The 57,671-nt window shown below is 46.5% G+C and carries 55 protein-coding genes and 1 CRISPR repeat array (1 of these 56 cut by a window edge); of the genes, 17 read left to right on the forward strand and 38 right to left on the reverse strand.

What is annotated here, in order from left to right; genetic code table 11:
- Positions 1–86 precede the first annotated feature (86 nt).
- From cysD to BTA35_RS04580, 4 genes are all read right to left on the reverse strand, one after another.
- A complete protein-coding gene (cysD, locus tag BTA35_RS04565; RefSeq protein ID WP_077243205.1) occupies positions 87–998 on the reverse strand; it encodes a sulfate adenylyltransferase subunit CysD in 912 nt (303 codons plus the stop codon).
- Between the two features lie 262 nt (positions 999–1,260).
- Entirely contained in the window at positions 1,261–2,067 is an 807-nt protein-coding gene (locus BTA35_RS04570) for a metallophosphoesterase (protein WP_077243206.1), read from the reverse strand.
- 56 nt (positions 2,068–2,123) lie between these two features.
- Entirely contained in the window at positions 2,124–2,645 is a 522-nt protein-coding gene (locus BTA35_RS04575) for a DUF1249 domain-containing protein (RefSeq protein ID WP_077243207.1), read from the reverse strand.
- A gap of 34 nt (positions 2,646–2,679) precedes the next feature.
- Positions 2,680–3,312 (reverse strand): NUDIX domain-containing protein, encoded by a 633-nt coding sequence (locus BTA35_RS04580; protein WP_077243208.1) that lies wholly within the window; start codon positions 3,310–3,312, stop codon positions 2,680–2,682.
- Positions 3,313–3,644: 332 nt separating this feature from the next.
- Between BTA35_RS04580 and BTA35_RS04585 the strand changes: the two genes are divergently transcribed.
- Together BTA35_RS04585 and greB are read left to right on the forward strand one after the other, a co-directional pair.
- A complete protein-coding gene (locus BTA35_RS04585; protein ID WP_077243209.1) occupies positions 3,645–5,279 on the forward strand; it encodes a methyl-accepting chemotaxis protein in 1,635 nt (544 codons plus the stop codon).
- Between the two features lie 132 nt (positions 5,280–5,411).
- Positions 5,412–5,939, forward strand: coding sequence for a transcription elongation factor GreB (gene greB, locus BTA35_RS04590; protein WP_077243210.1), 528 nt, complete (start codon positions 5,412–5,414; stop codon positions 5,937–5,939).
- A gap of 121 nt (positions 5,940–6,060) precedes the next feature.
- Here greB and BTA35_RS04595 read toward each other — a convergent pair whose 3' ends face one another.
- The 17 genes from BTA35_RS04595 to ffh form a co-directional block, all read right to left on the reverse strand.
- Positions 6,061–6,264: a YgaP family membrane protein gene (locus BTA35_RS04595; RefSeq protein ID WP_077243211.1), complete on the reverse strand. Its 204-nt coding sequence runs from the start codon at positions 6,262–6,264 to the stop codon at positions 6,061–6,063.
- A 152-nt stretch (positions 6,265–6,416) separates the two neighbouring features.
- Complete coding sequence (cmoB, locus tag BTA35_RS04600) at positions 6,417–7,424, reverse strand: tRNA 5-methoxyuridine(34)/uridine 5-oxyacetic acid(34) synthase CmoB (RefSeq protein ID WP_077243212.1); 1,008 nt, start codon at positions 7,422–7,424, stop codon at positions 6,417–6,419.
- Positions 7,425–7,484: 60 nt separating this feature from the next.
- On the reverse strand, positions 7,485–8,234 hold the full coding sequence (cmoA, locus tag BTA35_RS04605; protein ID WP_077243213.1) for a carboxy-S-adenosyl-L-methionine synthase CmoA: 750 nt from the start codon (positions 8,232–8,234) through the stop codon (positions 7,485–7,487).
- A 120-nt stretch (positions 8,235–8,354) separates the two neighbouring features.
- Positions 8,355–9,497, reverse strand: coding sequence for a methyltransferase (locus BTA35_RS04610; protein ID WP_077243214.1), 1,143 nt, complete (start codon positions 9,495–9,497; stop codon positions 8,355–8,357).
- Between the two features lie 77 nt (positions 9,498–9,574).
- Positions 9,575–10,375, reverse strand: a complete 801-nt coding sequence (locus BTA35_RS04615) for a methyltransferase domain-containing protein (protein WP_077243215.1) — start codon at positions 10,373–10,375, stop codon at positions 9,575–9,577.
- A gap of 227 nt (positions 10,376–10,602) precedes the next feature.
- Positions 10,603–12,051: an esterase-like activity of phytase family protein gene (locus tag BTA35_RS04620; RefSeq protein WP_077243387.1), complete on the reverse strand. Its 1,449-nt coding sequence runs from the start codon at positions 12,049–12,051 to the stop codon at positions 10,603–10,605.
- Between the two features lie 466 nt (positions 12,052–12,517).
- Positions 12,518–13,402, reverse strand: coding sequence for a porin (locus tag BTA35_RS04625; RefSeq protein ID WP_077243216.1), 885 nt, complete (start codon positions 13,400–13,402; stop codon positions 12,518–12,520).
- A gap of 381 nt (positions 13,403–13,783) precedes the next feature.
- Positions 13,784–15,559 carry a single-stranded-DNA-specific exonuclease RecJ gene (recJ, locus tag BTA35_RS04630; RefSeq protein ID WP_077243217.1) on the reverse strand — a complete coding sequence of 592 codons (1,776 nt, stop codon included), beginning with the start codon at positions 15,557–15,559 and terminating at the stop codon, positions 13,784–13,786.
- Between the two features lie 109 nt (positions 15,560–15,668).
- A complete protein-coding gene (gene thrC, locus BTA35_RS04635) occupies positions 15,669–17,060 on the reverse strand; it encodes a threonine synthase (RefSeq protein WP_077243218.1) in 1,392 nt (463 codons plus the stop codon).
- 94 nt (positions 17,061–17,154) lie between these two features.
- Positions 17,155–18,462 carry a homoserine dehydrogenase gene (locus BTA35_RS04640; protein WP_077243219.1) on the reverse strand — a complete coding sequence of 436 codons (1,308 nt, stop codon included), beginning with the start codon at positions 18,460–18,462 and terminating at the stop codon, positions 17,155–17,157.
- A gap of 280 nt (positions 18,463–18,742) precedes the next feature.
- Positions 18,743–19,504, reverse strand: coding sequence for a DsbC family protein (locus tag BTA35_RS04645; RefSeq protein ID WP_238377481.1), 762 nt, complete (start codon positions 19,502–19,504; stop codon positions 18,743–18,745).
- A 192-nt stretch (positions 19,505–19,696) separates the two neighbouring features.
- A complete protein-coding gene (xerD, locus tag BTA35_RS04650) occupies positions 19,697–20,644 on the reverse strand; it encodes a site-specific tyrosine recombinase XerD (RefSeq protein WP_077243220.1) in 948 nt (315 codons plus the stop codon).
- 116 nt (positions 20,645–20,760) lie between these two features.
- On the reverse strand, positions 20,761–21,117 hold the full coding sequence (rplS, locus tag BTA35_RS04655) for a 50S ribosomal protein L19 (RefSeq protein ID WP_077243221.1): 357 nt from the start codon (positions 21,115–21,117) through the stop codon (positions 20,761–20,763).
- 37 nt (positions 21,118–21,154) lie between these two features.
- Positions 21,155–21,901 (reverse strand): tRNA (guanosine(37)-N1)-methyltransferase TrmD, encoded by a 747-nt coding sequence (gene trmD / locus BTA35_RS04660; protein WP_077243222.1) that lies wholly within the window; start codon positions 21,899–21,901, stop codon positions 21,155–21,157.
- Between the two features lie 44 nt (positions 21,902–21,945).
- Positions 21,946–22,476, reverse strand: a complete 531-nt coding sequence (rimM, locus tag BTA35_RS04665) for a ribosome maturation factor RimM (protein ID WP_077243223.1) — start codon at positions 22,474–22,476, stop codon at positions 21,946–21,948.
- 177 nt (positions 22,477–22,653) lie between these two features.
- Positions 22,654–22,896 (reverse strand): 30S ribosomal protein S16, encoded by a 243-nt coding sequence (gene rpsP / locus BTA35_RS04670; protein WP_077243224.1) that lies wholly within the window; start codon positions 22,894–22,896, stop codon positions 22,654–22,656.
- Positions 22,897–23,326: 430 nt separating this feature from the next.
- Positions 23,327–24,709 (reverse strand): signal recognition particle protein, encoded by a 1,383-nt coding sequence (ffh, locus tag BTA35_RS04675; protein ID WP_077243225.1) that lies wholly within the window; start codon positions 24,707–24,709, stop codon positions 23,327–23,329.
- 347 nt (positions 24,710–25,056) lie between these two features.
- Between ffh and BTA35_RS04680 the strand changes: the two genes are divergently transcribed.
- Entirely contained in the window at positions 25,057–25,851 is a 795-nt protein-coding gene (locus BTA35_RS04680) for a cytochrome C assembly family protein (RefSeq protein WP_077243226.1), read from the forward strand.
- Positions 25,852–26,086: 235 nt separating this feature from the next.
- Positions 26,087–27,367, forward strand: a complete 1,281-nt coding sequence (locus BTA35_RS04685) for an HlyC/CorC family transporter (RefSeq protein WP_238377482.1) — start codon at positions 26,087–26,089, stop codon at positions 27,365–27,367.
- On the opposite strand, the gene BTA35_RS04690 is transcribed toward BTA35_RS04685, so the two are convergent.
- Together BTA35_RS04690 and BTA35_RS04695 are read right to left on the reverse strand one after the other, a co-directional pair.
- Positions 27,364–28,422 carry an alpha/beta hydrolase fold domain-containing protein gene (locus BTA35_RS04690; protein WP_160055084.1) on the reverse strand — a complete coding sequence of 353 codons (1,059 nt, stop codon included), beginning with the start codon at positions 28,420–28,422 and terminating at the stop codon, positions 27,364–27,366. The two genes, BTA35_RS04685 and BTA35_RS04690, sit on opposite strands and share 4 nt — an antisense overlap.
- Before the next feature lie 22 nt (positions 28,423–28,444).
- Positions 28,445–29,014, reverse strand: a complete 570-nt coding sequence (locus tag BTA35_RS04695; protein ID WP_077243229.1) for a GNAT family N-acetyltransferase — start codon at positions 29,012–29,014, stop codon at positions 28,445–28,447.
- A gap of 64 nt (positions 29,015–29,078) precedes the next feature.
- On the opposite strand from BTA35_RS04695, the gene BTA35_RS04700 reads away from it, so the two are divergent.
- Positions 29,079–30,029: a potassium channel family protein gene (locus BTA35_RS04700; RefSeq protein WP_160055081.1), complete on the forward strand. Its 951-nt coding sequence runs from the start codon at positions 29,079–29,081 to the stop codon at positions 30,027–30,029.
- On the opposite strand, the gene BTA35_RS04705 is transcribed toward BTA35_RS04700, so the two are convergent.
- The 4 genes from BTA35_RS04705 to BTA35_RS18775 form a co-directional block, all read right to left on the reverse strand.
- Positions 30,030–30,974 carry a universal stress protein gene (locus BTA35_RS04705; RefSeq protein WP_077243231.1) on the reverse strand — a complete coding sequence of 315 codons (945 nt, stop codon included), beginning with the start codon at positions 30,972–30,974 and terminating at the stop codon, positions 30,030–30,032.
- A gap of 76 nt (positions 30,975–31,050) precedes the next feature.
- Positions 31,051–31,440 carry a CBS domain-containing protein gene (locus BTA35_RS04710; protein WP_077243232.1) on the reverse strand — a complete coding sequence of 130 codons (390 nt, stop codon included), beginning with the start codon at positions 31,438–31,440 and terminating at the stop codon, positions 31,051–31,053.
- A 63-nt stretch (positions 31,441–31,503) separates the two neighbouring features.
- On the reverse strand, positions 31,504–31,854 hold the full coding sequence (locus BTA35_RS04715) for a transcriptional regulator (RefSeq protein WP_077243233.1): 351 nt from the start codon (positions 31,852–31,854) through the stop codon (positions 31,504–31,506).
- Entirely contained in the window at positions 31,851–33,347 is a 1,497-nt protein-coding gene (locus BTA35_RS18775; protein WP_077243234.1) for a DUF1538 domain-containing protein, read from the reverse strand. Before BTA35_RS18775 ends, BTA35_RS04715 begins: the two co-directional genes overlap by 4 nt.
- Positions 33,348–33,518: 171 nt before the next feature.
- Here BTA35_RS18775 and BTA35_RS04725 point away from each other — a divergent pair, with 171 nt between their 5' ends.
- From BTA35_RS04725 to BTA35_RS04740, 4 genes are all read left to right on the forward strand, one after another.
- The gene (locus tag BTA35_RS04725) at positions 33,519–34,241 is read left to right on the forward strand and encodes a DUF72 domain-containing protein (protein WP_077243235.1); all 723 of its coding nucleotides are present in this window, start codon (positions 33,519–33,521) and stop codon (positions 34,239–34,241) included.
- A 93-nt stretch (positions 34,242–34,334) separates the two neighbouring features.
- Positions 34,335–34,967 carry a TnsA endonuclease N-terminal domain-containing protein gene (locus BTA35_RS04730; RefSeq protein ID WP_160055078.1) on the forward strand — a complete coding sequence of 211 codons (633 nt, stop codon included), beginning with the start codon at positions 34,335–34,337 and terminating at the stop codon, positions 34,965–34,967.
- A gap of 4 nt (positions 34,968–34,971) precedes the next feature.
- Positions 34,972–36,777, forward strand: a complete 1,806-nt coding sequence (locus tag BTA35_RS04735) for an integrase catalytic domain-containing protein (protein WP_077243237.1) — start codon at positions 34,972–34,974, stop codon at positions 36,775–36,777.
- A complete protein-coding gene (locus BTA35_RS04740) occupies positions 36,778–37,782 on the forward strand; it encodes a TniB family NTP-binding protein (RefSeq protein ID WP_077243238.1) in 1,005 nt (334 codons plus the stop codon).
- A gap of 92 nt (positions 37,783–37,874) precedes the next feature.
- On the opposite strand, the gene BTA35_RS04745 is transcribed toward BTA35_RS04740, so the two are convergent.
- Together BTA35_RS04745 and BTA35_RS04750 are read right to left on the reverse strand one after the other, a co-directional pair.
- A complete protein-coding gene (locus BTA35_RS04745) occupies positions 37,875–39,251 on the reverse strand; it encodes a DEAD/DEAH box helicase (protein ID WP_077243239.1) in 1,377 nt (458 codons plus the stop codon).
- Entirely contained in the window at positions 39,245–39,829 is a 585-nt protein-coding gene (locus BTA35_RS04750) for a VspR family transcription factor (protein ID WP_139363614.1), read from the reverse strand. Before BTA35_RS04750 ends, BTA35_RS04745 begins: the two co-directional genes overlap by 7 nt.
- A gap of 45 nt (positions 39,830–39,874) precedes the next feature.
- Between BTA35_RS04750 and BTA35_RS04755 the strand changes: the two genes are divergently transcribed.
- Entirely contained in the window at positions 39,875–40,183 is a 309-nt protein-coding gene (locus BTA35_RS04755; protein ID WP_077243241.1) for a helix-turn-helix transcriptional regulator, read from the forward strand.
- 36 nt (positions 40,184–40,219) lie between these two features.
- Here BTA35_RS04755 and BTA35_RS04760 read toward each other — a convergent pair whose 3' ends face one another.
- Genes BTA35_RS04760 through BTA35_RS04785 form a run of 7 tightly spaced genes read right to left on the reverse strand, consistent with a single transcriptional unit; the run spans position 40,220 to position 49,799 of the window.
- Positions 40,220–40,993: a M48 family metallopeptidase gene (locus BTA35_RS04760; RefSeq protein ID WP_077243242.1), complete on the reverse strand. Its 774-nt coding sequence runs from the start codon at positions 40,991–40,993 to the stop codon at positions 40,220–40,222.
- Positions 40,994–41,022: 29 nt separating this feature from the next.
- Positions 41,023–42,057, reverse strand: coding sequence for a hypothetical protein (locus BTA35_RS18415; RefSeq protein WP_238377483.1), 1,035 nt, complete (start codon positions 42,055–42,057; stop codon positions 41,023–41,025).
- A gap of 42 nt (positions 42,058–42,099) precedes the next feature.
- Entirely contained in the window at positions 42,100–44,367 is a 2,268-nt protein-coding gene (locus BTA35_RS04765) for a type I restriction endonuclease subunit R (protein ID WP_238377484.1), read from the reverse strand.
- A 32-nt stretch (positions 44,368–44,399) separates the two neighbouring features.
- Positions 44,400–46,334, reverse strand: a complete 1,935-nt coding sequence (locus BTA35_RS04770) for a hypothetical protein (RefSeq protein WP_077243243.1) — start codon at positions 46,332–46,334, stop codon at positions 44,400–44,402.
- A 17-nt stretch (positions 46,335–46,351) separates the two neighbouring features.
- Positions 46,352–47,653 (reverse strand): restriction endonuclease subunit S, encoded by a 1,302-nt coding sequence (locus tag BTA35_RS17715; RefSeq protein ID WP_139363615.1) that lies wholly within the window; start codon positions 47,651–47,653, stop codon positions 46,352–46,354.
- Positions 47,643–49,169, reverse strand: a complete 1,527-nt coding sequence (locus tag BTA35_RS04780; protein ID WP_077243244.1) for a type I restriction-modification system subunit M — start codon at positions 49,167–49,169, stop codon at positions 47,643–47,645. The genes BTA35_RS17715 and BTA35_RS04780 overlap by 11 nt, the downstream gene beginning before the upstream one ends.
- Entirely contained in the window at positions 49,170–49,799 is a 630-nt protein-coding gene (locus BTA35_RS04785; protein ID WP_077243245.1) for a restriction endonuclease subunit S, read from the reverse strand.
- 246 nt (positions 49,800–50,045) lie between these two features.
- Here BTA35_RS04785 and BTA35_RS04790 point away from each other — a divergent pair, with 246 nt between their 5' ends.
- The 7 genes from BTA35_RS04790 to BTA35_RS18830 all read left to right on the forward strand — a co-directional run bounded on the left by BTA35_RS04790 (position 50,046) and on the right by BTA35_RS18830 (position 56,361).
- Positions 50,046–51,206, forward strand: a complete 1,161-nt coding sequence (locus BTA35_RS04790) for a TniQ family protein (protein WP_077243246.1) — start codon at positions 50,046–50,048, stop codon at positions 51,204–51,206.
- Between the two features lie 10 nt (positions 51,207–51,216).
- Positions 51,217–53,244 (forward strand): type I-F CRISPR-associated protein Csy2, encoded by a 2,028-nt coding sequence (locus BTA35_RS04795; RefSeq protein ID WP_077243247.1) that lies wholly within the window; start codon positions 51,217–51,219, stop codon positions 53,242–53,244.
- Between the two features lie 4 nt (positions 53,245–53,248).
- Positions 53,249–53,833: a type I-F CRISPR-associated protein Cas7f/Csy3 gene (locus BTA35_RS18675; RefSeq protein WP_077243248.1), complete on the forward strand. Its 585-nt coding sequence runs from the start codon at positions 53,249–53,251 to the stop codon at positions 53,831–53,833.
- Positions 53,806–54,315 (forward strand): type I-F CRISPR-associated protein Cas7f/Csy3, encoded by a 510-nt coding sequence (locus BTA35_RS18680; protein WP_077243249.1) that lies wholly within the window; start codon positions 53,806–53,808, stop codon positions 54,313–54,315. Before BTA35_RS18675 ends, BTA35_RS18680 begins: the two co-directional genes overlap by 28 nt.
- Positions 54,312–54,914: a type I-F CRISPR-associated endoribonuclease Cas6/Csy4 gene (gene cas6f, locus BTA35_RS04810; RefSeq protein ID WP_077243250.1), complete on the forward strand. Its 603-nt coding sequence runs from the start codon at positions 54,312–54,314 to the stop codon at positions 54,912–54,914. Before BTA35_RS18680 ends, cas6f begins: the two co-directional genes overlap by 4 nt.
- Before the next feature lie 115 nt (positions 54,915–55,029).
- Positions 55,030–55,596: a CRISPR direct-repeat array (repeat unit 28 nt; unit sequence GTGATCTGCCGCATAGGCAGTTGGTAAT).
- A 69-nt stretch (positions 55,597–55,665) separates the two neighbouring features.
- On the forward strand, positions 55,666–55,860 hold the full coding sequence (locus BTA35_RS04815) for a DUF1778 domain-containing protein (RefSeq protein WP_160055075.1): 195 nt from the start codon (positions 55,666–55,668) through the stop codon (positions 55,858–55,860).
- Positions 55,861–56,160: 300 nt separating this feature from the next.
- Positions 56,161–56,361: a DUF72 domain-containing protein gene (locus BTA35_RS18830; protein WP_369126255.1), complete on the forward strand. Its 201-nt coding sequence runs from the start codon at positions 56,161–56,163 to the stop codon at positions 56,359–56,361.
- A 117-nt stretch (positions 56,362–56,478) separates the two neighbouring features.
- Here the strand turns inward: BTA35_RS18830 and BTA35_RS04820 are convergent, their stop codons facing one another.
- The gene (locus tag BTA35_RS04820) at positions 56,479–56,940 is read right to left on the reverse strand and encodes a DoxX family protein (protein ID WP_077243253.1); all 462 of its coding nucleotides are present in this window, start codon (positions 56,938–56,940) and stop codon (positions 56,479–56,481) included.
- A protein-coding gene (locus BTA35_RS04825; protein WP_161489873.1) for an HvfC/BufC N-terminal domain-containing protein crosses the window boundary here: on the reverse strand, positions 56,937–57,671 show its 3' portion. Its footprint extends 174 nt past the window's final position; only the last 735 of its 909 coding nucleotides appear in the window; its start codon lies off the right edge, out of view — the gene reads right to left on this strand; its stop codon occupies positions 56,937–56,939. The genes BTA35_RS04820 and BTA35_RS04825 overlap by 4 nt, the downstream gene beginning before the upstream one ends.

A 57,671-nucleotide genomic window follows, 5' to 3' on the forward strand; every position in this document is an offset into this window, starting at 1 on the left:
AACCGGGCGGCCTGACGCTCGCATTGTCGGATGGCGCCTGCGGCTTATCCGACCTACGGGTAAACGTATTTCGCTACCGTCTGATCTTAGAAATAGCCTTCGCGCTTTTTCTCTTCCATCGAACCGGTGCCATCATGGTCGATCACACGGCCCTGACGTTCAGATGTGGTGGTCAACAGCATCTCCTGGATAATCTCCGGCAGAGTTGCTGCCGTTGATTCCACGGCACCGGTCAGAGGGTAGCAACCCAGGGTACGGAAACGCACAGAGCGCTGTACCGGCTTTTCACCGTCAGCCAGAGGCATACGCTCATCATCCACCATGATCAGGGTGCCATCACGCTCAACCACCGGGCGCTCTGCAGAGTAGTACAACGGCACAATCGGAATGGACTCCAGGTAGATGTACTGCCAGATATCCAGCTCCGTCCAGTTGGACAGCGGGAACACACGGATTGACTCGTCTTTGTTCACCTTGCCATTAAACAGGTTCCACAGTTCAGGGCGCTGATTTTTCGGGTCCCAGCGGTGGAACTTGTCACGGAAAGAGTAAACGCGCTCTTTAGCACGGGATTTCTCTTCATCACGACGGGCACCACCAAATGCAGCATCAAAGCGGTACTTGTTCAGTGCCTGCTTCAGGGCATCCGTTTTCATCACGTCAGTGTACTTACGACTGCCGTGATCAAACGGGTTGATATTTGCCGCGCGACCTTCTTCGTTAGTATGAACGATCAGGTCCATACCCGCTTCCTTCGCCATCTTGTCGCGGAACTCGATCATCTCACGGAATTTCCACGTGGTATCAACATGCATCAGTGGGAACGGAGGTGTTCCCGGATAAAAGGCTTTACGGGCCAGATGCAGCATTACCGCAGAGTCTTTACCGATTGAGTACAGCATTACCGGATTATCAAACTCAGCAGCTACTTCCCGAATAATATGGATGCTCTCGGCTTCCAGCTGTTTCAGGTGAGTCAGGCGTTCGGGCGATATCATCGTTGTGATCCACTCCTGCTAAAGGTCATAAGCAAGCCCTGACAGGGCGGCTTTTCAAGTCAAAATCTGTTATCGCAACCAGCTTATTAAAGCTTTTGTCAGGTCTGCTGTGACGCAAACAGCCCTATCGGGTGCAATTATAATAGGCGTAGTTAAAACGGAATCCTTAATTACGTCAAATTATTTAAAATCATTTATTGATAACTTTTTAATATAAGAGCAAAAAAATAACTCTGATCCAGCTGAATGTAAAAACGGTACGTCATTCAGACTCAGGAAAAGCAGCGCTGTTCAGGTTAAGACGCTCAACCTTACTGAGTATATTACCGTCATCCAGCAGGGTCAGATTTCTGTAACCAGGAGCCTGTGAGTCAATCTCAAAATTATTGATATGCGGGGCAAACTGAATACTGGTGGCTGGTGTGGTATAGAGAACCAAGCCATCACGCTCAATCTGATGCGCCTGGTGTACGTGCCCGCAGATTACAGCCTTCACATGCCGATACTCACAAAGCGTTTGCCAAAGCCAGCCATCATCCCGCAGAGGAATGCTGTCAATCCCTGCAACCTGCCCCGGTTCAGCCAACTCTGAATGGAAAAAGCCCTGACGGTCCGGCCCCACCAATAAAGGCTGATGGTGTACTGCCACCGCCTGAAATTCAGCCATGGGGTCAGCCAGCATTTCAAGCAACTGATTTCGTGCCGGCACTGACAATTCGCCATGGGGTTGGCCAGAGTTAGAGCTAAGTAGCAGCCACTGCCAACGGCCCAGACAAACAGAACTCTCAACAGATCTGTACTGCGCCATCAGCTCAGGCTGATCATGATTACCGGGAATCCATACCCAAGGCACGCCAACGGCATCCATCCGCTCCGACAAGATGCGATAACTTTCAGACGTTTCATCCTGACTGAGATCCCCAGTCAAAAGGAACAGGTCCGGAAGCCCCTGCCGCTCTATCTGCTGTAGAATAGCTTGCAGATTCTGCCAGGGGTTCTGACCTTTAAAATCCTGCTCTGTCCTGGCAAAAAGATGCAGATCGGTAAGCTGAATAACAGAAACGGGCATTGCGGTTGAGTATCCTTTCAGAGATCAGAAAGCGTGGCTTTGTAGCTGGATAACGATTAAAAGTGCAGGTTCACCGGCTCAGCAATATGGCCATATCGCTGCAGATGAGCCAGCCACTCACCAAGAAAAAGATTGATCTGCAGTTTCTCATCCGGCTGACGCATTTTATCATTCGGATAAAGATACCGACCTTCAAAATGGCGCTGCCGCTGATACCCGACCACCTCAGCCATACGAGCGTCATGGTACAGTCGCACGGAGAGTTCCGGCTGACGCAACCAGTGCCCCCAACTGTCTTGCTGAAAGATGCGCAGTAGCGTTGTGTACTTACTACGCTCGGTAACTTTAATCACCAACTCGCCCAAATGCAGAGCCTCATCACTAACAGCAAAGTGCCATTGCTCTGTTTCCTCAAGATCCGGCAGTAGCTTCAGTAAGCGTAGATAATTCGCTTCACACTCCGCCATCTGCTTTTTCAGATCCACCGCATAGTTAGGTTTTGTTTTCCAGCCATTGTATTGCTGCCAACTACCAAAACGTTGAGGCGCAGCGGATTTCTTACCCGAATTCGAGCGCATATTTATCCCTCCGCCACGTTAAATAACCACATAATCAGGCACCGTAAGTTTCCTGCAGACGCTCACGATTGAGCTGTAACCACTGCAAGCCAATAATCGCCATTGCATTGTTAATGCGACCATCCTGTAATCCTCTGAAAGCCTCAGCAGCATTCACTAACTCTACCCGAATATCTTCATCTTCCTCTGCCAGGCCGTAAATTCCTTCCTGAATATCCCCGCTGTCAATAATGCCCAGAAAAAGATCGATCTGTTCATCCATACCACCGGGGCTAACCCAATATTTATACAGATGTTCAAGATGACGCACCTTGCAGCCTGCTTCTTCTTCAGCTTCACGGTGTACCACTGACTCTAGGCTCTCACCGTCTTCTGTCATTCCCGCAACCAGTTCAAACTGCCAGGGGCTTTGGCTCGACTCATAGAGGCAACCAGGACGAAACTGTTCCACCATTAGCAACTGATCTGTTATCGGGTCATAGAGTAAAACGCCAACCGCATTGCCACGAACAAACACCTCACGGCTCATGACATCGGACCAACCTCCAGCAAACTTCCGGGTTTTAATCCGCAATTTATCAAAACGAAAAAAGCCTTGAAAAACAGTGTGCTTTTCAAGAATTTCTACAGAATCCTGCGCAAATGTTGGTGTTAGTTGCTCACTCATATTTTTTCCTTATAGGTCTGGCCCCTGAGCATAACAAAATATCCGGGGAACTGAAGCGGCGTCACTTTCCCAGCCTCTGCTTTCGTCTGCATGCTACGAAGTTCTTAGCGAAAGCCCAATAACGTGAGTCAGATCAAACTAAAAACGTACATAAAGGAGCCATGTAACATAACATGACTGAAATAATGCAATTTTATTGCAAACATAGAGGTCAAAATCCACTATTGGATAATCTGTAGCAATAAAAAAATTCTAAGCTAACTTCGTGGCAATTTGTTTTGCCAACAGACTGATACAAATATAACGACCAAGTCATAAGAGCGAGCGTTGCAATGCATAATCTCCTGGGCAATATAAAAATTAAATATAAACTCTGGGTCATTATTGGTTTGATGGCAATGGGAACTGCAGTTCTGATCAGCGTCTCCTTAATGTCTCTGAAGGACAACCTTCTCGAAGACCGCAAAATCAAAACCAAGCATGTTGTCGAAACTGTACATGGCTTCCTGGATCACTACTATGGAATGGAGAAAGCAGGTCAGCTGAGCCGCGAGCAGGCACAGCAAGCCGCACAAAAAGCAATTGAAGGCCTGCGCTACGATCAGGATGAGTATTTCTGGCTCAATGACATGAACGCAGTCGTGATTATGCACCCGATCAAACCAGAGCTGAACGGAAAAAATCTGGCCAACCTTGAGGACGCCAATGGCAAGAAAATTTTCAGCGAATTTGTCGGCATCGTAAAAGCTAACAAAGAAGGCTATGTTAACTATCTATGGCCAAAGCCAGGCCATGACGCCCCTCAGGCTAAAGTCTCTTATGTGAAGGGCTTTGCACCCTGGGGCTGGATCGTTGGTAATGGCATCTACTTAAATGACATGGATGAGATTTTCTGGAAAACCTTGCTGCAATACTCCATAACCGTGGGAATTCTCAGTCTACTGATCGGAGGCCTGGCGCTCTTTATTATTCATATCATCACCGTGCAGATCACCACCCTGAAAAACACTATGGTGGCGGTGAAAGATTCCGGCGATCTTCGCGAGCGTGTTGATATCACAACTAAAGACGAGCTAGGCGATATGGCCGGCGCCTTCAACCATATGATGGATAAATTCCAGAACATCGTGAATTCTGTTGGTCAATCCACGCAGCAGCTTTCCCATGCCATCAGCCAAATGTCCGATATTACGGCCAGTACAATTAACGGCGTTACCCGTCAACGCTCTGAAACAGAACAAAGCGCTGCCGGTATGAACGAAATGGCTGCCTCTGCTCAGCAGACTGCAAATATTGCCGACCAAGCGAATGAAACAACACGACTGACCCACGAGCAGACCGAAACAGGCCTTCGGGTTGTTGAAGAAGCGACCAGCAGCATTAACGAATTGGCCAGTGAAGTGGAAGAAGCAGGCAGCGTGATTAATGCACTGGAAGATCACACCGCAAAGATTGAAAGCATCCTTGATGTTATTGGCGGGATATCCGAACAGACGAACTTGTTAGCGCTTAATGCCGCGATCGAGGCTGCACGGGCCGGAGACCAGGGTCGTGGCTTCGCTGTTGTAGCAGATGAGGTACGTCAGCTGGCGCAACGCTCCGCTGAGTCCACCCAGCAAATTCAGGAGATGATCCACGAACTGCAAAGCCGTTCAAAAGTTGCCGTCGATGTTATGAATACAAGCCGTACAAAAGCCGAAACTACCGTCAGTAAAGCAACAGAAGCTGGCGAAGCTTTTCAAACAATTGCAGCATCCATGCAACAGATCAGCTCTTTAAATGCCCAAATTATGACGGCAGCGGATGAGCAGAGCAATGTAGCTAATGAAATGAGTCAGAACCTGGTATCCATCTCCAGTATCTCAGAAGATACCGAACAAGGTACCAGCCTGATACAAGATTCTGCTCAGGAGCTGCAGAAGAACGCTTATAACCTTGAAGCCCTGATTAAACAGTTTAAAACCTGATCTACAGAAAGGTATGTTTTAATCAGCCTGTATGCCGGTTTAAAATCGGCACACAGGCTTTTTTTATTGCTGAGAAGAAAACAAGCTCAGCCCACATCCAGAAGACAACGCCCAAGGGAGGCTGACACCGATATGAAAGGGCGCAATATGCAACGCTGGCGGGACCCTGCAAAAGATCCCCGACGCGAAAAGAAAACGAACCTGATCACCCCGGAAGGCTATGAAGTCCTGCAAAGTGAACGTAATTTTCTGTGGAAAGTCCGTCATCCCGAACTTGCCCAAAAAGTACAGGAGGCCGCAGCTCAGGGTGATCGTAGTGAAAATGCCGATTACACTTACAACAAGCAACTACTGAACAAGACACTGGGCCGTATCCGTCACCTTGATAAACGCCTGGATCTGCTAACGGTTGTGGATAAAAAACCTGATGACCAGGAACGCATCTTTTTCTCTGCCCGAATAGAGCTTGAAGATAATGAAGGTAAGCGAATGCAGATCCGTATTGTCGGGCCAGACGAAGCAGATCTTAAAGAGGGCAAAATCAATATCGACTCGCCGATGGCCCGCTCTCTGCTGGGAAAAACATTAGATGATGAGATTCGGGTACAGGCACCCGGCGGCGAACAGGTTTATTACGTGCTGTCCGTGGATTACGACTGATTTGGTATCCGCCCCATTCAGGATGATCATGCCTACGCAAAAAAACGCCCCGGATCTCTGTCCGGAGCGATTTTTAATTCAGATCGGATTACCGAAATAAAAGCTCTGGGACTCACCTGCCTTATTTAAAAGCACAGCCGGTTTTAATGCCCATCATATTGAATATTTTTGCCGCCGGACAAAAACCAGTAAAAGCAGACTGAATCAGGTTGGCACCGATAAAAACAGTTAACCAGACAAAATTAGCATGTACATACTGCGTCAGAACAACACTAAGCAGCACCATAGAACCAGCAAAAACAAACACCAGACGATCAATATTCATAATACTCTCCAAAACTTATCCAGGCCAAAGAGGCTGACCCATTGAGAGAGATAATATTAGAAAAATCTTAATCAAAGAAATACCGCTTAATTCTAAATAGAATTTAGATATAACCATTAAGAATAAAGAGGCTGCCGAGCCAGTTTCTGCTATCAATAAGGGCGCTCTGCAATAATCACGGCACGCTTGGGAGCAGGGTAACCTTCTGCTGTTTTTGTCGGATCATTAGGGTCGAGAAAATCCTGCAGCGATTGGTAGGTCATCCACTCAGTACTACGCTGCTCTTCTGTTGTCGTAATGGACACATCCACCACCCGCACATTTACAAAACCACATTTCTCCAGCCAAAGCACCAATGCATCCGGACTGGGCAGATACCAGACGTTGTTCATCATGGCATAACGATCCTCCGGCATCAGCACGGTTTGTGCATCGCCATCGACGACCAGAGTTTCCAGCACCAACTCACCACCGGGACGCAGAGCTTCTTTCAGCTGAAAGAGATGATCAATGGGTGAACGGCGATGATAGAGCACCCCCATGGAAAAGACCGTATCAAAGTAATCCAGATTCGCAGGAACATCCTCAATCCCTACCGGAAGGTGGAAAACACGATTACCATCTGCCAATCCCATCAGACGGCGCACCAGCTGAAACTGCATATGAAACCGGGGTGACGGATCGATACCGACCACAAAGCGGGCACCCGCTCCTGCCATGCGCCAACAGTGATAACCGCTACCACACCCCACATCCAGCACACTACGGTTATGTAAGGGAGCTATAAACTCAGCTAAACGATCCCACTTCCAATCGGAATGCCACTCGGTATCAATATAGGAGCCATGCAGATCAAATGGGCCTTTACGCCATGGCATCAGCTTTTTCAGCAGGTTACGGTACTTAGCCTGCATCGGCTGTGGTAACTCAGGCTGAGTGCTGACCTTAACAGCACTTTGCTCAAGATGGGCCTCTACCTGGTAGCCCTGCTCCCTTAAAGCGTCTGCCGTATCAAATTTATCCACAACCCTTTGCCAACCCGGCAGATCAGAATAACGCTTAACATCCAGTGCCTCCTCCAGCTGCTCAGGTACTTTTGCCAGCCATCGGGTAAGACCTTCTTCAGCAAATTTTTGATACAGAGGTGCATAATCCTGCATAGTGAAGCTCACTTAAATCGGGTTGTAGTAAATTTCAGGAATAGACGGGCCTGACTTCGGTTATCGGGCTTTTATCGCCAGTAAAGAAGCAAAGTTCAGATATTGAAACCAAACCGAGCTCTGGGCAAAACCGGCATCCCTGAAGCGCTGATGATGAATGTCAAAGCTCTCAGCCTGCAGAAAGTTCTCCAATGCGGCTCGTTTCTGACTGATCTCAAGCTCGCTGTAGCCGTTAGCCCGTTTAAAATCCAGATGCAGGTCGAATAGGGTATCCTGCTGCTCGGCGGATTCGAAGCGCACTTTTTCAGACAGAACAATCACACCACCGGGTGCTAAGCCTTCATGGATTCGTTTTAACAGCGGCAGGCGCTGCTCCAGAGGCAGAAACTGAAAGGTAAAATTCAGGATCACGACAGAAGCATTGTCGATAGGCGCCTCACAGATATCAGCACACTCCAGGTGTACACCATCACGCTGGGCTTCAGGCACTTCCTGGGACAAAACCTCTCGACAGCGCTCGATCATCGCATCAGAGTTATCCAAGCCGACAATCTCAAGACCCGGTTCCTGAATCTGGTGCAGCACTGATAACATACTGGCTCCCAGCGAACAGCCCAAATCATAGATACGTGTTCCAGGTTGCCAGTAACGACGGGCAATAACGCCCGTCATACCAATCATATTACTGTAACCCGGCACTGACCGTTTAATCATATCCGGAAACACCTGAACGACCTTGTCATCAAATGAGAAGGTAGCCACTTTATCCAGCGGGTTAGCGAAAATTGCGTCTTTTTGCTCTTTTTTCACGGAAGGATCTCTCTTGACTGACACGGAGTCTACTTTCTCTTGTGGGTCGGGCTTTAGCCCGTCAATCCAACCAGCAACACCAGACCTATGACGCCCTAAAGGGCGACCTACACTAAATGGTTAAATCTTCGCCGACCAGATGCAGAATTTACCGGTCTCGGCGATGCGCTCACAGTGTCCGAAGGTCGCTTCAATGATATCCGGGTATTTCAGAAAGCGATTGGCGACAATGCGTAGTTCACCACTGCGCTTCAGGTGCTTCTTCGCCTGGCGAATAAAACGATCAGCCAGCTCATAATCCGTTTTCTGACCAGTATGAAACGGTGGATTAGAGATAATCAGGTCAAAGCGATCAGTGATATCACTCCACATGTCAGAAGCATAAACCTGGCCTTGCATCTCATTGGCGGCAAGGCCGCGGCGGGTCGCTTCCAACGCCATAGCACTGACATCACAAAAGGTCACTTCCAGCTCCGGGCGTTGCTTTAACAGGCTCAAACCGATCACACCGGTTCCACAACCCATATCCAGCACTCTACGGTTACGCACCTTGGATGGTTTAATGCGCGGCATATTCTGCAGCATAAGCGCTGTACCCTCATCTAAACGACCATGACTGAATACACCGGGCAGACTCGTGAGCCTAAGATCCGCCAGCTCATCCGGAAAGCCATCCTTTTCCGGTAGCTGCCAATGAAGTTCCCAGGGCTCGGCATTAAACGTCTCAGGCTCGGGCAGTGAAAGCTCCTTATTGAGCTGCAGCTTCAGTAATGCACTTTTTTTCGCTTTGTCCGCCTTGCTTAAGTTCCAGGCACCCTCTGACCACTGGTCATCTGCAGCTGCTTTAAGCAATTTATCCGCAGACTTAATGCCGCCGTTGTTTTCACCCACCAACCAGAAACAGCCTCCGGATTTTAACAGAGGTAAAAACTGAGCAATCAGATAACGGGCCTGCTCTTTCGCTTTTGGCATAAACAGAAGAATGTGATCATATGCGGCCAACAAGCCACTCTCGCTATCCTGCCCCAAATAAGCCTGGAATAACGGCATAAAGCGAGCTTCATACTGGCGATGTTGATCCAGCGACTGATAACTGCGCCAATCATCAGTCAGCAGATGCAAGGCCTCAATCTGAGGCGTCAACAAGGGTTGAATCAGGTTCGTATAACCATCACTCACAGGCAGGTGCGCCATCAGAAGATCCCCCTTAAAGAGGGCTTGATTACGCAATACCAGCTCTGCAGCAGGGGACAAAACGCTCATAATTTTTTACCAGAATAAGAGAGAATCGGAGGTATTTTCAGGCAATATTTCAGCCTTGCCGAAGCGGTACTCTGGCATCAGGGCTTCCTGGCCAGAACATGAATATAGCGCCCCATCCGCCAATAGGGTTCCTGGTGACAATAACGCCACTCAAGCTCTAACAGCTTTTCCAGATCTTCATCCGAAGGCGCTTTATCCCGCAGGTAGTCGGTAAAAACCCGAATACCTGCAACAGAAGCAACCTCCAAACCCAGGTTTTTTAAGCCATCAATCACTAACATTGGTTTTTGCGGGCTAATGGGCGTTAAACGTAAGCGTTGCCCCGTACCGTCAAGGGTATCTCTAAGTGCTTTGTCGTAGTTACCCTTCACAATATTGCTGAAGCGCAGGCCATCTTCATTAAAAAACATCAGGGATAACCAACCGCCAGACTGTATCTGATTCACAATAGCAGGCAAGGCATCCAACGGCTGGTGTAGCCACTCAAGCACCGCATGGCACACCACCAGCTGTGCCGGTGGCACCTGCTCGCTCAGCTCCTGCAAACGGTAGGGATAGCATACTACAGGCTTATCATAGGTCGCTGATTGTTCCTGAAACAGCTGATCAGCCTCAGCCCGCATATCATCGGCAGGCTCAGTAAAGGTAACCTGATGACCTTGTTTGGCAAACCAGTCAGACATTTGCCCCAAGCCTCCGCCAATGTCCAGCACCTGCGCAGAATCAACCGCAGCCACAAAGGGGATTTTCTGCAAATCACGGGCTAAGAGTTCCTGACGCAACCAACCTTTGTTGGTGCCGTAGACATTATTACGAAACTTCTCCGCCAATCCGTTAAAGATTTTATCCGTTTGAATTTTAGCGCGGGGTGCAGCCAAGGCAGTAACCTCTATACAGAGTACAAAAATAAGCGATGTAATAATGAAGTAAAAATTAAGAGGCGGATACTAAAGGATTTTGGCTGGGGGATAAAGGCTGGTGCCTGACCTGAAAAGGCCCTATAGGCTATATGCATGGCATCAATAGGGCTCAGGCATGACTTATATATAAAAAACAATATTGGCCGTTCAAGGAACGGCCAACGGACTATCAATCAAAAAATCAGTTACTTATGGCTCTTCAGGTCCAGACCCTTAACAATATATAGGCGGTTACCATCAACGGTTTCAGCATCCAGCATCTTCTGTTCTAACTCACCACCAGTTGACCAGGTTGCAAAGTCGTCATCATTTAACACGCCCAAGCGCTCACCATCAATCAACCACAAGCCTTCCATCTTATCATGGGGGTATTGAATCTCTGAGACCATATCCACTACTAAGGTTTTTTCAACCGGCAAAACACCAATCTCTGCCAACCCCTGCCAGCCACGATCCAGTACAACCTGCTCAACAGTTTGCCCGTTCACAAGCAGGCCTAAACTTTCATCCTGAGAAAGTTTTCCTGTCTCGTCTAAAGACTCCAGATCAGTACCAGAATCTAAATCAACACGATAAACCGTTTTTTGTGCGTCAGGGGAAGCTGCACCTGAACCCTTTGGTCCACCAAACAGAAAGGCACCATCGCGCTCCAGCACTAAAAACTCAGTATCACTGATGGCAACAATTTCAGAATTGGAGTTTTGACTCTTTTCCTGTTTATACAAATACTGTCCAATCGCGCCGGTATCCAGGTTTATAGTTACAATGCGCGTCACATCTAAATTTTTCACCACCTTTGATGGGTTATAGATCGTTGACTGCATAATACCCACCAACGTCTTTTCATCTGGTGTAACCGCCAAACCTTCCATACCGCGGTTGGCACGTCGGTTGGCATACTCTCCTGGAAGCTTAATTTTGCCACGCTCATCGTTAGCAAATGCATTAATCCGGTCTATCTCGATACCATCTGCATTGTAATGAACAATATGAGGACCATATTCATCACTCACCCAAAAAGTCCCATCCGTCAATGCTACTAAACCTTCACCATCCAGGCCGTAGTCATCTAGCTTAATAGGGTTACTCACTTCATCATAAGCCAATCCAGGTGTCACCAGGACAGGAGAACCATCAGCGTTATATGGCGTTTCGCCTGTCCCACCCAGTGCAGATGAGTTTGGCAAACCACTAATTAAATGCCCATCACGATCCTTCAGAAGGATCGTCTTACGTAGTTCAACAGCACCATCAGCCATTACTTCAAACAGACCGATTCTCGGAGTGTAATCAGGTGTAGGGAACGTCTTGCCTTTACCGTAGCCCCCAGCAAAAGATGCATTCGGGCCCCGGTCAGTCAATGCATAAAACTGCGTTACCTTTTGTGGATGTGCCGTCATAGCTGAGCCATAACCACCATTACGCACTTCAAAAGCCTTCTGAGTCTTGTTATCGATCAGATCATCTCTCAGCACTGTATAAGGTAGCAAAGCACCTTCGGAAGAAACTGCATCCAGTACGTGTGTTATGGCAGAATTCTTATTGTCACCGGAATCATTACTGCTATCATCACAACCGGCTAAACCGACAGATAATGCAACCACAGCAGTAGCAAAAAAAATCTCTAATTTCATCAAGCTCACCTTTATCTTCATTTTAAGCATCCTGATAAAACCTCACTTGAGACAGATATCATTCAACGGCAATCAGATATCTCCAATTTCAGCCAAATAAAACCTAAAAGAGGCGATTCCATTCACTCCAGTCAAGTCCCGTTTATCTTCAATATACCCAATGCAAGTGTTCACAAGTGCCATTACATCGCATGACAACGAATAAAAACTATACTAAGTCCGGCAGATGACAGTGGTGTAACCTTAATGTGACAAAAATAATCACCTAATAATGTACCTGGCTTTTCAGTATTAACAGGCACCAGGTTAACTTTTAGGTTTGGCGGAAAGGAGAAAGGAGAGGCTTGGCAGGCAACGGCAAAAGGAATAAAGCCTTACAGGTAAGCTAGGCGAGAATATTTCCAGACATAAAAAAACCAGCCCGAAGGCTGGTTCTTTTTGTTCGGTATCTTAGCTAATCAGGAGATTAGAAAGACAGAACAGCACCTACAGCAGTAGACTCGGCAGTATCACCATCGCCAAGCTCAACGTAGGTGTACATGTTGCTGCCTAGGCTATAAGTTGCACCAAACATGTAGTTGGTTTCACTGTCAGCACCAGACTTATCTTCTTCAGACATATCAACAACAGCGTAAACATTACCCATGCCATAGTTAAAGTCAGCTGAAGCAGAAATAACTGATTTGTATGCGTCAGAAGTTTCGAACTTACCACCCAGAGTCAGAGCGTCAGCAGAGAACTGCGCACCAACACCAACGCCATCTTCAGAATCAAATGCAGCAGAAGCAACAATGCCTTCAGCTACTGCAAATTTAGCACCCAACTGCATAACTTGCTGCTTGTCTTCAACTGCTTCCGTACCTTCGTTCAGCTGAACAGAAGCACCAACAGTCAGAGCACCGAATTCGCCAGTGTACTGAACTTGCTGGTTTTCACCCGCAGTGAAGCTAGATGATACGTAGTCAGCAAACTCAGCTGCGTAAACCATATCATGTACAAAATCGTTTGATACTGTATCAAATGCACCAACACGAACAGTACCGAAGCTACCTTTCACACCCAGATAGTTCTGGTCAGAAATTTCCAGACCGTCTTTTTGGCCAGTACCCTTAGGTGCGCCTTTGTTGGTGCCTGCGTCAAATTCAAACTCAGCCTTATAGATAGCAGTTAGGCCATTGTTCAGCGCTTCTTCACCTTTAAAGCCGATGGTGGAACCGTTATCAGCCGCATACATATCATCTGTTGCATCTACAACAACCTGAATGTTGCCGTATACAGTAGGAGCCGCTTGTGCAGCTACTGAGAAGCTCATAGCACCAGCAATAGCGGTAGCAATCAGAGTCTTTTTCATTTGATAATTTCCTTTCTCTACTCAATCGCTCTGCATAAATGCAGAAGTTTTATCGGTGTGCTGACTGGATATTCATACAATCCAGCCAATCAATAACCGTTATTGTTTCAATCGCAGGAGCTACTTTAAACATCCTGCGGCCGCATGGCAATAGTCAAATCCGCCCTTTTTTCAATGAATTTATACGGTTTTGATCTGTGTCCGTCAAAGATTTAATAATGTAGCTGCTTGGAGAACCAAAGCACCTTAAAGAATGTTTTTGACATATTCATGACAGAAAAAGAGGCATGCTCAAGTAATCTTTACTGCTTAACCGACAGTATCGAAGCCCGCCTTGGCACAGGTGTCCACTTTTCTTTTGTAACAACTTCACCGAATAATTCAGTTTTCTCTGTATGCATATTCAACGATAAGCTGAATACTTCTTCTGCCACGAAACTCATTAATATCAAGCTGATAGGCAAGATTAATCTGGTCACCTTCTTTAAAATCAATAGTTTGCCCACCCGACAGAGCCTTGAACCAGATCCCTTTGACGGATATGTTTTTCTTCGGATCACTTAACAATAGCTGTAAATGACTTTGGTCAGCACCTACAACCCTCAGCTCCTCAACCAGAAAAATGCTACTGAAACAGGGCACTTCAAACTCCCTGCCAAAAGGTTGAAGCTGCTGCAGGGTTGCCCATTTTTTTTCTGTAATTGCTTCAATCTGTAAAACTGAGTCTATTTTCACTACAGGTTGTAACGTCAGATTATTCAGTGCGGCTTCCACAGCAGCATTAAAGACCTCGGAAAACTCTTTGAGCCTACTTTTATTCAGCGTCAGTCCGGCAGCCCCCCGGTGACCACCAAATTTCACCAGAAGTTCTTTATCCCAGTCATGTACCTGCTGCAGGATATCTCTGATATGAATACCATCAACACTGCGGGCAGATCCCGATAGATGATCGGGATTGAGTGCAGGACAGATCACGATACTGGGTTTACCCGTTTTTTGAGTAATGCGGGATGCCACAATGCCCTGAACCCCTGCATGTCCATGCTCCAGAAAAACCGACAACCCCTGATAGTTCCTGGCTAACTGATCTTCAACCATACGATAAGCATCCTGCGTCATCTCTTGCTCAATCGCTTTACGGTCTTCGTTATCCTGATCAAGAATCGCCAGGTAATGTTCCGCCTGGTGATCTGTTGGAGATAGCATATAGTGTAATGCAGCATAGGGGTCATCTAACCGCCCCCGGGCGTTAATACGAGGCCCAAGCTGGAAACCGAGTGTACCTGCATCAAAAAATTCAGTTTCTTTACGTAGTAGTTTTCGGATAGCACGCCAACAGGGCAGATCAAAACGATTAATCAACTTCAGGCCGGCATGGACGACAGCCCGGTTCACAGCGCTTTCACCAAGAGAAACACAGTCTGCAACGGTACCCAGTGCCACATAACTGAGTAAGAAGCCCAGCTTGGGTACCTCTTTTCTTACTTTTCCCTGCCTAACTAACTGATCCCGGACCTGTGCCATAACCAGCCAACTGACCATGCAGCCAGCGATGGTAGCATCGGGATAACCGCAATCATGCTGCGTTGGATTCACCACGGCATAAGCCGATGCAGGAGCGCCTTCCTCTGGCAGTGCGTGGTGGTCCGTGACAATCACGTCAATACCCGCTTGCTTCAGCAGAACAAGCCGGGGCTCATCACTGGAGCCACAGTCCGCGGTAATAATCACATCCGGTAAAATATCCTGATCCAGAATCCGGGAAATCAGGCCTGCGCTAACGCCATAGCCATCATTGATTCGATGACCAATCAGGCTATGAATATTATCAGGAGGGACGGCAAATAACTCAGTCAGTGCACGATACAAGACAACATGGGAGGTGATGCCATCCACATCATAATCTGTCAGCACGCCAATGCGCTCACCACGGCTTACAGCCTGAGCGATCCGTACCGCAGCCTTCTCACAATCTTTCAGCAACGTCGGGGGTGGGATATGCTTCAGTGCGGGCGTAACAATACCATCAAGGTTAAAGGTATCGCCCTTAACTCTCCCGGCAATGATTGTGGCTAATAAAGGATCCAGCTCCATTTTCCTGGCCTGATCTAAAACGGCGGGATTTAATGCTCTAGGCTGAAAAATGGGACGGCTCATGTTTATTCCACACAATAATAAAACAGAAGGCAAAAAAAACAGGGAGCCTCAGCCCCCTGTTTACTTGTAAGGTTACAACCAGCACAGACTTATCTGAAGCTGCACGAACCTAACGCTTGTTACCAACCACAAACGCCTGAATTGCTTCAGCATCGGCGGGCAGCACTGAGAAACGCTCTTCCCGCTCCATCAGGTCCGCCATGTGCGCGGGTAAAGGCGCACCTTTAAAGCCCGCCTTTACGATAGCATCTTCAAACTTAGCCGGATGCGCAGTAGCCAGGGTGATCATAGGAACAGCCTTATCACGATTGCAGGTTTCTGCAGCGCGATAGCCAGTGGCAGTGTGCGGATCAAGTAACTCGCCGGTACGCTCAAAAGCTTCTTTGATCACTTCGATAGTGGTGTCATCATCTACGCTCAGACTGTCGAACAACTCTCGGGCTTTATCCCAGCGGGGCTGCTCAATATGAACCGGCTCGTTGTTAAAGCGCTTCAGCAGATCTTCTACAGCAGCGCCATCGTTGTCATAGAGGTCAAACAGTAAACGCTCAAAGTTACTGGATACCACAATATCCATGCTTGGCGACAAGGTATGCAGCAAGGGCTGTTTACTGAAATCATTTTTACTGATCACCCGGTGCAGAATATCATTGGCGTTGGTTGCCACTACAAACTGATTGACCGGAAGACCCATTTTGTAGGCGATATAACCCGCAAACACATCACCGAAGTTGGCCGATGGTACGCTGAAAGAAACTTTACGGTGCGGTGATCCAACGGCGACAGCAGAAACAAAATAGTAAACAACCTGCGCCATAATACGCGCCCAGTTAATAGAGTTCACAGCCACCAGACGCGTTTTTCCGCCCAGAAAGTCCTGATTGTTGAAGCTCTCTTTAACGATAGCCTGACAATCATCAAAGTTACCTTCAACGGCGATATTAAACACGTTATCCGCCAATACTGTCGTCATCTGACGACGCTGGACTTCAGATACCCGGTTGTATGGGTGCAGGATAAAGATATCCACATGATCACAAGGCTTACAGCCTTCAATGGCAGCAGAGCCTGTATCACCAGAGGTTGCCCCCATAATCACAGCATGTTCGTTACGTTTACCCAGGAAGTGATCCAAAAGACGACCCAGCATCTGTAATGCTACATCTTTAAAAGCCAGTGTCGGGCCATGAAACAGTTCCAGCAGGTAATGGTTGCTATCCAGCTGTTTAAGGGGCGTGACGGCATCATGTTTGAAGGTGCCGTAGGTATCTTCAATCATGCTTTTCAGTGTATCAGCGGGAATCTCATCACCGATAAAAGCATGCATAACCTTGTAGGCGATATCGGTATAGGGCAGTCCTGCCCAGGAAGCGATCTCTTCAGCTGAAAACTGAGGAATAGTTTCCGGCACATACAGGCCACCATCACTGGCCAAACCGGTCAGAACAACATCTTCAAAGTTAAGGGCGGGCGCTTGGCCACGGGTACTGATATAACGCACGGTGAGATTCTCGTATTCAGGTTTATAGCGGCCCGATAGGGTACGGGACGATTATGATCCGGCACCGGGGTAAGGTGCCGGACTTTTTAATCAATTAGCTATCCAGGTCTTCAACACGGATACGCACCACTTCACCACAGATATCCACCAGAGATTCGATCTCGCGGATCGCCTCATTCATCTGCAGTTCCTGGCACTGATGTGTCATAAAGATGATCGGCACCATCTCGCTCTCTTTATCTTCTTTCTGAATAATGGCTTCAATACTGATGCCTTTATCACTCAGAATGGTGGCAACCCGAGCCAATACACCCGGACGGTCAACCGCCTGCAGACGTACATAATAAGCGGTGGATACATCATCCATGGACAGAATTGGCGCATTCTGGTCCAGATTATCCTGAGTAAAGCCCAATGGTGGTACGCGATCAGAGTAATCCGTGTTCATACCCCGCGCCACATCCACAATATCAGCAATCACAGAGGATGCTGTTGGCTCTGCACCGGCACCAGGGCCGTAATACATGGTAGGACCTACAGCATCACCCTGTACCATTACCGCATTTAACACGCCGTGTACATTAGCAATCAGACGATCTTTAGGAATCAGAGTTGGGTGAACCCGCAACTCAACACCCTCTTTGGAGCGTCGTGCAATACCCAGGTGCTTAATCACATAACCCAGCTCATCGGCCTGTTCGATATCCAGCGGAGTGATCCTGCTGATACCTTCGGTGTAGGCTTTGTCGAACTGTAATGGAATACCAAAAGCCACAGAGCCAAGAATCGTCAATTTGTGGGCAGCATCGATACCTTCAACATCAAATGTTGGATCCGCTTCGGCATATCCCAACGCCTGAGCCTCTGCCAGCACATCAGCAAAATCACGACCATAGTCGCGCATTTGGGTCATGATATAGTTGCCAGTGCCATTAATAATGCCAGCCAACCAGTTAATCTTGTTAGCCGCCAGGCCTTCACGAATCCCTTTAATCACCGGAATGCCACCGGCAACTGCCGATTCAAAGGCAACAATTACGCCTTTAGCTTTTGCAGCTTCAAAAATATCGTTACCGTGTACCGCAATCAGTGCTTTATTAGCTGTTACCACATGTTTGCCATTTTCAATGGCTGTCATTACAAGTTCACGGGCAACGTCATAGCCACCGATCAGCTCAACAACCACATCAATTTCCGGGTTGTTAGCCACATCAAAAATATCGCGGGTGACATCAATTCCTGTAGTATCACAGTCAGGGTTATCGCGACGGGCACCAATCTGCTCAACAATAATAGGGCGACCAGTACGACGGGCAATCTCTTCAGCATTGCGGATCAAAACATTAACTGTGCCGCTACCCACAGTACCTAAGCCACATACACCCACTTTTACCGGTTTCAATACAATACCCTCTTACCTATTCCTGCATAAACGATTGGTATGCCTGTTTCAGCATATTCTTTTCTGGCAAATACTGTCAGATCTTCACAGAACCTGTCGTTAAATTACTCGCCATTTGAGTTCCCATCTTATCGTTTTTTCAGCCTGATAAAAACCAAGTCGGCCTACAGAGCGCAAATATTAGCTCTGTTGTTCAACAATAACCGACAGATAGAAAGCCATAAACAAAAACGCCCCGAAGTAAGTATCAGGGCGTCCCTTTTAATAAAAACCGGAAAACCTATAATGCCAGACCTAAAGCAGTAGCCAGGCGCTCAGCGGGCATATAACCCGGCAGAAGGCGCCCGTCATCCAGAAATATAGCGGGGGTTCCCTGAACACCTAACTTCTGGCCAAGACGATACTGATCGGCAATGGGGTTCTCACACTGCTTATCTTCAACGGATTCACCTTGTTTAGCCTGAGTCATAGCATCCTGCTGGTTCTCTGCACACCAGACCGACACCATCGAGTAATAAGAGCCAGAGCCTATTCCTGCCCGTGGGAAGCCAAGGTAGCGGACAGTAACGCCCAGCTCATTTAGCTTTGTCACTTCTTTGTGCAGCTTGCGACAATAGACGCAATCGATATCCGTGAAGACCGTTATCTGACCTTTTTGCTCACCTTTAGCCGGAAAAACCACCATCTGACTGGCATCAAGACTCTTGATTTCTGAAGCACGGGCCGCCATACGGCGCTCTTCAGTTATATTCTTGAACCCCTGGGGTGCAATCTGATACAGATCCCCTGTAAAGATATAAGCTCCATCCGCCGTACTATAAAGAATCTCACCCGTTTTTAGCTCAACTTCGTAGATAGCCTCAACCAGAGAAGGCCGAATCTCATCCACCGGAATACTCGGCCCCGCAGACTCAAGCTTTTGTAAAATAATCTCTTCCGGTGTTGCCGCCTGAGCAGACACCGGCAAGAAAAAAACAACCAGCGCAAGACAGGTCGCAATGACAGATTGACTGCTATTCAGCAGACGCGGCAATATTTTCATAATTGGATATCCTGAACCTAAAAATCGCAGCTTTATGATCCGGCCACTAGAGCCAACAAGCTACGCAGTGTTCTCTGTGACCGAATTGCCCCGGAAATGTTCCATAAGGCGCACTATCAAAACTCAGAGCAGGAAGCTCGTCAACCTGAAAACACTTGATAGTTCAAGCATTACAACCTTCAGGTACAACCTCTACGCTCTGGGGTGGTGTTCCCGGTACAGCTCTTTCAGCCTCTGATTCGCCACATGCGTATAGATCTGAGTGGTTGTCACACTGGAGTGACCCAGTAACAGCTGCAGAGATCTGAGGTCTGCTCCATGGTTTAACAGATGCGTCGCAAACGCGTGCCTTAACTGGTGTGGTGACAGTGTTTCCGGCAGGCCCGCTGCCAAAGCATACTTATGGATACGATACCAGAAAGCTTGCCGTGTCATAGCGCCACCTTTCCGGCTGGGAAAGAGAGCTGTTTCACTCTCTTTAAAGCCAGGTAAAGCCGGCCGGATATCTTTCAGGTAATGGCACAATTCATCCTGAGCAGTCTCTCCTAAAGGAATCATCCGTTCTTTCTGTCCCTTACCTGTTACCCGCACAATTCCTTGTTGCAAACTGACCTGGCCAGCGGTCAGTCCCACCAGCTCGGAAACCCGTAACCCTGTGGCATAAAGCAGTTCCAGCATACAGCCATCACGGGCCTGAATCGGGTCAGAGCGATCCGGTTGATCCAGCAATGACTCCACCTGCTCTTCAGAGAGTACTGCCGGTAATTTTCTGTCAGCCCGAATTTTAGGTAGCAAACTGACCGGATTCTGCTTAATCAGCTCCTCATCCATCAGCCAGTAATAGAATCCTTTCAACGCACTCACAATGCGAGCAACTGAACGTTTATCGAGATTTATCGCAAAACAGGCTTCACGAAAGGCCAATAGGCGCTCAACATCCAACGCCAGCAACACATCCTGATCACAAACCGCCTTCTTACTGCTTTCTGATTTCAGAAAATCCTCAGGCTGAACCAACCAAAACACCAGATATTTCAAATCACGCTGATAGGCAAGCAGCGTATTCCGGCTAAGACCTTTCTCAAGTATCAGATAACTCAGATATCCCTGAATAAGCACGTCAGACGTCAGTTTAGTCATCGCAGATCACCACCAGCCAGCCCTCAGACTTATCTATTTCAAATAACAGACATAAAAAAACGGGCAACCCCGAAAGGTTACCCGTTTTTTCAGCAAGTCGAACTGATCTTAACGAATCAGGACAGCTTTTCTTTAATACGTGCAGCTTTACCGCTCAGTTCACGCAAGTAGTACAGTTTCGCCTGACGAACGTCACCACGACGCTTAACAGAGATACTATCTACCAGAGGGCTGTAAACCTGGAAAGTACGCTCAACACCAACACCATGGGAGATCTTACGTACGGTGAACGCAGAGTTCAGACCACGGTTACGCTTACCCAGAACAACACCTTCAAACGCCTGCAGACGCTCACGGTTACCTTCTTTAACTTTTACCTGAACAACAACGGTGTCACCTGGTGCAAATGCAGGGACTTCTTTGCTCATTTGTTCGGCTTCAAGAGCCTGAATTACTGTATTTTTGCTGCTCATTAGCTCGCTCCTAGATTTAAGCCGCTCGACTTGCGCATTAGCGCGAACCGTCATGATTGCGGATGAATTCTTCCAACAATGCCTGGCGCTCATCGTCCAGGTCGACCTTTTCCAGCAACTCCGGCCGCCTTAACCAAGTTCGGCCCAGAGATTGCTGAAGACGCCACCGACGAATGGCTTCATGATTCCCGCTTAACAGAACATCCGGCACGACAAGATCATCAACCTGTTCAGGTCTTGTATAGTGCGGACAGTCCAGCAAGCCATCGGAGAATGAATCTTCTTCAGCAGAAGCTTCATGCCCGAGAACGCCGGGAACCATACGTGATACTGAATCGATAAGGGTCAAAGCAGCGAGTTCACCACCGCTCAGAACATAATCACCGATTGACCACTCTTCATCTATTAATGTCTCCACCACGCGCTCGTCGATGCCTTCATAACGACCTGCAACAATCACCATGCGGTCGCGCTGAGACAGCTCACGTACACCTTCCTGATCGAGGGGACGTCCTTGGGGAGACATATAGATCACCTTAGCATCCGGCCCGGCTTTTTCTTTAGCGGCTAAAATAGCGTCGCGCAAAGGCTGAACTTTCATCAGCATGCCAGGACCGCCACCATAGGGGCGATCATCTACTGTGCGGTGTTTATCTGTTGCGAAATCACGAGGATTCCAGAATTCAAGCGATAGCAGTTCTTTCTTAACTGCCCGCCCGGTAACACCATATTCGGTGACCGCATCAAACATCCCTGGAAACAGGGATACAACGCCTAACCACACAGTTTAATCTCTTTAATAAAAGTCAGCTCCATTACGAAAACCGACTAGAAGTCAGGATCCCAGTCAACAAGCATAGTGCCGTCACTGAGATTGACCTCTTTAACTACCTGATCCACCAGATAAGGAATCAGACGCTCGGCGTCATCAACACTTTCCGGTGTTGCTTTTACCACCAATACATCATTTGCACCGGTTTCCAGCAGGTAGTCCACCGAACCCAAATTAACATTTTCGGTTGTGAATACTGTCAGCCCTTCTAACTGGTGCCAATAGTAATCACCCTCCTCCAGCTCCGGTAGTGAGTCTTTCGACATGCGAACCTCACAGCCACACAGCTCCTCAGCCCCATTACGATCCGTAATGACTTTAAGGCGGGCAACCAGACCCTTGCCATGCTTTTTGCCCTTTGCAACATCAAACTCGCCTAACGGCTTGTCATCTTTCCACAAAGACCATTTTTTATGCTGAAAAATACCGTCCATAGGGTCGGTAAAAGAATAAACCTTAACCCAGCCCTGAATACCAAAAGGACTTGTAATTCTACCTAGGACTACAAAATCTTCTGGATCTGACATAAGCCTGACTTATTCTCTCAATTCATCAGATTAGCCAACTGAAACAGCGGGCTGATTCGATGTTTAAAACGACAACCGTTCTTAAGCCTCAAACGTAAAATCGTCAGGCTATAACTGGCTTCGACACCAGTTAGAAGCGGTCATACTGGTTTATTACTGCGTTTTTAAAAGCAGTAATTACTTAGCAGCATCTTTCAGCAGCTGAGCAACACGGTCGGATACAGTTGCACCCTGGCCTTTCCAGTATTCTACACGGTCAAAATCAACACGCAGACGCTCTTCCTGACCTTTAGCCAGTGGATTGAAGAAACCTATACGCTCAAGGAAACGACCATTACGGGCGCTACGTGAGTTAGTCACAGTCAAGTGATAGAACGGGCGCTTCTTAGAGCCGCCACGAGCAAGACGAATGGTTACCATTGCCTTTTTATCCTATGTTCGGAGTTCTCAAAATTTCGCTACAGACTTTCATTTACGGCCTTTCAGCCCGAAAGGCGGCATATTCTAAGGGAAAACACCGGCTTTTGGAACCACAAAAGCACAATATTCCGCCACAACCACAATTTACATTGGGCTGAGCAGAAACGTCAGTCTGAAAATGTGCGCGCTATTGTAGGCGTACACAGCCTAAACGCAAGCCTGAAGCACCTTTTTCTGCAACTTATCGGCAAACCTAACCGATCAGAGCCGCAGGAAAACAAGAGGCCAAGTCTAGCAACCTATTGTTTTAAAAGCACTATATCTGAAATATATCAGTGGAAGTGCAAAACTGAAAAAAGAAAGAAAAGGCCTGATAAAACAGCGCCTTTTCTTAAAAAGAGGTCTATTCCTTCACTCCAGCCAAACAGGCTTAGAAGCGAGGAGGCATACCACCGCCACCCATTCCTGGAGGCAGCATTCCACCAAGACCACGCATCATTTTGGACATGCCGCCTTTATTTCCCATTTTTTTCATCATTTTCTGCATCTGCTTATGCTGTTTCAACAGACGATTCAGATCCTGAATCTGAAGACCGGAGCCTGCACAGATCCGGCGTTTACGGGAGCCAGAGATCATATCAGGCTTACGGCGTTCATAAGGTGTCATTGAGTTAATCAGAGCTTCCAGCTTGCCCATCTCTTTCTCAGCTGCACCATTTTTAGCAACTTCAGCAATCTGTCCCATGCCCGGCAACTTATCCATCAGGCCGGCCATTCCCCCCATATTTTTCATCTGTTGAATCTGGTCGCGGAAGTCTTCAAGGTCAAAACCTTTACCCTTCTTAACTTTCTTAGCCAGTTTCTCAGCTTTTTCCTTATCGATCTTCTGCTCTGCTTCTTCAATCAGAGACAGAATGTCACCCATACCCAGAATACGGGAGGCGACACGATCCGGGTGGAATGGCTCAAGGGCATCAACCTTCTCCCCCATCCCCATAAACTTAATCGGCTTACCGGTAATATGACGTACAGACAGCGCAGCACCACCACGTGCATCACCGTCAGCTTTAGTCAGGATCACACCTGTCAGTGGCAATGCATCGCCAAATGCTTTGGCAGTATTAGCCGCATCCTGGCCTGTCATAGCATCAACTACAAACAGTGTTTCAACAGGATTAATACCCGCATGCAGCTCTTTAATTTCGCTCATCATGTCATCGTCAACATGCAGTCGACCTGCAGTATCTACGATGACGACGTCAAAAAACTGGATCTTCGCATGAGCGATAGCTGCGTTAGCAATATCTATAGGCTTCTGATCGGTGGAGCTGGGAAAGAACTCTGCAGCAACCTCACCGGCCAGTGTTTCCAGCTGCTTAATCGCCGCCGGACGATAAATATCAGCTGAAACCACCAGAACTTTTTTCTTTTCCCGTTCTTTCAGGTAACGAGCCAGCTTTGCCACGGACGTCGTCTTACCCGCCCCCTGCAAACCAGCCATCAGAATTACCGCAGGAGGATTAGCCGCCAGGTTCAGCGTTTCATTCGCCTCCCCCATGATCTGCTCCAGCTCCTGCTGAACGATTTTAACGAATTGCTGACCAGGACTAAGACTCTTGCTTACCTCCTGACCAACGGCCCGCTCTTTAACTTTTTCAATAAAAGCTTTAACAACGGGCAGCGCCACATCAGCTTCGAGCAACGCTTTACGTACTTCCCGCAGAGTGTCTTTAATATTATCTTCCGTCAGGCGAGCCTGACCGGTAATCGAACGCAGACTTTTCGATAGGCGTTCGGTTAAATTCTCAAACATCTATAACTTCCTCGCTGCTAAGACAGCAGAAAAACATTCAAACATGGGCTCTTATGGCACAAAAATAAACAAAAGATCGTACCAGGCAATTAAAATCCGGTTAATGCCCGCATTATAACCAGTGGAGGCACCTATCATCTATGGGCAAATAAGCTTTAACCAAGATTCACAGCTAACTGAGCATTAAAACAGATGCCTAATGAGGGGCAGTAATGATGCAGCGTCGCCTGCAATCAGTTACTATTGGCTCTCATTTATCAGGCAGGACCTGATTCTGATTTCAGGCAGTCCGTTAAGGGTTTCCAATTCCCCAACCTACTGTATTTATACGGGATAACTGACAGATTATGGATGCTATCGCACTAGCTCTGATCGCCATCGTTTTCTACTGTGCCGCAGCGACTTATCAGCTGCTTGCCTTGCAACGCAAAGCACCAAACCGCCCTCCCATGATCCGTCTGCTGGGGGCCGCGGCTGTTCTGAATCACGGACTCAGTGTCTGGCTGGCGATTTTTCAGTCAGACGGACTGCACCTTGGTCTTACTGAAATGAGTTTGCTGGCCACCTTCACCATAAGCCTGATGTTACTGATCAGCAGCTTTAAGAAGCCGGTGCTGAATCTCAGTATCGGGGTCTTCCCTATGTCGATGCTGGCTCTTATTTTTGCCATCTGGGGGCCGGTTTCAGCACCGAGCAATCACCTGCCTCCCGGCTTGACGCTACATATCCTGTCCTCCCTGGTTGCATATAGTCTGATTGTTATTGCTGCTTGTCAGGCGCTCCTCGTTTCAATCCAGAACTACCAGCTAAAGCACAAACAAACCCGCGGCATCATTCAGGTGTTACCTCCTCTTCAAACCATGGAACGCTTGCTGTTTGAATTGATCTTCAGCGGCGTTATTATTCTGACCATCGCTATCGGTAGTGGTTTTATCTTTATTGAGAATCTGTTTGCCCAACACTTGGCACACAAAACCGTTCTTAGCCTGATGGCATGGCTCGTTTTTGCCGTTTTGCTGGCCGGGCACCGGTGGCTGGGTTGGCGCGGTATGACGGCTGTTCGCTGGACTTTGGGCGGAGCAACACTTCTCGTTTTGGGATATTTCGGCAGTAAAGTTGCCCTTGAAATCCTGCTGAATTAACCCGAGATTACAGTAACTAATCTTCTGCTTTTCAGCCTGTTCACCTTGACGTCAGCCGGCCGAAAATTTAAAAGTAGAATCTGCGAACTTTAATCGCAGTAAAAATAATAAAAGCGTCACCTATCGACGCTGCCCAGCGGCGAATTAACGGAATACTGGCCCGAGGAGGTCACACCGCTGTCATGCAGCGACTGTTAAATCGTCAGTTTTTCATTTTTGCAGGATACCTGATCTCTTGAACGACACCCCCCTTGGCATTTTATTTGGACTTTTAGCCTTTCTGATTGTCTGTTCCGGCTTTTTCTCCAGCTCCGAAACCGGCATGATGTCACTTAACCGCTATAGGTTGAGCCACAAAGCAAAAAATCGTGACAAAGGAGCGTTGCGGGTAAGCCGTCTACTGGAGCGTCCTGATCGCCTGATTGGCGTTATTCTGATCGGCAACAACTTCGTCAATATTCTTGCATCTGCCATTGCTACTGTTATTGCTGTCCGCCTATACGGTGATGCCGGTATTGCTATCGCCACAGCGCTACTGACCTTAGTTATTCTGATCTTTGCTGAGGTTACGCCTAAGACATTAGCCGCGATGCACCCCGAGAAAATCGCTTATCCTGCATCTCTGCTGCTCACTCCCCTTCTTAAAATCATGTACCCTCTGGTATTTCTGGTAAATGCCATTACCAACGGTCTTCTTAAGGTGATGGGAGTTAATCAGAATGACAGTAGTAATGATCAGCTAACACCAGAAGAGCTTCGCACGGTCGTGCTTGAAGCAGGGGCAATGATACCCCGTCGGCACAAAACCATGCTGCTGAGCATCCTGGATCTGGAGTCAATGACCGTTGATGATATTATGATCCCCCGTCATGATATTCAGGGTATTAATCTCGATGATCCGGTGGAATCTATTATTGAGCAGCTGCAGAACTGCCAACACACTCGTCTGATTCTGTATAAAGGTGACATCAATAACGTACTGGGCATTCTGCATATGCGCAACGCATCACGCTTTATGGCCCGACAGACGCCAACTAAAGAAGATCTTCTGGCAGAAGCCCGTGAACCCTACTTTATCCCGGAAACAACGCCATTACAGACACAGCTCCTTAATTTCCAGCGCCTGAAGCGTCGCATTGGTATTGTGGTAGACGAATACGGTGATGTACTCGGCATTGTCACACTGGAAGATATCCTTGAAGAGATTGTGGGTGACTTTACCTCCCCAATGAGCGGCCATAATGATGAGATCAAACCGGATGGTAACGGCAACTTTGAAGTCGAAGGTGCTGCCAGTATCCGGGATATCAACAAAACACTGGATTGGGCCCTGCCTGTTGACGGCCCTAAGACACTGAATGGGCTGATTATTGAGCACCTGGAAGCGATTCCTGAAGCACCGGTATGCATGAGCTTTGGCCCCTATCGCTTAGAAACGCTGGAGATAAGTGGCAATTTTGTACAAAAGGTCCGCTGCAAAGAGACCCCAAAAGGTAAGAAAAAGAACCGCCCCTAGTCTTTAACTTGCCCTAAGCCCTTCGTCCGCCCAGCCGCCAAAAAGCGGCTGATTGCGTTATAAGCGTCCTGACAAGCCTCCGGCACCAGCGACTCCAGATTGAGAAAAGCGTGCAGCATTTGCTCGTAACAAACACCGTCGACGTCAACTCCTGCATTGATCAGCTTTCCGAAGAAAAATCCGGCCTCATCCCTCAGTGGATCATAACCCGCACTCATCAGTAAGGTCCTAGGGAAATGTGATGGCACCGGCATTGCTGATGGCGAGACCGAAAGCGGCTCCACCCTGCCTTGCAGATACTGATCGAAATACCAGCGCATCCGCTCTTCCGTCAGGAAATACCCTTCAGAAAATTGCTGAATCGAGCCTGCCTGCATGCGGTAGTCAAGACTCGGATACAGCAAAACCAGAGCCTCTGGATAACCGGGCAGCGTTTTCGGTTGCTGTAAGCAAAGGGTCGCAGCCATAGCCGCGCCGCCAGAGTCCCCTATCATCATCACTCTGATACCAGGCGACAGTTGAAACGTATCGAGCACGTGCGGTAAAAGCCTCATCAGTTCGGCAACACTTTTAATACCTGCCGGCCAGGGGTTTGCAGGAGCCAGAGGATAATCCATGGCCAATACCGCCTGACCACTCTCCTGAGCCAGTCTTCGGCAGATAGGATCGTAAACCTCAATACTACCCGCAACATGGCCACCACCATGAACAAAAAGAACGAGTGCATCCGGTTTTTCCACTGCCTGATAAAGCATCAGAGGAAGAGGACACTGAAGCGCTTCAGTCAAATCATCGCCGCCTAATACAGCACCTTCAACCCGGTATAACTCAGGACCTGCGCAAACAAATCGAGAGGTAATTCCCGCTAGCGCCTGCCGTGCAGCCTCAGGTGTTGCTGTTTTCTGCTCTGGAGGAAGACTCGCCAGTAGCTGATTAAACTGTATCCGCCAATGCTCCAACGCAGGGTGGAGTGGCTTCAATGTCTCAGCTGAAAACGCTGACAGCGGTGTGCTAACAACATCCCGAGCAATTTCTTTTGACTGAGATAGCTTCATAGCTCCCCCTGCAAATAATGAATCAAGCATGATCAGGGTAACTGAATTCCAGTACCTGAATATTTCCCATTTCACGCCCTAGAGAAAAACTCGCTCCCAGCTTCTGTGCTAATTTGATCGACGGCTTGTTCTCACTGTGAATCAGGCTAATCAGTGGTTCCTGAGGGATATATGCTCTCTGGTATGCCAGAGCTGCCTGAGCCGCCTCAAAGGCAAAGCCCTTACGCCAGTTCTCTTTGATGATCATCCAACCCAGCTCCATGCCCGGCCAGCCCTCCGGTTGATACAGGCCAACCCGACCAATGACTTTTTTTGTCCGTTTTTCTTCTACAGCCCAAAGACCAATACCCTTCAGCCACCAATGCCCCATCAGATATGCCATGCTTTGCCAGGCTTGCTCAGCATTCAGCGGCACTCCCTGGCCAACATAGCGTACAACATCCGGATCACTCACCATGCTGTGATACGCCGCAAAGTCTGACTGCCGGAAGGCTCTTAAAATAAGGCGCTCTGTTTCAAGCATGGGCACAGGCATCTCTTCTGAGATAGCCACTTCAGAGGCCCGCACTCCTGGAATTTTATTGGCAGTCATCTGACCATCCTCTTCAATTTTCCTTTACAATCAAACTAACGCATTCAGATTAATGAGAAAATCCATGCCCCTAAACACACTTCGTCATCGCTACTTTCAACTGCTTGATGGAGAACAGGCGTTCAGTATCACCGGAAAGCTCATCAATGGCTTTATTATCATTCTTATCGTTCTGAACGTTACCGGTGTTATTCTGGAAACCATACCCGAGATTGGGGAACAGTACTCACCCTACTTCCAAATTCTTGAAGTTTTCTCAGTACTGGTATTCACTCTGGAATATCTGATTCGAGTCTGGATTAGCGCTGAAAACCCCAAATACGGACCCGGCATCAAGGGAAAATTGCGTTATATCTTCTCTCCAATCGCACTAATTGACCTGCTTGTTATTCTGCCTTTTTACCTATCGTTTTTTATCAATATAGATCTACGATATCTCCGGCTGCTACGACTGCTGCGACTACTGAAGCTCTCTCATTATATTCGCAGTATGGATATTTTTATTAAGGTTGTAGCTTCAGAATTGGCATCTCTGGCCTCAGCTGTCTTTGCTGTTTTGGTACTGGTCGTACTTGCCGCTTGCGTGATGTTTGCATTAGAGCACCAGGCGCAGCCAGAGGCCTTCAAAAGTGTACTCGATGCCATTTGGTGGGCAGTTGTTACCATGACCACAGTGGGTTACGGTGATATCACGCCGGTAACAGCCGGTGGCAAGGTTCTCGCCATTCTGATTATGCTGCTGGGTGTCGGCACAGTTGCCTTGCCAGCGGGTATGCTGGCAGCAAGATTCTCTGAAGAGCTGCAGGACCGGAAATCCGCAATGACCGCGGAAGTCATTAATGCTCTGGAAGATGGCGAACTGAGCAGGAACGAAAAAAGCATGCTCGCCCGCCTGAGTAATAAATACGGGATTTCTGAAGAGGACCTGAACCAGATCATTCGCAATAAAAAGCTGGAGCTTGGGCACCAATTACACTGCCCAAAGTGCGGAGCTCATATTACCGATAAGATATGATTAACTGGCAGAACCAGGTATTACCAGGGAATCTGGCTTAACCGTTAATACTGAGCACTTGACGGAACTCAGTAAACTTTCAGCCGTGTTGCCAATGACAACACCTTTTATTCCTGTTCTTGCTACCGTACCCATGATCAGGAGGCCCACATTCAGTAAGTTAACCATACCCGCCAACTTCTCAGCCGCAACACCCTGAACAACATGTCCGGTGGGGGAGATATATTGATAAACATCACCACCAAATTTCTTTTTCAATTCAGCTTCTAAGTCAGTCAGAGCAGCAGATTTATGCCGGAACTCTTCATTCTCCATAGCACGCCGAAACTGGTCAGGTTCATCAGACCAAACACTCAGAACATCAGCCTTAACAGATTCATACACTGTCACAAAGTGCAGCGCAGCCAGATCCTGACTGGCAAAATAAACACCGAGCTCTGCTAACATCTGGTTAAATGCGGTGTTATTGCCGCACTCAGAGTGATCAAAGTCCAGTGCCACCATAATAGATTTCAAAGGCATTGGCGTATCAGGCTTCAGAAGCCAGACAGGACAGGGGCATTTGCGTAATAGTTGCGTATCATCATCGCCAAGTAGCTGATCAAGCCAATCTTTATCTTCAGCCTCTTTGATCACAAGGTCAAAACTCTGCCTGCCAACCAACTCAATGGCATCACTCACCAACTTCCCCCGGGAGATATGGATAGGTAACTGTTCTAAAGCATCGCCCTGGGCTTCTTTAAAAGTGATCTCACACAGTTGCTTCCGTATCTGCGCAACCTGCTCTGTTTCAGAAACGTCAGCGCCCTTACCTTTTCCAACAGGAGCAGAAATCATTAAAGTCAGAGATAAGTTAGCCTGCTCTGCAATTTTCAATACTCTGCATACTGTTTTCTCTGAATAGCCGGTCTGCAGCAGGCATAAAATATTTTTAAATTGTTTCATGACATCCTTAACCTGTTTTTAAAGTTTCGCAACGCTTTACAGAGCGAGCATTTATCTGGCAGCCAGAGCAATGTATCTATTCAATCTGCTCCAGTAATGTTTCCATAATGTCATTCATCGTAATAATGCCTATCAGTTCATTATTTGACAGTACAAGTAAACGTTTAACATCAGACTTTGTCATTAACGTAGCAACATGTTTTACAGCCAGGTCTTCTCCAACAGTAATCACAGGCTTAACACATACATCGTATACATTCAGGAGATCAATATCGCCCTCTTCAGCAAATACGGTCTTAAGTATATTTGAGTATGTAATAATCCCCCAGGCATCATGAGGTGAATTCCGTTCAACAACAAGCGACTTGATTCTATGCTGTTTCATCAACGCTAAGGCATCGCGTAGCCTGGCAAAAGGGCTGATGCTTACAACATTTGTCACCATAACATCTTTTACGATTTGCATTACATTACTCCTGAAATCCTTGAAAACCTTATATTAACTATTTTATTAATACACCTTGGTTTATTAAATTTTCTCTTTCAAGTGGGATTCAAATCTCTCGAACTGAGAATGATCAATCCCCCCCAGATGCTCCAAAGGCGTTGTGAATACAAGACCTTTAGACCCTTCATCCGGAGTAACAACCAATTTCTGCAACGCCTTCATAATATTCAGGGACAGGCGTTTCTCGAGCACCATAATAAGAACACTCTGACTGCCATCATAACTGAGACCGAAAAAGGTTTTTTTGACCTCATTACTTATACCGCGTCCATTCAGAACCGTAATACCACCCGCACCAAGATCACGGGCTGTATCAATGGCTTTTTGCTCCAAGTCCTGAGGAATAATCGCGACGAGCACAGAAAATTTCATAGGTTCACCTTGTGATATTTTGCGACTAAATCTGAAACAATCGCGTAAATCATGACTGAAATAATAGGGAATATAGATGCAAAAGCGATAAGTCCAAAACCATCGATCAGCACATTGCGACCCTCAATATTTGATGCCAGCCCAATCCCCAGGGCTGTCACCAAAGGTACCGTCACCTCAGAGGTCGTGACCCCTCCGAGATCATACGCTAAAGAAACAATGAATTTAGGCGCTAACAGAGTCAGGAAGACCACCAGGATATAGCCGGTCATTACATAGTAATGCATGGAACCACCGCTAATGATTCTATGCACACCTATCGTTATTCCGACAGCAACACCCAGAGCGACAAGGTAACGAATTGTATTGCCATTAATCTGCCCTGCAGCTGCTTCTTCCGCTTGCTTTCCGATAGCTAACAGTGCGGGCTCAGCCATCGTTGTCGCAAAACCTATCATGAAAGCGAATAAATAAATAAAAAACACACGGTCTAAATGGATAAGTTGCTCCGCCATATTATTTCCTATCGGAAACAACCCCATCTTCAGACCGATCACAAATGCGTACAAACCTACAATAACCAGGGAAAAGCCAAAAACTATTCTGGCTGGATTAGATAAAGGTCGGCGTAGAACAAGGTACTGGAAAAAAAGGATCGTCAGAATAATAGGCAAAACATCACGTAACATTGATGCAAGATCGAAAAAAATCTTGAGCAAGAAATGAGGCGTTACAGAGTGCTCAGAAGCAACTGCCTCAGAAGCGATATTCAAAGTCTCCGCTGACGATGAGTAAACAACGATACCATACAACTGAACACTGATCATTGGCACCATTACAGCCAAGGCTACCAAGCCAAAGCCATCCCGAAGAGGGTTGCGCCCACGAATAGATGCAGCTAAACCTATCCCCATAGCCGCAATAAGAGGAACCGTAACAATATTTGTTGTCACACCACCGGAATCATAGGCCAGGCCTACAATTTCTTCAGGAGCAAAGTAAGTTGCAACAACTACGAGGATGTACCCAGGAACAATAATCCAGTGCAGGGGGATGCCTGCAATAATCCGGAAAACACCTAATCCGGTCACAAACCCCACGGAAGTAGCAACCAGTATCCGTAGTGTAAAAGCATCAATTCTTCCCTCGCTGATATCCTGAGCCTGCTGGGCTACTGCAATCAATGCAGGCTCAGCGATAACAGCAGAAAAACCTATAGCAAAGCCGAAACAGACCAGAAGGGGCGCCGAGCCACGCTCTGCAAATTGATTTGAAAGACTCTTACCTACCGGAAAAATACTTAGCTCTAGTCCTTGTAAAAATAATGCTACTCCAAAGGCCACAATTAAGAGCCCAATCAGCATCCCCATCGCATCATTTGGCATCTGCTGAAGAATCAGAAACTGAAAAAAAACGACAACAGCAACAATAGGAAAGAGATTGCGCAATGCATGTATAAATGAGATTTGAAAGTCTTTGAAGTATTGTTCCATTCAGCAGCCCCTTGCCTGCCAAACCTTTTCTCGGGAAAGAAGGTTTGGATAAAATAATTTTATTTACCTCAGCACGGGCTATCGAACATATACGGAAAATAAAGTTCCGTTTAAAACACCAATTATATAACTGATTGTTTTATCCTTTGATCTATATCAAAAACATTCTTTATGGAGCGCATTCTTTTGCACAGTATCTGCTATATCGGGCTTTCTCAGTGGAACCATAAACACTGGAAGCAGGGACCTTTGATGGGGAGCAGTCAACGATCTGTTCTCAGTCGTTACAGCAGTTACTTTTCCTCTGTAGAAGGCAATACCAGCTTTTACGGCCTGCCGGAGGCACAAACGGTGCAGGACTGGTATCAGCAAACACCGGAGCACTTTCGGTTCTGCTTTAAACTACCGCGCAGTATTACCCATGACCGCTTGCTGCAGGTACCCGAAGAGGAGCTGGTGACAGCCCTTGATCGCTTTACCCTGCTTAAAGAAAAACTGGGTATGATCTTTCTGCAGCTACCTGAAAGTTTCGGGCCAGAACGACTACCGTTACTCGAATCATTTATCTGCAGTCTTCCCAATAGCATAAATTTCAGCTTAGAAGTGCGTCACCAAGGCTTTTTCAATAAAGATGAGGCGGAACGCCAACTAAACGCTCTTTTGATGGAACACAGCATCAATCGCGTTCAGTTTGATACCCGTGCTTTGTTTAAGAACCCGGCAGATGATGAAGATACTCTGGAAGCCTTGAAAGCCAAGCCCAACCTGCCTCTGCATGTGATCGCCACCGGACAAAACCCTATGGTGCGTTTTATCACAGCGAAAGACTGGCAAAGCTGTGAATTAAACCATAAAGTGAAAAAAATAAACCAAAAGGTGAAAAATCAACCATAAGTTGAAAAATTTACTACCCTTTAAGGTGCTTCTCATTTTATGAGTGTTTACAGCCAAACTAGGCTACTCTGGCACATAATTAAGGTAGTGAACATGTACAATCGCAACCTCAGAAAACCGAGTCCGGTCAAAAATGTCTACAAATTCGCCAGCCGTAAAAATCATAGCACTATCATGTGCGAAAGTAGCCTAGAATTTGACGCCTGCTTTCATCTTGAATACTCAGACAAAGTAGTTAATTTCGCCTCTCAACCTACTGGCATAGAATATTTTGATAATGCTAATAAAAAGAGGCGCTATACCCCAGATTTTTCCGTTTCTTATCAAGACGGCACTTCAAATTTAATCGAAGTGAAACCGGCCAAAAAATTACTATCCCCAGACTTTCAGAATGACTTTTCACAAAAGTTAAATGCATATAAAGAAATTGGGGAAACCTTGATCTTGGTGACTGAAAATCAAATTCGCAGTGAACCGACTCTTACTAACTATAAGATCCTACACCGCTACGCCTCCTTTCTGGGAGACTCTGAACTACAAGCTGAAATCAAAAAACGACTTCACGAAACAAAAAATTTAAGCGTTGCTAGGCTCGCTTCTCTGCTTAATCTCGAAGAGCAAAATCTCATACCTGTATGTGCAATGATGCTTGCTAAAGGATATCTAACTGCTGACTTACAAGCGTCAAAATTTACTGAATTAACACTAACACCATTCGAGGATTAAACACATGTTCGAAGACGAGTATAGCCCAGAATACATAGATAATCTCGATGGTGGTTTTATCGAACATAACGAAGGGGAAGAAGATACTTACGACTTAGATTGCTTTCCAAAAGAGCAACAACAAATAGCTGTCGCAAAAACGAAATTCATTCTGAATATCCGCAAAAAGCTAAAAGATAAAGGATGGACTAAAGAGAATGTGATGCCGATAGTCGATGCTCTTTATGACGCAAGCTTGCCATTTAAATCGCCAAGCCTTAGCAGTGTTCAAAGGTGGCATCGCAGCCTTTCCCAGAATCAAGATAATCCCGCTGTTCTGGTCTCGAAACACCATAGAAAAGGAAATAGGAACTCCAAGGTAGGAGACGACAAGTACTTCGATTTAGCCCTTGAGCGATTCCTTAAAGCAACTCGCCCAACGGCTATGAGTGCCTATCGATATTACGAGAGTCAAATGTTGATCGATATTGAAAATGGCAAGTACGAGGGCCGTCCTATTTCTCAGACAGCCTTTTACAAACGCCTGGCAAAGCTTTCTAGTTACGAAGTCACTGCCAAAAGGTATGGAAAGTACAAAGCGGACATGAAATTTGGGTATAAAGGAGGGCCTCTTAAGCTTGAAAGACCTTTACAACGCGTTGAAATTGATCATACCCCACTAGACTTGATATTACTTGATGATGAAACTTTACACCCTCTGGGTCGTCCTTATTTGACTATTCTTAAAGACTCTCTCAGTAAATGCATTATTGGGTACCATCTATCCTTTCAGGCTCCAAGCTATGCCTCTGCCTCAAAGGCTATTTGCCATGCTATGCTCCCCAAAAAAATTAAAGGTCCGGATGGCAAACCCTCTTGGGAATGTCATGGCAAAATTGAAACTTTAGTTGCAGATAACGGTGCAGAGTTCTGGTCAGAATCATTAGAGCACTTTTGTCTTGAAGCGGGTATCAACATTCAATATAACAAAGTAGGTCAACCGTGGGGCAAGGGGCTGGTTGAGCGAAATTTTTTAACAATCCAACAGCTCATTCTTGATGATTTGGAAGGAAAGACCTTTTCTAATAATGTAGAAAGGGCAGATTATAACTCCGTCAAAAATGCGAAGTTTAAATTCTCTCGGTTTGTGAAAGCTTTTGAAACATGGGTTGCTGAAGTATTTAATTGGGAGCCTAATCAGAAAAAAACACATGTACCGATGCTCGAATGGCGCAAGGCTGTAAACAAATTCCCTCCTAATGAATTAACTCCCCCAGAGCATGAGCATATCAAACTCATATCAGGGATACTAAAGAAGCCAGCCCTTCAGAATAATGGAATTATCTTTGAACATCTTAGATATGATTCCAAAGAACTTGCAGACTACCGCAAACAATTTTGTCGTGATAAGAAAATAAAAGTTACAACCAAGGTTAATATTGACGATTTAGGTTTCGCATACGTCTACCTTTTCGAATACGAACGCTACCTGAAGGTTCCATGCGTAGATTTTCAGTATGCATCGGGCCTATCTTATGAAAAGCATAAGGTTCATATCACCTACATAAGGAAGTACAACAAGATACATGGCAAAAGCGGACTGGATCAAGCACGTGCTAAACAGCACATTGCTGAGATCCTTGAAGATATCGATGCTTCGGCTAAGGAAAGCAGCTCTAAACAGAAGAAAGTTGGTGGAATGAAAAAAGCAGCCCGTGTAAAAGGAGTCGATAGCGTATCTGTTCAAACTCGTCGTGAAAAAGATTCAAATCCGGTCAAACAGCCATCATCTTTGGCCGATCTTGAAATGATATGGCAAGAGGATACGTAAATGCCAAAACTCACAGATGCTCAGAAAGCCAACATACGGCAATTTAAAGATTCATTTTGCCTTTACTACAGTATCAAAAAACTATTAAGCGACCTCGAAACGGTTTTTGAAAGCAGTGAGATAGGCGGTGAACCGCTGTCTATGCTCATCACTGGAGATACGGGCTCGGGAAAGTCCTCGACAATAAATCATTTCATTAAGAGTAAAATATCTCCTCAAACCGGTAGAGCTCCGATTCTATCTACACGAGTGCCTAGCAGAGCAACTGCTGAAGAAACAACAAAGCAAATGCTAATTGATCTGGGTGTTTTTGGAAGCTCTGTTTCCAGCAGGAAATCATCAGACCAAAATCTTACTAATCGCCTAATTTCTGCAGTTAAGGATTCGGGGATTAAGCTCATCATAATCAATGAGTTTCAGGAGCTCGTTGAGTTTAAAAAACCTAAAGATCAACAAGTAATCTCCAACCGGCTAAAGGTTATTAGTGAAAGTACTGAGGTCCCTTTGATTTTTGTGGGTATGCCCTGGTCTGATGAAATCAGACAAGATCCACAATGGTCTTCACGTCTTGCTACGCGATCTCATAATATCGAGTATTTTTCCATCATAAAAAAACCAAGGCAATTTCGTGACTTTATGAAGGCATTAAAAAGTCACATACCTATCCAGCGATCAGATGATATGGATAACATGGAGGAAGACCTGAGAATCTTTGCAGCAACTTGCGGAGAGCAGAGACAAATCAAAGCTCTTATGACAGAAGTATATCGACTATGCCTAATTCAAGAGCAACCAATCAGCCTTAAAATATATGACGAAGCATTCAGAAATCTCTATCCGACTGCTAACGACCAGCCATTCAAGGGCAAATTAGAGCAGGTAAACTTTAGAGAAATCGAGATGAGCTCTCGATATATACGCGGCGACTCGATGTACCCCGCGCATATCGAGCCAGCAAAACTATCTGAGTTCTATTCTTTGAGCGAACTACTGAGTAAATCTTAAGCTAGACGAAAAGGCTTCTCTGATTTACCGATGGAATTTAAGAGTAGTTTGTCTTTTACCTTAAATAAAGCATGGTTATCTGCCTGCAATAATTACGAAAACGCTAAATAACTCGCCAACAGCCTTTCCCTGAATGATTTAAGGTTCACTTCAAACGATACCGATTTACTGTTTTCTTGCTCATAAAGGCCTAAGCCAGCAAGCTCAGAAGCCGATATCCCTTGGTCTGCATTAGTGTAAGTGGAGGCACCGCAGTACCCCGCAGGCTCCGAACACACCTCTATAGCAGCTCCACGTACTTGTTCTGAACCCTCGTACACATAGCACCCCGGCACATCTTCATTTAAGCGCTCTGCGTACTCGACCAAGCTTGGTTCGGCGAGCATATAGAGATAAGCCTGATTCTCTTGGTCCGGCGTTGTGCGTATAACCCTACCAGTGATCTGTCGGAAATAGAGCTCTGTGGTTACATCTGTGAGATGACAGCAAACCTGCAAGCGCGGAATATCAGTACCTTCAGCGATCATCGCAATACTGATAATCCACTCTGCATCACCGTTTTTGAAGTCATCAATCAGATCTGCAGAATCGTCCTGATAGCAGGAAACGACCGTCGCTTTTTTGCCAAATACTGACGCAAGTAGCTCTTGAATTTGAAGCGCATGCTCATAGGAAGAGGCCACAATAAGCCCACCAGCACGGGGAGATGTTTGACGGAGCTCAGAGAGCTTTGAAACGCCCTTACCTAATAAATACTCAATGATTTCAGGATGCTTAATAAGGTCCCGATATCCAAGTTCACCGCTCTCAAGTAATGCGGCTATATCCTGATATGCAGTGAACTCCTGCTGACGTTTAACAGTGATATCTTCAATATCAATTGCTGTGACCTGCGGCATTCTGCACACACCATCTCTGATCGCTTCGGCCAAACCATAGGAGAAGTCACAGAGGATGTTTCCTTCTGGATCGGCATAACGGGCAAAAGGAAGGGGTAGTGTATCAGTCCGCCATGGTGTTCCCGTAAGCGATAACGTGTAAGTTGCCAGTTCCTGAATACTGCTGAGAAGGTGCAGCCCCCAGCTGTTAAACTCCGATACACCATCTCCAGCACAATGATGAATTTCATCAAATACCACCAGCACACGGCTATTGCGAAGGTCGCTGATAAGTTGGTTGGCATTAATCAGGGAGTGGTAGGTTTTTGATACTCCAATTGCCCCCAGGCGCCCATGAAATGGTCGCTCCAGAACCGACCGAAAGGTTTTTTCTATGCTTGAAGCAACAACACGGGATGGCGAAAAGCAAACGACATAATCAACCTGATCGTTGGTAATAAGCTGCTTAGCGACCTGGGCTGCCAGCATAGTTTTACCTGCCCCTGGTGACGCCAAAACCAGAAAATGAGACTGATTTTTGTAGGCTATTACAGCCTGCTCCAGGCAGTCTTGCTGCCAGCGTCTCAACATGCTGATGCTCTCTCCACAGAGGTCGCATCAATAATTTTCTGAATCGCATTCAGCCTGCCATAAAGCAGAGCGGCTGAGTCTCTTGATTCATTCAGCAAGTCTGCAATAACTTTTTGCGCCTCAGGAAACTTTGCTAGGTAATCCTGAAATGCCTCGACCTCACCCATTTTGAGCTTCAACTCTGCAGACAGTTTATCTTTCTCCTGTCGTAGTGAAGATGCACAAATGGCTGATTCGGGTTTATAGCCATGTTCGTTCCGATTTTTGACCGGGCTAGCAAGCATCTCCACCAGTGCATCGCTAAAAACATATCTTGTGGAGTTTCTCTCACCTTCCGAGTACAGCAGATTTTTCTTCTTGAGCTGATGAATATGCCGTCCGACAAAGCGCGTAGCCTCAGCTTCCTGAAGCTGATTAACCTCCATTACCAGTTGGATCAGTTCTTTTCGGCCTATGCTCGCAGCATCGACTTTGCGAAGAATGTTCGCAAAAACGAAATTGATATTGGTTTTTCTCGCGCTCATTTCAAATCTCGAAACCATAAAACTTAGGATTGCTAAGTATACAGAAATCAGCAAAACTTAGACAATCTAAGCAACCTAGGCTTCCAAGATGATGTTCAATTGTTATCCGACAACCCAATCCCAATACGACTCAAGCAAGCTCGCACAAGAGCAGGCATCTCCCAGAAAGCACTTGGGATAAAGATTGGTATGGATGAAAGTTCTGCCAGTGGCCGAATGAACCACTATGAAAAGGGTCGCCACGTTCCGGATGTGGCAACACTGAGGAAAATTGCGGCTGAGCTAAACGTACCGCTGAATTTCTTCTTCTGTGAAGATGAGCTCAGTGCGGAGCTAGCCTGCCTGATAGCCAAGCTGGATGAAAAGAAAAAGCAGGAACTGATTGAGCTCCTCAGCCATCGGGACTAAGCCATGAACGCACCAGCGATTCACCCATCTCAATTTTCATATAGCTTCCTTGTCGATATAACCAGTCAGATAAGCAAAAGCCATCCCATCCAGCCGTTCTTTCGTTTTTTCCCACTGCGGCATCACTTGCTTCATCAGCCGGTAAAAGCGCTCGCTGTGATTATGTTCAGCGATATGACAGAGCTCATGCAGGATCACGTAATCGATGCACTCGCGGGGGGCTTTAACTAGGTGAGGGTTCAAAGTGATACGCCCATTAGGCGAGCAACTGCCCCACCGGGTTTTCATCGTCAGGATACGGATTGGCGGTTTACCACTAACCCATAACGTCTGCTCCAATAGGTCATTCATGCGCTTAGCGAAGAGCTCTCTTGCACGTGCCTTGTACCAGTCGTTCAGAAGCTGTTGCACCTTCTGCGGGCTTTTCTGGCGAACGGTTACTTCCAGCTTGCCCCGCAGCAGTTTCACGCCCTGAGGCTGTTCTGATGTCTCTATGACCTTAAGCAGATACTGCTTCCCCAGGTAATAATGACTTTCACCACTGATGTACTGACGCGGGGTGATATGTTCCAACTGCAGGCGAAAATCCCGCAGCTGCTCATAAATCCAGCGGGCGCGCTTTTTTACAGCCTGCAGTACCGAAGCATCTTCAGCCGACTCCGGTGCCGCCACAACCACCCGGCAATCCGGATGAACTTTTATCTGAACCTTACCGGTGGCTTTCGGGCGTTTCTCCCGCAAAAAGGAGATACGCTCATCGCCATAGTAAAAGCTCAGTGACCGGCCTTCCGGATAGATAGGAACACTCATTCTATTTCTGGTTACCGCAACTGAATGGATTAACTGCCATGGTTAAGCCCAACACGGGTGATCTGAACAATCATCTCAACCAGTTTTTTCGCCTGATCCATTCCGGCACCGACCGCCTTGGTTTCTTTAAACATCAATGGCAGCAGTTTTTTACGGATATCCGCCTCAATGTTGCCAGGATTAATGGAGTTTTCGGCAACGGATTGAGCCACATGGCCATCAATCTCAAACGCCAGAGCCACCCATTTATCCTGCACCTGCTGATCGGAAATGGTGAAGACTTCAGGCAGTACCTTTTTAAAGACGCCAAAATAAGCCTGAGCGTGACGATTATCCTGGAATGCATCCGGAATATCCGGCAGCTTTCGCTGCTCTGCCTGTTCCGCAAATTCCTGAAACAGCATGTACTGCTTCAAAGGATGATCGAACAGCTGCTCCGCTTCTTCTATCGCCTGACGCAATAACTTGGAGAAAGCCTCCTGAGCATAAGGATCATCCTGCATATCCTGTTCAATCATGCGGGTGACACGGGTTTTGATAATGTCCGTCTCGTTTCGGGTCTTTTCCTCAGTCCATTTCTCCGGCTCCTGAGACTGGCCCATTTTGCCGACTTCGTAAGCGCCTTCAGATTCCCGGATATCAACACCCACCACATGCTTATCCAGCAGCTTTTTCACCTGAGCCGCATAAGCGTCGTAATCAACCTGCTCACCGGTATCCTGCTTCACCAGACGGCGCAGATTGGACATCGCTTTAACGGTTTCTTTGTAGTGCTGACGATCTTCCGGGGTGAAGCTTTTGTCTTCAAAGAAGGTGGTTGATTGCAAAGCAACCTTCAGGCAGCTGGCAAAGTTAGTCAGCGCTTCGTAGAAGTCTTCCCGCTTTTTAAGATGAGTGTCCACCAGTTCTCCGGGAATGCCCGCAGCGGCATCACCGCCACGCTCTTCTATTTTCGGCACCAACACCTGACGTAGCTGTTCGATATCCTGCTTGTTTTTTACACCATCAAAAATGGCCCACAGGGTTTTATACAACTGAGGCAGGCGCTTATATTCCGTGCTCATCTGGTCGTACAAGCCCTTAATATCATCAATGTCGTAGCCGCCCTAGGTGCGGGAGGCCAGATCCTGATATTTGCCAATGGTGGTATCCAGTTCAGCCAGAATGCCCCGATAGTCAATCAGATAACCAAACTCTTTTTTCGGGTGCAGCCGGTTCACACGGGCAATCGCCTGAATCAGGTTATGGCCTTTCAGGGGCTTGTCGATATACAGCACCGCATTCTTGGGTTCATCAAAACCGGTCAGCAGCTTGTCCACCACAATCAGCATGCGCAGCGGATCTTCATCATCGGCAAACCGTTCCACCATGCGGCGGGTATAGACCTTCTCATCTTCAGAACCGACGTTTTCTTTCCACCAGCGGGTGACTTCCGGAAGGGCTGCTTCATCTATAGAGCTGTTACCCTCACGGGTATCCGGTGGGCTCATAATAATGGTGGATTCAAAACGGCTGCTTGCCGGCAGCAGGGCCAAGGCTTCATCCAGATACTTTTTGTACTTAACCGCAGAGGCTTTGCTGTCACAGGCCAACTGGCCGTTAAGATCATCATCCAGATTTTCAACAAAGTGCTTTACGATATCTTCTGCGATTAACTGGATGCGGTCGTTTGCCTGATAAAGCTCGCCTTTTTTGGCGTATTTTCTTTTCAGATCCGCTTTCTGCTCTTCGCTCAGGTCGGTCGTGATGCGGTTAAAGCCTGCATCGATCGCCCGCTCGTTAACATCCAGATCAGGGATACGCTCCTCATACAGCAAAGGGGTAACGGTTTTATCTTCAACCGCCCGCTGCATGGTGTAGGCATGAATGATTTTGCCGAACTTGTTCTCGGTTTTATCGTCTTTCAGCAGAGGTGTACCGGTGAAAGCAACAAAGGCCGCATTGGGCAACGCCTGACGCATCTGGATATTGTTTTCACCATCCTGGCTGCGGTGTCCTTCATCCACCAAAACGATAATATCTGAGCTATCGTTTTTGCATTCCGGCAGTTTGGTCGCCGTATTAAACTTCTGGATCAGCGAGAAGATAATGCGCTCGTTGCCTTTACCGATCTGCGCAGCCAGACGACGGCCGGAAGTGGCCATGGCAGCGCTTTTATCTTTCTTACTGGCCAGCTCACCACCCGAGGTAAAAGTGGCGCTGAGCTGCGCTTCCAGATCCACCCGGTCGGTAATCACCACGATTCGGCACTGCTTAAGATCATCATGCAGGATCAGGGTTTTACTTAGAAACACCATGGTCAGAGATTTACCGGAGCCTGTGGTATGCCAGATAACCCCACCTTCACGGCCACCAGTCATTTTACGCATTTTGATACGCTCAATCAGAGTCTTAATACCAAACACCTGCTGATAGCGGGCGACAATCTTGCCGATTTTTTTATCAAACAGGGTGAAGTAGCGCACCATCTCCAGCAGGCGCTGCGGGCTCAAGAGGCTCATCAGCAGTTCATCCTGCCCGGAAACCGACAGCTCACCGGCAGCGATCAAGCTTTCATACCAGTCCCGATCTACGGGCTTACGGTGACCAAACAGATTATCCAGCTTAGCGGATGTCAGCTTGGTGTTTTTAATCACCAGCTTATCCGTATCGGTCAGCTCTTCTTCACGCCAGGCTGCCCAGAATTTATCCGGCGTACCACAGGTGCCATAACGGCCTTTAAAGCCGTTAATTGACAGTAACAACTGGCTGTAGGCAAACAGATGCGGGATCTCATCCGGGCGCTGGTTGCGCAGACATTGGGATATACCCTCTGCAACCGTTGGGCCCTTGTTACCATCCGGACGCTTGGCTTCAATCACCACCAGCGGAATACCATTCACAAAACAGACGATATCCGGGCGACGCTTATCCTGATGGGAGGAACCCACACCACCGGAGCGACTAACGGTAAACTCTTCAGTAAAGGTGAAGCTGTTATTCGCGATATTTTGCCAGTCGATCAAAGCGATGGTCGGACTGACCTTTTTGCCATCGACAAATTCCGTAACCGAGATACCGTACAGCAGGTGGTTGTAGATCTTCTCGTTAGCACTGAGCAAGCCTTCATTCAGCGCCGGACTGCAGATCTCAGCAATCAGGTTATCGATGGATTTCTGGGATAAAGGATACTGCTGACCGGCGTAGGTAAAACGGCGCTTTTGCAGCTCTGCTTGCAGGACATCCCGCAGAACTACCTGATCGAATTTACCATCACGGGCTGCCAACGCCTGATCCGGTGGCAAAAAAGACCAGCCAAGGTTGGTGAGTAACGCTAAAGCAGGCAGTTTAGCGCTGTATTCTTCCTGAAATTTCGGGGCTGCAAGAACTACCATAGCTGGCACCTGTGTATCCATATAGGCTTATATTAATTAACTATTAAAATATCACAAATCCTCTTTGAAACCCCATCTCTTATCCATATATATATCACGTGTAAGTTAACACCAAAAATTGAACCCAATAAATTTAAAACAAAGGCAATCAAAATTGCCAAGCCAGCCATAAAGCTATTTTTATAATCACTTACAACATCGTAGGAAACCAAGCTATCCGGAATGCTCTTATAGGCAGCATAAAAAACTGACACCGCCATAATAAAACAAAATACAGCCGAAAATATTGAGGCAATTTTCATTGATATTAATTCAATCCTTAAACTGGACTTATTAATCTTACTCTCTTTCTCCAAAGCCTCTAAGGCTAATCTTTTTATCTCCAAGTCCTTTTCCTTTCTTATTAACTCGACCTCTTTTTCTTTGTCGCCAATATATTTTCTTTTTATTTCTCCAACAATATCAAAAATATTTTCTTCAGAGAAATCCTCACCAACATCAACAGATACATCATGCACAAGATTAAGCAGATCAGAATCCCACCTTACAAGGGTAAAGTCCTCTACTGAAATCTCCCCCTTCTTTTCTAAAAGTTGGAGTTTATCTACAAATGACTTCCAGAACCGATCGTCGGTATATAACAGCCCATATGCAGATGCAACTATTTGATCCATTGGAAGAGTATTAAATATTTCAGGACTTTTTAACCAGAAAATTGCTGTCATCCACTGCTCAGATACAACAAGAGGTATACTTCTTTTTATTGGTATTTCGTCGTCAAAAAAATCATTTGCATATTTTACTAGGCCTGTATTTGAAGTTACAAAAAGATCCATTTTTTTATTCAAGTCATTTATCTGACGCCCCTTCCTAAGATTGCAAACCCTAGAAATACAAACAGTATCATGATCAAGATTCTTATTTTCTTTAAAATTTGACGATATAGCCGCTTCTAGTTCTTTTTCATCACACAAGTACTTAGGGTCATACTTAAACCCATAGGAAACCTCTATTCCATGTTCTTCAATTCTAGATTTGAGGAGCTTTATCTCAGTATCTAGTCTTTCAGAATCATATCCTTGAGACCTAAGTAGCTCCAATGTCTTAGTATTGAACCTTTTCACTCTCCCCTTTTTTAAATCATCTCTCCAAGCACTAATAAGCATTTCAGCTTCATCTAATGATTTTTCAAAAATACGCAGTTTTATACAAAAGCTTTTTAAAAGAGATACAAATTCACCGATAGATTTTTTTCTTTGGCTACCACTAAAACCAAGCATACCGATAATCAATGGCGTATCAAGATAAACAGTTATTGAATCAAACTTCTTCTTACTTCCTATTTTATCCGCCAAACAAAGATAGTTAGCAAGAACCATACCTTTAACAATTCTTGAAAAATGATCTAACGTAGATGTTTTCTCTTTATGTATATGACTAATAAATGATGCTGTAACATGGTCGGTATTTTTAATTTTCGAATAAAGCTGACCCTTTTCGAACCTATTGTGAGTTGCAACAGAGGAAATATTGCTCTCAATAAAATCAGTTAGTAAAGCATCACAATCCTCGCTTGCAAGCTCTTTGTCAAAATTGGACTTGGCAAATAATTTAAAATCATCTCTTAGTATTTCAATAGAAGTCTCAATATCTTCCTTTTTTTCATCGTAACCATTTTTCCATTTATTCACCTCTTTAGAATTAGGGATAAAAGAATGGTTCTCCCTAATTAAAATATCCCTTCTCTTTGCCCTTGTTATAAAAACCTTTATTGCAGACAAAGGAGGTTTAATGCAAAAGTATTGAAAAAACTTATCTTGCATTAAAATCGGTGTAATTTCTTCACCATCTAGCTCTGAAATAATCACAGCAATAAACGGCAAAAAAAGGTCAATCTCATCGGATTTCTCATTTGCTTTCAGAGATTCTAGTAAGGCAAGATGTATAAGAGGGTTTTTAATTTCCATATAGATATGAAATCCTTCTATTTGATATTTACTTGACGTTTGCCCGTCAACAACTGCTGCATCAGGGCTTTTTTCTCTTGCTTTAATGCTTCCAGCTTTTGTTGCAGAACAGAAATTTCCTGATCGGCGGTGGAAAGGACAGCAGCAATTTTTTGTTGTTCTTCCAATGAAGGAATAACGACAAAACACTTTCCAACATGAGAGGGTCCAAAGTTTAATTGCGCAGATCCTGTTGCTTGCCGTCTGATTTGATTTTTGAATACCAGAGACTGCATGAAATAATGAAAGTAAGTTATATCAACACCACCATCACTTAGAGGCTTAAATCTCATCGTGCTAGTGTTCATACAAAGGGGTAAATGCGCCGTCGATGCGAAAGCGATCTTCTCGTCGAACCGATCAACAGAGATGCCTGAACACGCTATGAGTAAATCACCATCATCAACTAGAAAGTGCTTATACGTCCCAAGACATTCCTCTTCCGAAATACGGGTTTTCGTATTGCTTAAATCTATTTTATTGAACTGAATGTTGGTTCCATTAAATAATTTTACACCTTGTTCCGTAAATTGATGCTTACGCACACCTGGGCCTTCCTGATACCAAAGGTGCTTTTTAATCAGTTCGACTTTCCAATCGCTTGGTAAAGCACCTAGCTTACTCTTAGCAAATCCGTCACGAACTGAATAAGCATAGTTGCCATTCAAGCTGAAGCGCTTCTTGCCCGTCAGCAGTTGCTGCATCAGGGCTTTTTTCTGCTGCTGACTGTTCGCAAGCAGCTGTTCAGTGGTGGTAATGGCCTTATCCCAAGTGGAGAGAATCTGAGCGATTTTCTTTTGTTCAGAGAGAGGTGGGGCATCAAATGATATCGCACGTATCGTTGATAAGTTCAGTCCTGCCTTGGCTCCAGCATCGTTCAAGCGATTAATCTTAGAATTCATCGCCTTAGATGACAGCAAATAAGCTATAAACTGACTATCAGCAGTGTCCTGATTTATACGGATAAGTGCTGTATGCTGATTAATATAAGCCTCACCCAGCCCATCGTTAACCCATCCAATTTTTCCTAATTCGGCAGTAATCGACATGAGAATGTCTCCTAGCTGCAACGAAGTACGCCGCCCATCGGCTGAGTCACTTTGAATATCAACAAATTTTAAATCTGTAAGATTTAGCCAGATATTTTCACGCTGTAGATTTGTCATCCGAATGAATTTTGCACCGCTATCAGAATAATACTGAGCCCAATCTCGTGACCCACTGGTAATAGCGGAGCTAATCTTAGCTAAACTTAAATGACTCCATCCATCAGGCATCATAACCCAGCTCCTTCAGGTACTTATCCATTTCACCTTCCAGTTCATTCAGCTGAGCTTTCAGCTTCTCGCGTTCGGCACGCACGGCCATTAGGTCGATCTCTTCTTCTTCCTCGAAGGTATCCACGTAACGGGGGATATTCAGGTTGTAGTCATTCTCTTTGATCTCGTCGAGGGTCGCTACATAAGCGTACTTATCGACGTTTTCACAACTACGGAAGGTGTCCACAATTTTGCTGATATTGGCTTCGGTCAGCAGGTTTTGGTTTTTACCGGCTTTAAACTCTCTGGAGGCGTCAATAAACAGGACTTCCTCTTTGGTCTTTTGCTTTTTGAACACCAGAATCGAAGCGGGGATACCTGTGCCGTAAAAGAGTTTTTCCGGCAGGCCGATCACCGCGTCCAGCAGGTTTTCATCAATCAGCTGTTTACGGATTTTGCCCTCAGATGAGCCCCGGAAGAGTACGCCATGAGGCACAACGACACCCATGCGCCCTGTGGTTGGTTTCAGGGTTTCAATCATGTGTAGGATAAACGCGTAGTCACCCTTGGTTTTAGGTGGCACACCACGGCGGAAGCGGCTGAACGGGTCGTTGGCGGCTTCATCATGACCCCATTTATCCAGCGAGAAGGGCGGGTTAGCAGTCACAATATCAAACAGCATCAGGTTGCCGTTCTGATCCAGCAGCTTAGGGTTGCGAATGGTGTCGCCCCATTCGATTTTATGGTTGTCCTCGCCATGCAGGAACATATTCATTTTTGCCAACGACCAGGTAGAGCCGATCGCTTCCTGTCCGTACAGGGCGTATTGCTTGCTGTCGTGATTGGCAACCACCTTGCGACCACACTTCATCAGCAGCGAGCCGGAACCACAGGCGGGGTCACAGATACTGTCGCCGGGCTGAGGATCTAACAGTTCAGCAATCAGATCAGAAACCTCAGGCGGGGTATAGAACTCACCGGCTTTCTGGCCACCACTGGCGGCAAAGTTTTTAATCAGGTATTCGTAGGCGTTACCAATCACATCCAGCGTGCCGACCCGACTGGGCTTCAGGTTAAGATCTTCTTTGGCAAAGTCTTCCAGCAGATGACGCAGAATGGTGTTTTTCTGCTTCTCTTCGCCCAGCTTGTCGGTGTTGAACGAGATATCCTGGAACACGCTTTTGCCGGCATCTTTCAGCTTGGTGCCGTTAGCTTCTTCAATGGCGTGCAGCGCCTGATCAATACGCTCACCATTACCCGGTTCATGGCGTTTTTCGTACAGTGTGTAAAAACTGGCAGACGTTGGCAGAACGAAGCGCTCGTTCTTCATCATCTCATCGATCAGCTCAGGCTCATCACCGTATTCTGCCTTGTAGCCATCATAGTGATCCTGCCAAACGTCTGAGATGTACTTCAGAAACAGCATGGTGAGGATAAAGTCTTTGTAGGTATCCGCGCTGATGGTGCCCCGGAAGGTGTCGCAAGCATTCCAGAGGGCCTTATTGATGTTGTCCTGGTTGATCTTATCGGTACTCATCTATTTCGATTCCTTAAGCAGCTGCTGAAACATGCCTTGCATCTGGGTTTCACGATTTTTAAGCAGGGCTTTTGTCAGCTCCTGTTCCTGCTCCCACAACTGGTTGATATGCAGGATTTTCTGTTGCGTTTCTAAACTGGGAATATCCAGTGTTAACTCTTTTGCCATCTTGGCGGTCAGCATCACAATGCTGCTGCCTTGGCTGCCAGCCCCTTCCGCCAGCCAGTATTGCAGTGCCGGTTGATTCAGAGACCAGCAGAGAAATTCAGGCAGTACGGCATCATTAGGCGTAATGATTAAAAACTGACTACTGACCACTAGAGGTAAAGCATCATTATTTTGGGTGATACATGATGCACGAAAATACCCCCCTTTAGACCCTCGGGCGGGCAGAATAACAGAGCCTGCACCAACAAAGGCTTTATCTTTGCCATCCCACTGAATCCTGGGCAGCTGATCCGCACCCAACGTCGATCTGTTGGTTGCTTCCCAGCTACTGCGGGCATCTTTAATTTGAGCGATATGGGCATTACCGCCTTCGGTCAGCTCCGTCACCTTGCCACGAAAGGTGTAACCGGTACGGATCGATGCGATCTCAGCCAATGATTTTTGATGAGTGGTAAACGACACCAAATCCCCCTATGCAGGCAGAACGAGCTGCCTTAATCAATATCAGGCCGACTCTGCAAGAGCCTGCATTAACCTACCTCAAAACATCCACCAAAAATACAGTAGAGCATTAATGAAAACCATCTTACCAAAAAATGTGCATTTTGAAAACTTTTAATACAGTAGCAATTCTATGTATTTTTTATTTTAACTGTGCTTTGATGTCTTCAGATCTAAAAATCAGTCTGTCGAATCACAGGGGTTTGAATGCCACGATTACCTGCACACATTCAGATCTATTCCGATGAATCACTGGAAAGCTACCTGCTCAGGCTTTGCCAGGCTAACTACTTTGATTCCTTTTATGATTTTGCTCTGGAGTTAAAGCATTTGCTTTGGGAGCAAGAGTCAGGAGCTGCAGGCGGGCTGCCAACAGAGTTGGCGGCTATCAATATCTATCACGCCCAACAGGATAGTGGCAGACGATCACAGGCGCTCTTTCTTGTTGAAAAAATGCTGGAGCTGAAGCCATTCACATTGTTGGATATCACTTTTAAGCATGGGACGTCCGTAGACCTGTATCAACGAGCAACGGTTAGCTACCAAAACCACATCATCCCAAGACACTACCTTCGCCAAAATTCCATTCCCATTTGTCCAGTATGCCTACAAGGCGAACAACCATATATCCGTTATTTGTGGCATCTGGAACCGGTAAAAGCCTGTGTGGAGCATAACTGCAAGCTTGTTGAATGCTGCCCACGATGCAATGAAACCCTGAACTATATGGAGTCAGAGCTGATTACACACTGCTTTTGTGGATTTGATCTCAGAAAGTGTGAGCAGGAGCCAGCAGATGCGAAGAGTTATTGGCAGCTGAACCCTGAGGCTTTTTCTGCCTTTGGTGACTGCAGTTTCTCCGAGAAGCTGGCTGTGCTGTCTCTTTTAGAGCAACTGGCATCGGATAAAAATCAGGAAGTTTTACTACGTGAAGGCATCGACTTTTTCAGTCGCTTGCTGGAAGAACGTATTTCAGAGCAATTAACCCTCGCCACCAAGCCCTTATCTAAGCTGTCTTTTCGTACTCTGTCCGCCGGATTGATCGATGAGTTATCCAAAGTCTCAAACCTTCCTCAAGGTCTTATCTCCGGTGTGATTAAAGCGATTCTTATCAAAGCGCTGGATACCCCAAAAACGTCACTTGGCTGCCTTGGTGATTCTTTGTTGAGCCCCAGGGAATGCGCGTTTCTGTTGCAGTCATCGGTTAATGATATTTACCGACTGTATGAGACAGGTGTTCTATCCCCGGCGATCCGTTTGCCATCAAAGCAGACCATTCAAAGTTATCAAACCATTTTTCGATTACAGGATATCGCTGGATTCACACTGTCCTGCTCAAGCTTTATGGCCGTGACCTCATCCAGATAAGGATTCGACTATGCTGAAAGACTTGTTGGAAAAAAAAGAGGGAACCAGAGCAGAGTTTAACCACAAGGTTAAGCGTTGCTTTGAACCGTACACGCCGCTTATTGAAGCCGACGGTGCTGAACTGGAGTGCGTGATAATCCTGGCCAATCTGGCCAGCCGAGCTGCTGAAACACTCGATGACAGAGCCAGCGCAAAATCATCGCTCACCACTGACAACTTCTGGAAGAAAGTACTACAAAGTGCACAACAGCTTCATACCCACAATCTGAAATTCCCTGACGCCCGAGTCCACTATAAAAACCGAATCCGGGTTATCAATCCTCAGGATCAGTTTCCTGTTTTAGGCTGGTCCGGCAATAGCAGCGATTATAACTTTGCCCGTTTTTTAAACTCTGCGTTCCAATGGCAAAACGAAAGACACACATTGCTGACTGTTTTGCTTGATGATCTCCCGGCATGGCGAAACGCTTTCTCAAGGCTTGGAGTTTTCAAAGCGCAGTGGCATCAATTGCGGCAGCAACTGAAACAGATTTTCCAGACCTCAACATTCCCCGACACGGTCGATATCTATTCACCGCAGTTGCGGCTACCGTGGCGAGGTAGGCACCTGATTGCGATCACGCCCGTGGTCAACCATACACTTCAACTAAAGATTCAGTCTTCAGCTAAAGAACTCCCCTCTATTAAAATCAGTTACCCGAGACCTTCGGCTATCGGTCAGCTCTGCGGTGCTCTGGGCGGCAATTTACGCTATTTGCATTACCACCCCATTCCCAAGGGCTTAATAGGCTTCCAGCAACAATTAAGTGTTGATAGAGAGTCTTTGCTTTCTCAGCGATCTTTATCAGGCAAGCACCCTGAGTCTGTTTATAAATCTCTGATCGACCGAAGAATCAACGCTTCTCTTAGGCTGGCCAGACTAGCCAGGCGCGATGCACTGAGGCAGTTTGATCTTATACTCGAAAACTGGCTCAAAGCTCTGATGGATGTCAGGCAATACTTTCTGGAAACAGGGTGCTTGCACTACAAAAACCTGAATCGTGTTGAAGAATCATTTGTGCGGGACGAGGCATCATCAAATGACCTCAGGAAATATCTCAACACGTCATTCCACAAAAGCCTTCGACTTAATCCTTACACTCAGGATTTTGCTTACCATCCGGGTCTTACTGCCACACTGAATCAACGACTGAAGCAACTTCTACATCAGGAAAATGCCCCATCAGCAGCTGAAGAGCTACCTGAAATGGGATATGCCTCACTGCACAATGTATCGGTAACCGATGGCAATGCACTCAATAATCCCTACTGCGCCGGTATGCCATCCATGACCGGGCTATGGGGCTTCTGTAAAAACCTTGAGATGCAGCTTAAAGAAAGTGGATTTGCTGTTTCTGTACAGCGTGTTGCTTTGATGTGCCACGAGTTCTCTGCCAACCGATCCACACTTATACCGGAGCCTTCCCGTCCCTCACCCCAGAAAGGCAGTCAGACCGTTAAAAGATCCGGCCTGTTACCCCAATTTACTTTCTCCGGCCAGTTCTCTGTCGTTATTGAGTACCGAAAATCCGCTGGACGTTTGAGTGAACTCACAACTGATGATTTACGCAATCATCTGCCAGACAGGTTGTGGGGCGGTAGTCTCATGCTGCAGGAGTCAGCAAATAATCACGGGATTCACCTGACTGATGAATTTGACCCTCTGTATCGGAAGTTGATCAGGCAATTCCGAAGAGGTGTCTGGCTCGTTCCGGACAGCTCAGAGGTGATCGAACAAAACTCGCTATTTGATTTACTGCTTGAGGATAAAAAACGCGCGCCCTTACTCACAGGCTTCAAAGCGTTGGAAGAGCCCAAGATCAGAGAAGGCGCTTTATGTGGCCTGCACTTTTACGCAGAGCCAGCCATTGGTATTTGCCGCAGGGAAACCATGTTTCGGCTGACCAAATCACCGGATTACTTCCTCAATAAAGCTTTTTGGGGGCTAACTCCAGCCACTAACAATGATGAATCTATTCACCTGATACGAAGGGTATAAATCGATGAATTTACCGAATCAGCTCACGTATAAGAGATCACTTCATCCTGGCCCAGCTGTCTTTTTCTATGAGGATGCAGAAGAGAAACAGCATCCGCTCACCATTGAACGTACAAAAATCAGAGGAAGTAAGAGCGGATTTGCCGAGGCCTATCAGGTCAAAAAGGATAAAGCGGCAGAATCTGGGATCAACATATCACTCAAACCCGATGCCACAACTCAAAAGCTGTCGTCAGGGAATCCACACACTATTGATACCTGCTATTTACCGCCAGAAGCCGAGACACTGATCTGCAAATTTTCTTTAAGAATCGCCGCCAATAGCCTAAAACCAGACACCTGCTCTGACGCAGAGTGCTGGAACAGCCTTACCAATTTCACCGCTCTCTATAAAAAAGCGGGCGGTTACTTCGAGCTGGCGGAGCGCTATGCCAAGAATATTCTGTCAGGTGCATGGCTTTGGCGAAATAGAGATACCGCTGCATTCGAGATCACTGTAGAAACCTCAGAAGGCAATACCTATACCCTGCCCAATGCACACCTTCAATTCCCTGATATTCCATGGAAAAAGATACTGCAAAGATATTAAAGGGACTTGCTACAGAGATTGAAACGGCTTTAGCTTCTCCAAGATATTATTGGAGTGCCGAAATAACAGCACGTTTGAAACCAGGGTTCTGTGCCGAGATATTCCCCAGTCAATGCTTCACCGACCCGAGCGATTCGGACGCAAGCAAGGTATTAGCAACAATTAACTATCAGGGAGCTAAGACGGCCTGCATGACCGCTGATAAGGTTAATGCCGCGATTCAGCGTGTTGATAACTGGTACAGTGATGACCCAAATGCCTCCCCGCTTCGAGTCAATGAATACGGTTCTGACAGCCATCGAAATATCGCCTGCCGTCATCCTTCCACGCAGCTCGATTTCTACACCTTACTTCAGGGAATTGATGAACAGATCTCTGTGCTAGAAAAAGCAAAATCGCTTAAAGATATTCCCGCGTCGACTCACTATATAACGTCAGTCTTAACAAAAGGAGGTATGTTCCAGGGAGGAAAAGCGAAATGAAGTGGCACTACTTTATAATTCGATATATTCCCTCTGATGCGGATGAGTTTCTGCTTGCAGGACGCTGTATTCTGGCACTGCATCATTTCCTCTATCGCAACAAAGCTAACAGTATTGGCATCCATTTCCCGGATTGGAGCGATCGGTCTGTAGGCAAACGCATCGCCTTCATGTCAGAGAATGAAGATTTGCTAACCTGGTTCAAAAAAGAGCGCTATTTTCTGACAATGGCTGAAAACGATCTCTTTGAGATGACTGAAATCGTGCAAACATCACTGACCGATAAAAAGGGAGTTGCATTCGTAAGAAACCAAAAAGCAGGCAAGCTCACCTCTGCCTCGAAAGCCCGCCGGATCAGAAGAGCAAAGCGGCGGGCAGAAGCCAGAGGAGAGGTCTATAAGTCCAGAAATCAAGAATCGGATAGAGAGCTGGATCACTTCCACAGTATCCACATGGAAAGTACCAGTACAGGCAAGGCATTTACTCTTTTCGTAGGGAAAGTCGAAGAACCCGGTACCGGCCTGTCTCAAAAAGAATTCAACAGTTATGGACTATCATCTCAGAATCAGCAGATGGTATTGCTACCAATAATTTCATAAACGTCTGAAAAGGCATTAATTTCAAGTAGTTACAATTAGGCTGGATTTTTTGGGCAAAATAACTAGATTAAACATAACTCTTTGAGTTTAAAGAAAGAAGTTTGGAATATTCATTGTGATCTGCCGCATAGGCAGTTGGTAATTTCAGGGTGACGGAAGCCGATGTCGTGACCGGGTGATCTGCCGCATAGGCAGTTGGTAATACTGGTTAATACCTCAGATGACGAGGCGTTTGTGATCTGCCGCATAGGCAGTTGGTAATCAGGTTCGTTTAAAACTGCGTCTGCTGTGTGGTGTGATCTGCCGCATAGGCAGTTGGTAATTTGTAGCCCGTCGAGGCGCGATTAACGAAGCCGTGATCTGCCGCATAGGCAGTTGGTAATCGATGCAATGACAAGATCTGCGTCAGTATAGCGTGATCTGCCGCATAGGCAGTTGGTAATAATCACCAAGGTTAGTTACTATTTGAATACGTGTGATCTGCCGCATAGGCAGTTGGTAATAGCGGTTTGATTTCGATGAGGTAGGTGCCCGGGTGATCTGCCGCATAGGCAGTTGGTAATGCTCTGACAGCTTCAGTGAGCACTGAAATGCGTGATCTGCCGCATAGGCAGTTGGTAATTTCGTTGGAATTAAAACCTCATAGGTTTGCAAGTGATCTGCTGCGTAGGCAGTTGGCAAATTTTTTAATTGAAGATCCTAACTTTGAGCATAGTAATAGGATGCTCTTCAACGGCGTAAGGAGGAAATGGTGAGCAACCCAATTTCAGATTCAAAAGCAGGCAATTCAGACGAACCAGTTCCTCATAGCTCAGAAGCAATTTACCTAAATGATCGTGAGTGGGATCGCTTAATGGAGCTTATTCAGGCTAAGCCAGCAGAACCAACCGAAACACTACGAAAGATCATGCAATCGGAACATCCAAATATTGCTATCGATCTTTAGATCAAATGATGGCTAAACCCAGATGTGATTTTAAAGTGCAGCTCTGCCGAATAGGCAGTTGGTAATAAGCCCAACCTACCTCTACATGTGAGCGCTACATTATCTGCCGAATAGGCAGTTGACGAATGAAAGCCCGAGAATTTCTTGGACTGTTCACATCAGAACGGTTTATTAAAATTTTTTCAACTTATGGGTTAAATTGTATTTCAGCTTATGGTTTAGAAGGTGACGTAACCCATTGATTTTTCGTTATCCGATTTTTCACTTTATGGTTTAGTCCACAAAAGCACCCTGCATTACCTGGAGCCATGGGTCGCTAAAATCACTCAATGGATACAGGAGGGCCGTACACCTTATATGTTTCTGCACACCCCGAGTAACCGTCATGCACCCGAAGTAGCCACCTACTTTGCCGAGCAACTCAATAAGGCTATACCTGGCAGCGCCCTGTTTACTCCTTGGCCAGAAATCCAAGAACCGTTACAGGATTCCTTATTCTGATAGTTTATTTTAAATACCGGTTTTAAATCCTTCTCTTCAAAACCGGCCTTAAACCTCGATGGCAAAAGCGGCAAGGTATAATGCATCCAAGTAAAAAAGTACCCGCCAGCCATATGATCAGATGCTGCTATTATTCGCCTGAGTAAATGTTTTCTTCAATATATGGTCTGCCGATAAAAACCCGGGACCAAAAACAGCCGTTATCAGGAACATCAGGCCCCATAACTGGTGGTCGTAGAACCCTTGATCCCACAATACCGGGTAAGAAACCACAGCCATAATATTAAAGACAAAGAGTGCAGAGGCGACACCCCGGCCCATCAGACCCAGAATTAAAAGCGGAGGCAGAATCAACTCTGCTGCCGTTCCAAGGTAAGCCGCCAGCTCCCAAGGTAATAGAGGAACCTGGTACTCTTCTTCGAACAGATACAGAGTACTATCCCAACTTTGGATTTTAACTAATCCAGATTGCAAAAAAGCTTTGGCCGCCCATATTCTAACGAACAATAACAGCAGTGGACCCGCAAGCTTCTCGAATCCGCTAAAAAAGCGGTCATACCATAAGGCAAGTGATGTCATTCTTCGATTCCTCTACTCTGTGTTTTTTTCAGAACGTCAAATCCGGTGATTAGCCCCGTACGGATGGCGTCCTGTAGCAGGAGATCAGCAGCATCGTACTCAAACTGACTAAATAGACTGCCCGCCTGACAATGCTCCAGTAAACAAAATACGCCGTCGTCTAACTCTTGATAGAGCACCTCCGCTAAGCCAGAGGTTACAATATAGCCCTTCTGGGGCTGATCCAGCTGAAACCCTGCTAAGGGATCACCCTCATCAGATGCAACCGTATCCCTCTTCTCGACATCCTCTTTCTCGGTCTCGGCCTGTCGTTCAAGCCAGTTCTTTAAGCGGCGAAACAGCTCGATAATTGCCCAGGGGGATTGAAAAAGCGTGATATCGGGATTAATCACAAAGTGAATCCACTCATAATCATCTTCGCCGACCTCAGATAAACCCTGATAGGGAAAAGGCTCTGTCGTGGGAATACGATTAATACGCACGGAATAAGCCCATTCGAAGCGCGCCAAGTCAGCGAGATAAGGCATCTCCTTCAGCTGCTCCAGATCAAGCATAAAATCCGGCAAACCCTCGCCAAACTCAGCCACTGCAGCATTTGACATCGGCACGGTACGGATAAACGCCTTGGCCAACTGGGCAAAAAATTCGTCACCAACCATCACTCGAAGCACCGGGTAGGTTACTTCCAGCGCCTCTGTCAGGCTAAGGACAAAGTTATTGCGGTAGATCTG

Origin of the sequence: Oceanospirillum linum, assembly GCF_001995095.2 — a bacterium.
GTDB classification, from domain to species: Bacteria; Pseudomonadota; Gammaproteobacteria; order Pseudomonadales; family Halomonadaceae; genus Oceanospirillum; species Oceanospirillum linum.

Bases quoted from the DNA above. Each gene is read 5' to 3' on its own strand.
- cysD (WP_077243205.1), bottom strand. From the start codon at position 998: ATGATATCGCCCGAACGCCTGACTCACCTGAAACAGCTGGAAGCCGAG.
- BTA35_RS04570 (WP_077243206.1), bottom strand. From the start codon at position 2,067: ATGCCCGTTTCTGTTATTCAGCTTACCGATCTGCATCTTTTTGCCAGG.
- BTA35_RS04575 (WP_077243207.1), bottom strand. From the start codon at position 2,645: ATGCGCTCGAATTCGGGTAAGAAATCCGCTGCGCCTCAACGTTTTGGT.
- BTA35_RS04580 (WP_077243208.1), bottom strand. From the start codon at position 3,312: ATGAGTGAGCAACTAACACCAACATTTGCGCAGGATTCTGTAGAAATT.
- BTA35_RS04585 (WP_077243209.1), top strand. From the start codon at position 3,645: ATGCATAATCTCCTGGGCAATATAAAAATTAAATATAAACTCTGGGTC.
- greB (WP_077243210.1), top strand. From the start codon at position 5,412: ATGAAAGGGCGCAATATGCAACGCTGGCGGGACCCTGCAAAAGATCCC.
- BTA35_RS04595 (WP_077243211.1), bottom strand. From the start codon at position 6,264: ATGAATATTGATCGTCTGGTGTTTGTTTTTGCTGGTTCTATGGTGCTG.
- cmoB (WP_077243212.1), bottom strand. From the start codon at position 7,424: ATGCAGGATTATGCACCTCTGTATCAAAAATTTGCTGAAGAAGGTCTT.
- BTA35_RS04610 (WP_077243214.1), bottom strand. From the start codon at position 9,497: ATGAGCGTTTTGTCCCCTGCTGCAGAGCTGGTATTGCGTAATCAAGCC.
- BTA35_RS04620 (WP_077243387.1), bottom strand. From the start codon at position 12,051: ATGAAATTAGAGATTTTTTTTGCTACTGCTGTGGTTGCATTATCTGTC.
- BTA35_RS04625 (WP_077243216.1), bottom strand. From the start codon at position 13,402: ATGAAAAAGACTCTGATTGCTACCGCTATTGCTGGTGCTATGAGCTTC.
- recJ (WP_077243217.1), bottom strand. From the start codon at position 15,559: ATGAGCCGTCCCATTTTTCAGCCTAGAGCATTAAATCCCGCCGTTTTA.
- BTA35_RS04645 (WP_238377481.1), bottom strand. From the start codon at position 19,504: ATGAAAATATTGCCGCGTCTGCTGAATAGCAGTCAATCTGTCATTGCG.
- xerD (WP_077243220.1), bottom strand. From the start codon at position 20,644: ATGACTAAACTGACGTCTGACGTGCTTATTCAGGGATATCTGAGTTAT.
- rplS (WP_077243221.1), bottom strand. From the start codon at position 21,117: ATGAGCAGCAAAAATACAGTAATTCAGGCTCTTGAAGCCGAACAAATG.
- rimM (WP_077243223.1), bottom strand. From the start codon at position 22,476: ATGTCAGATCCAGAAGATTTTGTAGTCCTAGGTAGAATTACAAGTCCT.
- rpsP (WP_077243224.1), bottom strand. From the start codon at position 22,896: ATGGTAACCATTCGTCTTGCTCGTGGCGGCTCTAAGAAGCGCCCGTTC.
- ffh (WP_077243225.1), bottom strand. From the start codon at position 24,709: ATGTTTGAGAATTTAACCGAACGCCTATCGAAAAGTCTGCGTTCGATT.
- BTA35_RS04680 (WP_077243226.1), top strand. From the start codon at position 25,057: ATGGATGCTATCGCACTAGCTCTGATCGCCATCGTTTTCTACTGTGCC.
- BTA35_RS04690 (WP_160055084.1), bottom strand. From the start codon at position 28,422: ATGAAGCTATCTCAGTCAAAAGAAATTGCTCGGGATGTTGTTAGCACA.
- BTA35_RS04695 (WP_077243229.1), bottom strand. From the start codon at position 29,014: ATGACTGCCAATAAAATTCCAGGAGTGCGGGCCTCTGAAGTGGCTATC.
- BTA35_RS04700 (WP_160055081.1), top strand. From the start codon at position 29,079: ATGCCCCTAAACACACTTCGTCATCGCTACTTTCAACTGCTTGATGGA.
- BTA35_RS04705 (WP_077243231.1), bottom strand. From the start codon at position 30,974: ATGAAACAATTTAAAAATATTTTATGCCTGCTGCAGACCGGCTATTCA.
- BTA35_RS04710 (WP_077243232.1), bottom strand. From the start codon at position 31,440: ATGCAAATCGTAAAAGATGTTATGGTGACAAATGTTGTAAGCATCAGC.
- BTA35_RS04715 (WP_077243233.1), bottom strand. From the start codon at position 31,854: ATGAAATTTTCTGTGCTCGTCGCGATTATTCCTCAGGACTTGGAGCAA.
- BTA35_RS18775 (WP_077243234.1), bottom strand. From the start codon at position 33,347: ATGGAACAATACTTCAAAGACTTTCAAATCTCATTTATACATGCATTG.
- BTA35_RS04725 (WP_077243235.1), top strand. From the start codon at position 33,519: ATGGAGCGCATTCTTTTGCACAGTATCTGCTATATCGGGCTTTCTCAG.
- BTA35_RS04730 (WP_160055078.1), top strand. From the start codon at position 34,335: ATGTACAATCGCAACCTCAGAAAACCGAGTCCGGTCAAAAATGTCTAC.
- BTA35_RS04735 (WP_077243237.1), top strand. From the start codon at position 34,972: ATGTTCGAAGACGAGTATAGCCCAGAATACATAGATAATCTCGATGGT.
- BTA35_RS04740 (WP_077243238.1), top strand. From the start codon at position 36,778: ATGCCAAAACTCACAGATGCTCAGAAAGCCAACATACGGCAATTTAAA.
- BTA35_RS04745 (WP_077243239.1), bottom strand. From the start codon at position 39,251: ATGTTGAGACGCTGGCAGCAAGACTGCCTGGAGCAGGCTGTAATAGCC.
- BTA35_RS04760 (WP_077243242.1), bottom strand. From the start codon at position 40,993: ATGAGTGTTCCTATCTATCCGGAAGGCCGGTCACTGAGCTTTTACTAT.
- BTA35_RS18415 (WP_238377483.1), bottom strand. From the start codon at position 42,057: ATGAGCACGGAATATAAGCGCCTGCCTCAGTTGTATAAAACCCTGTGG.
- BTA35_RS04765 (WP_238377484.1), bottom strand. From the start codon at position 44,367: ATGGTAGTTCTTGCAGCCCCGAAATTTCAGGAAGAATACAGCGCTAAA.
- BTA35_RS04770 (WP_077243243.1), bottom strand. From the start codon at position 46,334: ATGGAAATTAAAAACCCTCTTATACATCTTGCCTTACTAGAATCTCTG.
- BTA35_RS17715 (WP_139363615.1), bottom strand. From the start codon at position 47,653: ATGATGCCTGATGGATGGAGTCATTTAAGTTTAGCTAAGATTAGCTCC.
- BTA35_RS04780 (WP_077243244.1), bottom strand. From the start codon at position 49,169: ATGAGTACCGATAAGATCAACCAGGACAACATCAATAAGGCCCTCTGG.
- BTA35_RS04790 (WP_077243246.1), top strand. From the start codon at position 50,046: ATGCCACGATTACCTGCACACATTCAGATCTATTCCGATGAATCACTG.
- BTA35_RS04795 (WP_077243247.1), top strand. From the start codon at position 51,217: ATGCTGAAAGACTTGTTGGAAAAAAAAGAGGGAACCAGAGCAGAGTTT.
- BTA35_RS18675 (WP_077243248.1), top strand. From the start codon at position 53,249: ATGAATTTACCGAATCAGCTCACGTATAAGAGATCACTTCATCCTGGC.
- BTA35_RS18680 (WP_077243249.1), top strand. From the start codon at position 53,806: ATGGAAAAAGATACTGCAAAGATATTAAAGGGACTTGCTACAGAGATT.
- cas6f (WP_077243250.1), top strand. From the start codon at position 54,312: ATGAAGTGGCACTACTTTATAATTCGATATATTCCCTCTGATGCGGAT.
- BTA35_RS04820 (WP_077243253.1), bottom strand. From the start codon at position 56,940: ATGACATCACTTGCCTTATGGTATGACCGCTTTTTTAGCGGATTCGAG.